This window comes from Brachybacterium sp. AOP43-C2-M15, from assembly GCF_052446295.1.
GTDB lineage: Bacteria > Actinomycetota > Actinomycetes > Actinomycetales > Dermabacteraceae > Brachybacterium.
On the sequence record NZ_JBQSWB010000002.1, the window covers coordinates 282,231 to 338,384 of the forward strand.

The 56,154-nt window shown below is 71.5% G+C and carries 52 protein-coding genes and 1 tRNA gene (1 of these 53 cut by a window edge); 19 read left to right on the top strand and 34 right to left on the bottom strand.

Going from position 1 to position 56,154, the window contains the following annotated elements:
• Positions 1–7 precede the first annotated feature (7 nt).
• A tRNA-Pro gene (locus ACT3SP_RS03300) sits at positions 8–81 on the top strand.
• On the opposite strand, the gene ACT3SP_RS03305 is transcribed toward ACT3SP_RS03300, so the two are convergent.
• Both ACT3SP_RS03305 and ACT3SP_RS03310 read right to left on the bottom strand, forming a co-directional pair.
• Positions 73–1,437, bottom strand: a complete 1,365-nt coding sequence (locus ACT3SP_RS03305) for a tyrosine-type recombinase/integrase (protein ID WP_444585806.1) — start codon at positions 1,435–1,437, stop codon at positions 73–75. The genes ACT3SP_RS03300 and ACT3SP_RS03305 overlap by 9 nt on opposite strands.
• A 3-nt stretch (positions 1,438–1,440) precedes the next feature.
• On the bottom strand, positions 1,441–2,091 hold the full coding sequence (locus ACT3SP_RS03310) for a helix-turn-helix domain-containing protein (protein ID WP_444585807.1): 651 nt from the start codon (positions 2,089–2,091) through the stop codon (positions 1,441–1,443).
• Positions 2,092–2,247: 156 nt separating this feature from the next.
• Here ACT3SP_RS03310 and ACT3SP_RS03315 point away from each other — a divergent pair, with 156 nt between their 5' ends.
• The 8 genes from ACT3SP_RS03315 (at position 2,248) to ACT3SP_RS03350 (ending at position 7,573) form a co-directional block, all read left to right on the top strand.
• Positions 2,248–2,433, top strand: coding sequence for a helix-turn-helix domain-containing protein (locus ACT3SP_RS03315; RefSeq protein ID WP_444585808.1), 186 nt, complete (start codon positions 2,248–2,250; stop codon positions 2,431–2,433).
• Positions 2,434–2,495: 62 nt separating this feature from the next.
• The gene (locus ACT3SP_RS03320) at positions 2,496–2,681 is read left to right on the top strand and encodes a hypothetical protein (protein WP_444585809.1); all 186 of its coding nucleotides are present in this window, start codon (positions 2,496–2,498) and stop codon (positions 2,679–2,681) included.
• A gap of 37 nt (positions 2,682–2,718) precedes the next feature.
• Positions 2,719–3,480, top strand: coding sequence for a hypothetical protein (locus ACT3SP_RS03325; RefSeq protein WP_444585810.1), 762 nt, complete (start codon positions 2,719–2,721; stop codon positions 3,478–3,480).
• A gap of 713 nt (positions 3,481–4,193) precedes the next feature.
• Complete coding sequence (locus ACT3SP_RS03330) at positions 4,194–4,415, top strand: WhiB family transcriptional regulator (RefSeq protein ID WP_444585924.1); 222 nt, start codon at positions 4,194–4,196, stop codon at positions 4,413–4,415.
• Complete coding sequence (locus ACT3SP_RS03335) at positions 4,412–4,696, top strand: hypothetical protein (protein WP_444585811.1); 285 nt, start codon at positions 4,412–4,414, stop codon at positions 4,694–4,696. Before ACT3SP_RS03330 ends, ACT3SP_RS03335 begins: the two co-directional genes overlap by 4 nt.
• A 444-nt stretch (positions 4,697–5,140) precedes the next feature.
• Positions 5,141–6,385, top strand: a complete 1,245-nt coding sequence (locus tag ACT3SP_RS03340) for a phage major capsid protein (protein ID WP_444585812.1) — start codon at positions 5,141–5,143, stop codon at positions 6,383–6,385.
• A gap of 2 nt (positions 6,386–6,387) precedes the next feature.
• Positions 6,388–6,552 carry a hypothetical protein gene (locus ACT3SP_RS03345; protein ID WP_444585813.1) on the top strand — a complete coding sequence of 55 codons (165 nt, stop codon included), beginning with the start codon at positions 6,388–6,390 and terminating at the stop codon, positions 6,550–6,552.
• A gap of 325 nt (positions 6,553–6,877) precedes the next feature.
• Complete coding sequence (locus ACT3SP_RS03350; protein WP_444585814.1) at positions 6,878–7,573, top strand: HIRAN domain-containing protein; 696 nt, start codon at positions 6,878–6,880, stop codon at positions 7,571–7,573.
• A 52-nt stretch (positions 7,574–7,625) separates the two neighbouring features.
• On the opposite strand, the gene ACT3SP_RS03355 is transcribed toward ACT3SP_RS03350, so the two are convergent.
• From ACT3SP_RS03355 to ACT3SP_RS03370, 4 genes are all read right to left on the bottom strand, one after another.
• Positions 7,626–7,880: a hypothetical protein gene (locus ACT3SP_RS03355; RefSeq protein ID WP_444585815.1), complete on the bottom strand. Its 255-nt coding sequence runs from the start codon at positions 7,878–7,880 to the stop codon at positions 7,626–7,628.
• Between the two features lie 287 nt (positions 7,881–8,167).
• Positions 8,168–9,544, bottom strand: coding sequence for an NAD-dependent succinate-semialdehyde dehydrogenase (locus ACT3SP_RS03360; protein ID WP_444585816.1), 1,377 nt, complete (start codon positions 9,542–9,544; stop codon positions 8,168–8,170).
• Positions 9,541–10,737 carry an ectoine hydrolase gene (gene doeA / locus ACT3SP_RS03365; protein WP_444585817.1) on the bottom strand — a complete coding sequence of 399 codons (1,197 nt, stop codon included), beginning with the start codon at positions 10,735–10,737 and terminating at the stop codon, positions 9,541–9,543. The genes ACT3SP_RS03360 and doeA overlap by 4 nt, the downstream gene beginning before the upstream one ends.
• On the bottom strand, positions 10,737–11,996 hold the full coding sequence (locus ACT3SP_RS03370) for an aspartate aminotransferase family protein (protein ID WP_444585818.1): 1,260 nt from the start codon (positions 11,994–11,996) through the stop codon (positions 10,737–10,739). Before ACT3SP_RS03370 ends, doeA begins: the two co-directional genes overlap by 1 nt.
• Before the next feature lie 334 nt (positions 11,997–12,330).
• On the opposite strand from ACT3SP_RS03370, the gene ACT3SP_RS03375 reads away from it, so the two are divergent.
• Together ACT3SP_RS03375 and ACT3SP_RS03380 are read left to right on the top strand one after the other, a co-directional pair.
• Positions 12,331–14,535 carry an MMPL family transporter gene (locus ACT3SP_RS03375; protein WP_444585819.1) on the top strand — a complete coding sequence of 735 codons (2,205 nt, stop codon included), beginning with the start codon at positions 12,331–12,333 and terminating at the stop codon, positions 14,533–14,535.
• A gap of 58 nt (positions 14,536–14,593) precedes the next feature.
• Positions 14,594–15,490, top strand: coding sequence for a formyltetrahydrofolate deformylase (locus tag ACT3SP_RS03380; protein WP_444585820.1), 897 nt, complete (start codon positions 14,594–14,596; stop codon positions 15,488–15,490).
• 34 nt (positions 15,491–15,524) lie between these two features.
• Here ACT3SP_RS03380 and ACT3SP_RS03385 read toward each other — a convergent pair whose 3' ends face one another.
• The 3 genes from ACT3SP_RS03385 to ACT3SP_RS03395 form a co-directional block, all read right to left on the bottom strand.
• Entirely contained in the window at positions 15,525–16,457 is a 933-nt protein-coding gene (locus ACT3SP_RS03385) for an SDR family oxidoreductase (RefSeq protein ID WP_444585821.1), read from the bottom strand.
• A gap of 180 nt (positions 16,458–16,637) precedes the next feature.
• The gene (locus tag ACT3SP_RS03390) at positions 16,638–17,258 is read right to left on the bottom strand and encodes a response regulator (protein ID WP_444585822.1); all 621 of its coding nucleotides are present in this window, start codon (positions 17,256–17,258) and stop codon (positions 16,638–16,640) included.
• Positions 17,255–18,595 (bottom strand): sensor histidine kinase, encoded by a 1,341-nt coding sequence (locus tag ACT3SP_RS03395; protein WP_444585823.1) that lies wholly within the window; start codon positions 18,593–18,595, stop codon positions 17,255–17,257. The genes ACT3SP_RS03390 and ACT3SP_RS03395 overlap by 4 nt, the downstream gene beginning before the upstream one ends.
• Before the next feature lie 121 nt (positions 18,596–18,716).
• Between ACT3SP_RS03395 and ACT3SP_RS03400 the strand changes: the two genes are divergently transcribed.
• Positions 18,717–19,940, top strand: a complete 1,224-nt coding sequence (locus ACT3SP_RS03400) for an acyltransferase family protein (RefSeq protein WP_444585824.1) — start codon at positions 18,717–18,719, stop codon at positions 19,938–19,940.
• Between the two features lie 28 nt (positions 19,941–19,968).
• On the opposite strand, the gene ACT3SP_RS03405 is transcribed toward ACT3SP_RS03400, so the two are convergent.
• The 13 genes from ACT3SP_RS03405 to ACT3SP_RS03465 form a co-directional block, all read right to left on the bottom strand.
• Complete coding sequence (locus ACT3SP_RS03405) at positions 19,969–20,880, bottom strand: carbohydrate ABC transporter permease (protein ID WP_444585825.1); 912 nt, start codon at positions 20,878–20,880, stop codon at positions 19,969–19,971.
• Positions 20,877–21,842: a carbohydrate ABC transporter permease gene (locus ACT3SP_RS03410; protein WP_444585826.1), complete on the bottom strand. Its 966-nt coding sequence runs from the start codon at positions 21,840–21,842 to the stop codon at positions 20,877–20,879. The genes ACT3SP_RS03405 and ACT3SP_RS03410 overlap by 4 nt, the downstream gene beginning before the upstream one ends.
• The gene (locus tag ACT3SP_RS03415; protein ID WP_444585827.1) at positions 21,842–23,230 is read right to left on the bottom strand and encodes an extracellular solute-binding protein; all 1,389 of its coding nucleotides are present in this window, start codon (positions 23,228–23,230) and stop codon (positions 21,842–21,844) included. Before ACT3SP_RS03415 ends, ACT3SP_RS03410 begins: the two co-directional genes overlap by 1 nt.
• Before the next feature lie 158 nt (positions 23,231–23,388).
• Entirely contained in the window at positions 23,389–24,006 is a 618-nt protein-coding gene (locus ACT3SP_RS03420) for a hypothetical protein (RefSeq protein ID WP_444585828.1), read from the bottom strand.
• The gene (locus ACT3SP_RS03425; RefSeq protein WP_444585829.1) at positions 24,003–24,419 is read right to left on the bottom strand and encodes an NUDIX domain-containing protein; all 417 of its coding nucleotides are present in this window, start codon (positions 24,417–24,419) and stop codon (positions 24,003–24,005) included. The genes ACT3SP_RS03420 and ACT3SP_RS03425 overlap by 4 nt, the downstream gene beginning before the upstream one ends.
• Before the next feature lie 94 nt (positions 24,420–24,513).
• Entirely contained in the window at positions 24,514–24,795 is a 282-nt protein-coding gene (locus tag ACT3SP_RS03430) for a hypothetical protein (RefSeq protein WP_444585830.1), read from the bottom strand.
• A gap of 37 nt (positions 24,796–24,832) precedes the next feature.
• Positions 24,833–25,504, bottom strand: coding sequence for an NINE protein (locus tag ACT3SP_RS03435; protein ID WP_444585831.1), 672 nt, complete (start codon positions 25,502–25,504; stop codon positions 24,833–24,835).
• A gap of 79 nt (positions 25,505–25,583) precedes the next feature.
• Positions 25,584–27,869, bottom strand: a complete 2,286-nt coding sequence (gene der, locus ACT3SP_RS03440) for a bifunctional cytidylate kinase/GTPase Der (protein ID WP_444585832.1) — start codon at positions 27,867–27,869, stop codon at positions 25,584–25,586.
• A 20-nt stretch (positions 27,870–27,889) separates the two neighbouring features.
• Complete coding sequence (locus ACT3SP_RS03445) at positions 27,890–28,996, bottom strand: prephenate dehydrogenase (protein WP_444585833.1); 1,107 nt, start codon at positions 28,994–28,996, stop codon at positions 27,890–27,892.
• Positions 28,996–29,898 (bottom strand): pseudouridine synthase, encoded by a 903-nt coding sequence (locus tag ACT3SP_RS03450; RefSeq protein WP_444585834.1) that lies wholly within the window; start codon positions 29,896–29,898, stop codon positions 28,996–28,998. Before ACT3SP_RS03450 ends, ACT3SP_RS03445 begins: the two co-directional genes overlap by 1 nt.
• Positions 29,898–30,770, bottom strand: a complete 873-nt coding sequence (locus ACT3SP_RS03455) for a ParA family protein (protein ID WP_444585835.1) — start codon at positions 30,768–30,770, stop codon at positions 29,898–29,900. Before ACT3SP_RS03455 ends, ACT3SP_RS03450 begins: the two co-directional genes overlap by 1 nt.
• Before the next feature lie 170 nt (positions 30,771–30,940).
• Positions 30,941–31,957, bottom strand: coding sequence for a site-specific tyrosine recombinase XerD (locus ACT3SP_RS03460; protein ID WP_444585836.1), 1,017 nt, complete (start codon positions 31,955–31,957; stop codon positions 30,941–30,943).
• Positions 31,958–31,971: 14 nt separating this feature from the next.
• On the bottom strand, positions 31,972–32,922 hold the full coding sequence (locus ACT3SP_RS03465; protein ID WP_444585837.1) for a heme o synthase: 951 nt from the start codon (positions 32,920–32,922) through the stop codon (positions 31,972–31,974).
• Between the two features lie 326 nt (positions 32,923–33,248).
• On the opposite strand from ACT3SP_RS03465, the gene tkt reads away from it, so the two are divergent.
• The 4 genes from tkt to pgl all read left to right on the top strand — a co-directional run bounded on the left by tkt (position 33,249) and on the right by pgl (position 40,000).
• Complete coding sequence (gene tkt / locus ACT3SP_RS03470; protein WP_444585838.1) at positions 33,249–35,345, top strand: transketolase; 2,097 nt, start codon at positions 33,249–33,251, stop codon at positions 35,343–35,345.
• Positions 35,346–35,528: 183 nt separating this feature from the next.
• A complete protein-coding gene (tal, locus tag ACT3SP_RS03475) occupies positions 35,529–36,641 on the top strand; it encodes a transaldolase (RefSeq protein WP_444585839.1) in 1,113 nt (370 codons plus the stop codon).
• A 72-nt stretch (positions 36,642–36,713) separates the two neighbouring features.
• Positions 36,714–38,267: a glucose-6-phosphate dehydrogenase gene (gene zwf / locus ACT3SP_RS03480; RefSeq protein WP_444585840.1), complete on the top strand. Its 1,554-nt coding sequence runs from the start codon at positions 36,714–36,716 to the stop codon at positions 38,265–38,267.
• Positions 38,264–40,000 carry a 6-phosphogluconolactonase gene (gene pgl / locus ACT3SP_RS03485; RefSeq protein ID WP_444585841.1) on the top strand — a complete coding sequence of 579 codons (1,737 nt, stop codon included), beginning with the start codon at positions 38,264–38,266 and terminating at the stop codon, positions 39,998–40,000. The genes zwf and pgl overlap by 4 nt, the downstream gene beginning before the upstream one ends.
• A 185-nt stretch (positions 40,001–40,185) precedes the next feature.
• Here pgl and secG read toward each other — a convergent pair whose 3' ends face one another.
• From secG to uvrA, 9 genes are all read right to left on the bottom strand, one after another.
• Entirely contained in the window at positions 40,186–40,428 is a 243-nt protein-coding gene (gene secG, locus ACT3SP_RS03490) for a preprotein translocase subunit SecG (protein ID WP_444585925.1), read from the bottom strand.
• Between the two features lie 128 nt (positions 40,429–40,556).
• Positions 40,557–41,330 carry a triose-phosphate isomerase gene (gene tpiA, locus ACT3SP_RS03495; protein ID WP_444585842.1) on the bottom strand — a complete coding sequence of 258 codons (774 nt, stop codon included), beginning with the start codon at positions 41,328–41,330 and terminating at the stop codon, positions 40,557–40,559.
• On the bottom strand, positions 41,327–42,529 hold the full coding sequence (locus ACT3SP_RS03500; protein WP_444585843.1) for a phosphoglycerate kinase: 1,203 nt from the start codon (positions 42,527–42,529) through the stop codon (positions 41,327–41,329). Before ACT3SP_RS03500 ends, tpiA begins: the two co-directional genes overlap by 4 nt.
• 148 nt (positions 42,530–42,677) lie before the next feature.
• Positions 42,678–43,682, bottom strand: a complete 1,005-nt coding sequence (gene gap, locus ACT3SP_RS03505) for a type I glyceraldehyde-3-phosphate dehydrogenase (protein WP_444585844.1) — start codon at positions 43,680–43,682, stop codon at positions 42,678–42,680.
• A 124-nt stretch (positions 43,683–43,806) separates the two neighbouring features.
• Complete coding sequence (whiA, locus tag ACT3SP_RS03510) at positions 43,807–44,805, bottom strand: DNA-binding protein WhiA (RefSeq protein ID WP_444585845.1); 999 nt, start codon at positions 44,803–44,805, stop codon at positions 43,807–43,809.
• Positions 44,789–45,904 carry a gluconeogenesis factor YvcK family protein gene (locus tag ACT3SP_RS03515; protein WP_444585846.1) on the bottom strand — a complete coding sequence of 372 codons (1,116 nt, stop codon included), beginning with the start codon at positions 45,902–45,904 and terminating at the stop codon, positions 44,789–44,791. The genes whiA and ACT3SP_RS03515 overlap by 17 nt, the downstream gene beginning before the upstream one ends.
• Positions 45,901–46,797: an RNase adapter RapZ gene (gene rapZ, locus ACT3SP_RS03520; protein WP_444585847.1), complete on the bottom strand. Its 897-nt coding sequence runs from the start codon at positions 46,795–46,797 to the stop codon at positions 45,901–45,903. The genes ACT3SP_RS03515 and rapZ overlap by 4 nt, the downstream gene beginning before the upstream one ends.
• A gap of 114 nt (positions 46,798–46,911) precedes the next feature.
• A complete protein-coding gene (gene uvrC / locus ACT3SP_RS03525) occupies positions 46,912–48,858 on the bottom strand; it encodes an excinuclease ABC subunit UvrC (protein ID WP_444585848.1) in 1,947 nt (648 codons plus the stop codon).
• Positions 48,858–51,749 (bottom strand): excinuclease ABC subunit UvrA, encoded by a 2,892-nt coding sequence (uvrA, locus tag ACT3SP_RS03530; RefSeq protein ID WP_444585849.1) that lies wholly within the window; start codon positions 51,747–51,749, stop codon positions 48,858–48,860. Before uvrA ends, uvrC begins: the two co-directional genes overlap by 1 nt.
• Before the next feature lie 72 nt (positions 51,750–51,821).
• On the opposite strand from uvrA, the gene ACT3SP_RS03535 reads away from it, so the two are divergent.
• A complete protein-coding gene (locus tag ACT3SP_RS03535; protein WP_444585850.1) occupies positions 51,822–52,499 on the top strand; it encodes an MBL fold metallo-hydrolase in 678 nt (225 codons plus the stop codon).
• On the top strand, positions 52,496–54,250 hold the full coding sequence (locus ACT3SP_RS03540; RefSeq protein ID WP_444585851.1) for a bifunctional 3'-5' exonuclease/DNA polymerase: 1,755 nt from the start codon (positions 52,496–52,498) through the stop codon (positions 54,248–54,250). Before ACT3SP_RS03535 ends, ACT3SP_RS03540 begins: the two co-directional genes overlap by 4 nt.
• Here the strand turns inward: ACT3SP_RS03540 and ACT3SP_RS03545 are convergent.
• Both ACT3SP_RS03545 and ACT3SP_RS03550 read right to left on the bottom strand, forming a co-directional pair.
• Positions 54,225–54,575, bottom strand: coding sequence for a hypothetical protein (locus ACT3SP_RS03545; protein WP_444585852.1), 351 nt, complete (start codon positions 54,573–54,575; stop codon positions 54,225–54,227). The two genes, ACT3SP_RS03540 and ACT3SP_RS03545, sit on opposite strands and share 26 nt — an antisense overlap.
• 104 nt (positions 54,576–54,679) lie before the next feature.
• A complete protein-coding gene (locus tag ACT3SP_RS03550) occupies positions 54,680–55,216 on the bottom strand; it encodes an AAA family ATPase (protein WP_444585853.1) in 537 nt (178 codons plus the stop codon).
• A 98-nt stretch (positions 55,217–55,314) separates the two neighbouring features.
• Between ACT3SP_RS03550 and ACT3SP_RS03555 the strand changes: the two genes are divergently transcribed.
• The gene (locus tag ACT3SP_RS03555) at positions 55,315–55,770 is read left to right on the top strand and encodes a pyrimidine dimer DNA glycosylase/endonuclease V (protein WP_444585854.1); all 456 of its coding nucleotides are present in this window, start codon (positions 55,315–55,317) and stop codon (positions 55,768–55,770) included.
• Positions 55,771–55,809: 39 nt separating this feature from the next.
• Here ACT3SP_RS03555 and ACT3SP_RS03560 read toward each other — a convergent pair whose 3' ends face one another.
• Positions 55,810–56,154, bottom strand: the 3' portion of a protein-coding gene (locus ACT3SP_RS03560) for a DUF418 domain-containing protein (RefSeq protein WP_444585855.1). Its footprint extends 861 nt past the window's final position; 345 of the gene's 1,206 nt are visible here — the last part of the coding sequence; its start codon lies beyond the right edge, outside the window; its stop codon occupies positions 55,810–55,812.

The window sequence follows — 56,154 nt, forward strand, 5'->3', positions numbered from 1 at the left end:
AGGATCACGGGCTGTGGCGCAGTTTGGTAGCGCACTTGACTGGGGGTCAAGGGGTCGCAGGTTCAAATCCTGTCAGCCCGACATTGGAAGGTCGTTGACCAGGGATAACACTGGTCGGCGGCCTTCGTCATGTCGTCCCTCGTTGCTGTTGGTGGTCATTTGGTGGTCATGCGGTTCCTCCTCGGTGTTGGCGGTGGTCTCGGTGGCCGTTCGGGCGAGCTCGCGGTCGCGGGCGGCGTCCATGGCGTCGGCGACCTCGTCGAGGCGGTCGGGCCAGAGGTGCCCGTACACGTCGAGGGTCATCGAAGCGTCGCGGTGGCCGAGCATGGTGCGGACGACCTGGACGTCGGCCCCGGCGGCGATCGCCGATGAGGCCGCGGTGTGGCGGAGCTTGTGCGGGGTGAGGCCGCGCCCGGCGAGGTCGGCGTCGTGGGCGGCGTAGGTGAACACTCGGGTGCGCCAGTTGCCGTCGTTGACCGCTCCCCCGCGCGGCGCGCGGAAGACGAAGGCGTCGGCGGGCTGCCCCGAGAGGAGCGGCTCGAGAGCCTCGGTCACGGCGCGGGTGAGGGGGACGGAGCGGCGTTCGTGGTTCTTCGGGGTGTCCAGCACGCGGTTGCTGTCGGCGTCGATGGTCCATGTCTGGCGGACGTGGGCGCGGCGGGCCCCGAGGTCGACGTCTCCGACGCGGAGTGCGGTCGCTTCGCCGATGCGGACGCCGGCGTAGGCGAGGAACAGGACCAGGGCGCGGTCCATGCTCGAGCCGGTCACGCCCTGGGCGGCGGTGGCGAAGGCGTCGACCTCGCTGTGCGTCAGGAAGACCATGTCCTTCTGTGCCGGGCGGGGGCGCTTGACCTTGTGGGCGACGTTGGTTCCGACGCGGCCGGTCTCGACGGCCCACTCGAGCACGGCGCTTGTGAGGGTGGTCAGGTGCTTGATCGAGTTCGCGGCGAGCGGGCCCCGTTGAGTCTGCCGGATCGTCTCGCCGGTGCCGCGCTTCGTGTACTCAGACGGCGCGCGTCCGGCGGCGAGGTCGGCGACCCATGCGGCGACCTGCTCGCGGGTGATGGTGCCGACGCGGCGGTGTCCCCACTGCGGGAGGACGTAGGTGCGGGCGTCGCGTCGGTATCGGGCGAGGGTTGCGCCCTTGAGGTCGACGCGCCCGGCGAGCCAGGTTTCCCATAGCTCCCCGAAGGTGACCTGTCCGGCGTTGGGGTCACGGTAGGTGCCGTCTCGGGTGGTGGTGCCGACCTGCTCGGCGTAGTTCTGGGCGTCGACCTTGCGTGCGAACGTCTTGGTGCGGCGGCGCTTCGTTAGGGTGCCGCCGGGGCCGGGTTCCTCAGCCCACCAGACCACGAGCCAGCGTGACCCCTGGCCGTGACGGGGCGTCGGCGTGCCGTCCTTGGTCTTCCAGCGGTCATCGATCCACGCGCGGGCCACAGGTCAGCGCTCCGTGTTCACGGGGTCGACGATGGGCCGCATGTTTTCCTCGCTGTGGTCGTCAAGGAATCGCTCAAGGGCCTCGGCCATGGTCTCGAGATGGGCGATGGTGAGCACGTACCCGTTCGCGCGGCGTGCGCGAATCTGCGTCGCCCCGGTGAGGGCGGCAAGGGTGGCCTCTGAGGCCGGGAGCCGGTTGTGGCCGTGCTCGTCTTCGGGGGCAAGGGTCAGCTCGTTCTCGATCGCCCGGTCGATCCATCCGCGGGCTTCTGTTGTGGCGGCCTCGAGGCGTTCCCATGCCTGGTACACGGTGCGAAAGCCGGCGAGGGCGGCCTCACGTGCGCGCTCGGTAGCGATGCCTGCCGGGTCGAGCGCGTCGCCCTCTGCGATGGGTGCGTAGTCGGCCATTTCTGCGAGGTCCGCCCCGAGGATCGACGCGAGCACCAGGGCCTCGTTGAGGGTGACCTGACGGTCCCCCGTCTCGATTCGGCCGATAGCGCTCTGCCAGATGTGCAGTCCCTCGGCCTTCGCTCGGCGGGCTAGTTCGGCCTGGCTGATTCCGGAGAGCTCGCGGCGGCGGTGCAGCTCTCGGGCGAACGTCTCCTCGAATCGGACGGGCGGCGCGACTGTGGTCGCGTCCTGTTCCTTCGGCATGTTTCCGGCTCCTTCGTGATGGGACGCGTCCACTCTAATGCTCACGGTTGGTAAGCGCTAGGGGTTGCGTCGCCGTGTTGCGTGTGCCTATGTTCTTCCTATCGCTCCCGGTTTGCTACTCGCCACGAGTAGCAGGGCGATCGCTAGGAGGATGAAATGAACGTGAAGTGGCTGACTGCGGGAGACCTCTCGGAGCGGTGGGGCATCCCCGCACCGACGCTGGCGGGCTGGCGATACCAGGGCAAGGGCCCTCGCTACATGAAGCTCGGCGGCGCGGTGCGCTACCGACTCGAGGACGTCGAGGCGTTCGAGAACGAGAACCTGATCGGGGCGGACCGGTGAGCCCGGTTCAGGCACCGCACCAGTGCGGTGTCGAGTGCTCGACCGATCCGGTGGACGGCTCCGTGATCCACAGCGACCTGGTCGGTGTGGTGGAGGGCGTCGAGGTTCGGGCGGCGTGCGCCGACAACGAGCCGCGTGTGCTGATTGACACCGGCGGAGTCGTCGACATGGACCGGTGCGCCGCGGTGCGCCTCGCCGTCAGGATCCTCACGGCCGCCGCCCGTTTCGAGGGCCCCGGCGCGCGATGAGCGGCGAGGGGCGCGCCGATGGGGCGCGGTGGTCACGATGAGCGTCGAGTTGCAGCGTGAGGTGCGCGCCTACGTCGAGGCGACGACGCTTGCTGGGGCGGGCTTGTCCCCCGCTGAGGCGCTCGTGCTGTACGAGCTCGCCGACATGGCGCAGGACAAGGATCGCGACGGGTTCCCTGCACGCACGGCGCTCCCCGACCGGGAGGTGTTCGCCGCCCGGTGCGGTCTCTCGGTCGACGGGCTCCGCAAAGCGCTCCAGCGCCTCGCCGTGCGTGGGCTCGAGGTCCGGGTGGCCGTGAGCACTGACCGCAACGGAGAGCCGATCTTCGCCGTGCCGGGGCGGCGCACTCGGTTCCGGCTTCCGCACCTCTCACGGCTGACTCGTGAGGCTGAGGCGAGTAGGTGGGACGAGAGGACTACCAAGGTGGGACGAGAGGACTACCTAGGTGGGACCAGCGTCCCGCCTGACCGGGACGAGGTTCCCGCCTCGGCAGGACGAGAGGACTACCTCAACCCAAAGGAACCCGAAGGAGAACCCGAAGGCGAACCGGAAGGGGAACCTTCCGATCGCTGGCGCGATCGGGGCCGACGCGGGGCGTCGTCCGCGCGTGGACCGGCAGGAGCTCTCGACGTTCCCGAGTGGGTCACAGATGAGGAGACCGCATGGGTGTTCCTCAACGACGTACTGAACGGGCCGCACGAGGCGACGGTCCGAGGCATTCTCGCGAGCCACCCTCGAAGCATTCGAGCAGCGGTGCACATCGCCTTCAACACGATCAAGGACCAGGAGGCGGCGTGACGACACGAGCAGGACGGACCCAGGTGCGGGCGTATACGTGGCGGGAAGGCGAGCTGCGGACCCCCGGCGCGATGGTCAAGGTTCCGGGCACAGGCCGGAGTCTCTGGCTCCGCGGCTCGGACCTCTCTCACGTCGCAGAACAGCTACGTGCGGTCCTCGAGCAGATCGAGGGCGAGGAGCAGCGATGAACAGGCGAGGGCTCCCACAGCGGGATGACGACCGGACCTCGCTGGGGCTTGCGCCGGCTGAGGTCGACGACGCTCACGCCTGCGTGGACGGGTGGCGGCTGCGGGATCAGCCCGGCGGGCCACTCCCCTGCCCGAGGTGCAAGCCGCACCTGGTGCGGCGCTTCGACCCCGTCACGGGTCGGACGCATTGGGTGATCGACCGATCGAAGCTCCCGGCGAAGGGCCGGGGACGGAACAGGAGGACGGGATGACGGTGAAGGTGGACGGGTTCGGGGTCGAGCATCGGGAGCATTGCGAGATGCCGCGGTGGCGGACGGCTGAGGTGATGCGTCGGGGTGTGGGGTCGCTGCGGGTGCAGCAGTGCGTGTCCTGTGGGGTGGTGTGGCGGGCTGGTGACGCTGCGGGGACGGTCCGTCACCGTGCCGGCTATGCGGGGGTGGTGCGGTGACGGGCGGGGTGAGCGTGCTGTCGCACATGGTGCCGGCGGGTGCGGTGGCGGAGTGGGCTCGGCTGACTGCCGCCGTGATGACCGGGTCGGTCGAGGTGCCGTGTGCCGGGTGGCAGCGGGAGCTCTGGCACGGCGAGACGAAGGCAGAGCAGGCCGCCGCGGTGCGGTTGTGTCTCGAGTGCCCGGTGATGGTGGAGTGCGCCGCCTACGCGGACGCCGCCGGTGAGCGGTGGGGCGTGTGGGGCGGGGTCACGGAGAGGGAACGACGACGAGCAGGACGAGCGGAGGCGACGGCATGAACGACGAGGTGCGGGACGAGGGCGCGATGGTGCCGGAGTCGGTGATCGGTGCGATGTTCGATGCGGTGGCGGTGCTGTCCGCGTCATGGGCGGAGGACGACGAGGGGCTCGCGGCCGCACTGTCGGGGATGGACGTCGCGGAGGCGCGGTCGGTGCTCGGCGTCATGCCCTGGCTGGTGAAGTTCGCGCTCATGGCCGACGCCGGCACGGACCCGGGCGCGTTCCTCGCCGGCGTGCACGGAGACCTCGTCCGCCTCGCGGCCGGGGAGGCCGGGCTGTGAGCGGGTGGGCGGAGGTGCGGCCGGAGCCCGGCGACCGTGACCGGCTCGGCCCGGGTGAGGTGCCGGAGGGGACGCCGGGTGCGGTGCCGTGCCGGTACGAGGTCGACCTGTTCGGGCGGCGGGTCCCGGTCGCGTGGACGGTCCCGGTCGAGGGTGCCGCGGATCACTGGCGGTAGTCGCCACGGGTGCCCCGTCGCTCGAACGGTTGTTCGAGTGGCGGGGTATCCTGTTCCTGTCGGTGCACGTAACGGCGAGGCGACCCGGGCTGGGCGTAAGTCGGAGGCGGAGCGCGGGACACGGAACACGAGGACGACCGCCATGGGGGCGGCGTCCCTGAGCGCACGGCAGCACGCCCGTCACGGGGTGGCCGTAGTTCGCGCTCTCTACTCTCTCCGGTCGCGCCCGCGGTGCTGGCGCGGCCCCTCAGCACGAAGGGTGCACACGATGAATCTCAAGGAACAGCGCAAGCAGGCTCTCGACGAGGCGCGGGCGATCGCGGAGCGGGCGAAGTCCGCGGGCCGGGACCTGACCGACGCGGAGGTCACCACGATCGATGCGAAGGTCGCGGAGGTCGCAGAGCTCGACAAGAAGATCACCGCCGCGGCGAAGTCCAAGGACGGGCTCGACCGTCTCGCCGGCATCGGGAAGTACGAGTCCAAGACCGGCGGTCTCGATCCGTTCGACGAGGACGGCAGCGAGTGGCCGGCCGTCGACGCGCCCGTCACGACCCTGTTCTCGTCCAAGCACGCCGGGGAGCTCGTCGCCCGCGGGCTCATGACGGCGAACGGCCCCGGTGGACAGAAGGCCGTGCCGACCTCGGTCGCGCGGACGATCCCCATCTTCGTCGATCCTGAGCCCGTCGGCGAAGGCGGCCGACAGGACTCGATCTTCGACATCATCCCCGCGGTGACCGCGATCACGCCGGCGTGGACGTACCGTCGGGCGACGACCCGGGAGCTGGACGCGCGGATCGTCGGCACCGGCGAGGTGAAGCCCTCGAGCGTGCTCGACTTCGAGGACGTCACGAACAAGCTCGGCGTCATCGCGACGCTGGCCGGCCCCATCAGCGAGCAGACCCTTCAGGACTACCGGGAGCTGGTCCGGTTCATCAACACGGAGCTGCTGCTCGGCATCCGGCTCCGGCTCGAGGACGAGGTGTTCTCCGGCAGCGGCGAGCCGATCAACTCGACCGACGATCCGACCAAGGTCGTGGGCGAGCACTTCCAGGGCATCCTCAACACCACGGGCGTGCTCGAGCAGGCGTTCACCGGTGACGGCCTCGGATCGATCGCGGTCGCCACTACCCGCCTCGAGGCCGACGGGTACACCCTCTCCGGAATCGCGATCCACCCGGACGACTGGGTGACCCTGACCACCGCCCGCAACGCGTCCGGGGCGTACGACCTCGGTGGCCCCGTCGACCCGGCAGCCCGCACCGTATGGGGCCACCCGGTGCGGCTCACCCGCGGCCTGCCGGCCGGCACCGCGCTCGCGGTCACCGCCGGCTCGGCAGCGATCCGCCCGCACCTGAACGGGCTCGAGGCCCGCGCGGTCACCATCAACGACGACGCGGCCCGCAACCAGGTCCGCATCCGCGTCGAGGGACGGTTCGGGTTCGACCTCTACCGTCCCGGCGGGCTCTGCACGATCCAGCTCACCGACGACGAGGGCGACGAGGGCGAGGGCTGATCATGGCCGGCGAGCAGGACGACGAGCGCACGGGCACCACGGACAGCACGCCGCGCGGCGCGCTGGCCGCGGAGACCACCGCGCCGTTCGACCTGCTCGATCCTCCACCGCGGACGCTCGGGAGCCCATCGCGGACCCTCGAGCTCCTGCGGCGACTCGGACTCTGAGCAACGCGAACAGCCTCGGTGGTCTCACGACTGCCGGGGCTGTTCCATGCCCGGAAGCGCTGTGCGGCCCGTAGACGGTGCAGAACGGAGCGCGGGTGTCCCGGCATCATCCGGCGTGCGATCGTCCGTCCTGCATCGCGCGTCGCGCCGGCGGCCGCCCTCTCTCCCCAGGGGGAAGGGGGGTCGCGATCCTGACCAGGCCGGGGCACCCGAGGGGGGTGCGGTTAGCGTTCTCTCTCTCCGACGGGGCCACGGGGGGTCACGCGCGCGCCCGCGCGCATGGACTGACCGCTACTCGGGGTAGACGGTCGGGCATGATGCGGGGATGGAGCTGCCGCTGATCCCGTTGGTCGTCCTCGTCCTCTGTGTCCTCGGCCTGTGGGGGCTGATGCGCTCGACGAAGCGTGGCGACTCGTCGACGGCGGAGCGTCCGGAGGCGGAGGCTGATCGGGTCCCGCTGGTCGTGCGTCGTGAGGAAGCGGCTGCCGCGCGGGCTGACCCCGTCGAGCCTCGGGAAGGTGCGCCGCCGTCGAAGTCGGACACGTACCTGAGCGAGGAGGAGTCGACGTTCTACCTCGTGCGGGACTCGTCGGGTCGGTTGCCGGTGCACGTCGCGGGCGGTTGGTTCCAGCACCCCGAGACCGGCAAGCGGGTGGGGCCGGGGAACCGGGCGCTTCAACGGGCCGGGGTGTGGAGCTACACGGTTCGCGGCACGGCCTACTACCCGGAGGACGGGATCGCGGGTAACACCTCGCCGGGGGCTCGAGTGCGGTTCCGTCGGGAGCCGGAGAACTCGCACGACCCGAACGCGGTCGCGGTCCTGGCGCTCGACGCGGACGGAGAGGCGCGCCGCGTGGGGTACGTGAACAAGGGCTATGCCCGGACACTCTCGAAGCGGCTCGCCGCCGGCGAGACGATCAATGCCCGGTTCATTCGGGGCTCCCTCGCGGGCGTGCAGCACGACGGGATCGCGGTCGTCGAGACGTCGTCCGAGGACATGCGGCGGCTGTTCCGTCGGTAGGCGTGGCGACGCCCCCGGGAACCGTGGTCCTCGGGGGCGTCGTGTTGGTGGGTCAGCGCTTGGTGCTGAGCACGCTGGAGTCGCGGCCGTCGATCTGGTCCGCGGCCTCGAGGAGCGCGGCGGCGGTCTCGCGAGCCTGGCGGGCGGTCATGGGCTCGTCGTCGACCACGAGGATGACGTGGCGCTCGTAGCCGTGGCCGTCATGCATGGTCTGGACGCTGAGTGCGGCGCGCTCTGTGCGGACGTGGTCGGTGTGGGTGACGACGGAGCTGCTGTCGGTGCTGGTGGTGGTGTTCGGGGTAGTCATGGCGCTCTCCTTGGTGGTCATTTGGTGGTCATGAGGTGAGAATCGGGCCAGTTCTGGTCGGTCCCATTGGGTAGCCGGGTCCGGACTGTTCGTGCAGGTCATCGGCACTATCGGGGCGATTCCAGCAATGGCCCGATCGATAGCGATCTGGCTTGATTGGGTCAAGGGGTCGCAGGTTCAAATCCTGTCAGCCCGACCGAATCCCTGAACGGGCGCCCTCCGGAATCCGGAGGGCGCCCGTTCAGCGTTCGGGACCAGGACTCGGCCCCGGCGCTCCGCCCCAGGCCTCAGCCGCGGGCCGGCCCCACCCAGACCTGCTGGGCGTTGACGAACTCGCGGATGCCGTGCGGGCCCAGCTCACGTCCGTAGCCGGAGCGCTTGATCCCGCCCGAGGGCAGGCGCGGGTCGGTCTTGACGATGCCGTTGACCGAGACCTGCCCGGCCTCGATCCGCCTCGCCATCGCCTCACCGCGCTCGGTCGAGGTCCAGATGCTCGCCCCCAGCCCGTACGGGGTGTCGTTGGCGATCGCGAGAGCCTGCTCGGCGTCGTCGGCCGCCATCACCACCGCCACCGGACCGAAGGTCTCCTCGGTGCAGGCGCTCATCCCGGGCTGCACGTCCGTGAGCAGGGTGACGGGATAGAAGTACCCCGGCCCGTCGGGCATCTCGCCGCCGAGCACGCAGGTGGCGCCGGCCTCGACCGAGGAGGTGACCTGACGGTGGAGGTTCTCGCGCAGCTCCCCGCGGGCGATCGGCCCCACCTGGGTGCCGTCCTCCGACGGATCGCCCACCACCAGCGCCGAGAGCCGCTCCGCGAGCAGCTCGACGAAGCGATCGTGCACCGAGCGCTCCACGATCACGCGCTTCGCGGCGATGCAGGACTGCCCGGCGTTGATGATGCGCGAGAGCGCCGAGACCTCGGCGGCCCGCTCGAGGTCCGCGTCGGCGAGCACGATGCAGGGGTCCGAGCCGCCGAGCTCGAGCACCGCGGGCTTGATCTCGCTCGCGGCGATCGAGGCGACGACCGACCCCGCACGATCCGATCCGGTGAAGGAGACGGCCTGGATCCGCGGATCGCGGATCACCTGCTCGACGTCCTCGGTCGCGGCGTGCAGCGCCTGGAACACTCCCTCGGGCGCGCCGGCGGCCCGGAAGGCCTCCTCGATCGCGGTGGCGCAGCCGGGCACGTGGGGGTCGTGCTTCATGACCACGGTGTTGCCGGCCATCAGGGCCGGGGACGCGACCCGGGAGGCGAGCCAGAACGGCGCGTTCCAGGGCAGCACCCCCAGGACCGTGCCGAGCGGCAGGTGCTGGACGTAGGACGAGCTGGCGTCCGAGGCGATGTGCTCCGCGGCCAGGTACTCCTCCGCGTGGTCCGCGTAGTGCTCGGCCGCGCTCGCGGCCTTTCCCACCTCGCCGCGCGCCTCGGTGATGGGCTTGCCCATCTCCTCGGTCATCACCGGTGCGTACCGCTCGACGTTCTCGCGCAGCTCGGCGGCGACGGCGCGCAGCACCTCCGCGCGCTCGGCGAAGCCGGTCTCCTTCCAGCTCAGGTACGCGGTGCGGGCGCGGTCCAGGACCGCCTCGATCTGCTCGCCCGTCGCGGCGGGCACTTCGCGGGCCACCTCACCGGTGGTCGGGTTCACGGCTCTCAGCATGCTCATGTGCGGCTCCTCTCGAGGATCGGTGCGGTGGCGCCCTCGTGGACGGTGAAGTCCTCGGGCAGGGTGAAGAACGAGGCGCAGCCGTCCTCGGTGACGCGCACGGTGTCGGAGATGCCGACGGTCTTGTTCCCGTCCACCCCCCACATCCACGGGATGAGGTGGAAGGTCATCCCCTCCTCCAGCGGACGGGGATCGTCCGCCATGAGGGAGAGGATGTACCCCTCGTCCCAGGACGGCGGGAAGGCGATCCCGATCGAATAGCCCGCGCGGGTCACCAGTCTCGCGCCGACGTCGTTGCTCTCGATGATCGACCGGGTGAGCGCATCGACCTCGCCGACGGTCACCCCCGGCCTGATCAGGGAGCGCAGCTCTGCCAGGGCGTGCTTCATGAGCTCCTGCGCGGAGTGCATCGAGTCGCTCAGCCCGCCGTTGACCACGGTGCGCATCATGGCGGTGTGGTAGCGCCGGAAACAGCCTCCGACCTCGAGGAAGACATGCTCCCCGGGCTGGATCGTGCGCCCTTCCCAGGTGGAGTGGCCGATCATCGTGCGAGGTCCGGAGGCCACATAGGGCATCACCGCCGGGAACTCGCCGCCGACCCGGAACATCGCCGAGGAGATCGCCGCAGCGACGTCGTTCTCGGTCGCCCCGACGACGGCGGCCTGCTGACCCGCGACCATCCCGGCCTCCGCGGCACGGGCGGCGCGCTGCATCACCTCGATCTCCGCAGGGGACTTGCGGACCCTGCCCTCCTCGACGATCCCGAAGCAGTCCACCAGGCCGTCGCCGAAGGCGTCGTGGAAGCGATCCTGCTGATAGGCGGGGAAGTAGTAGCTGTTGCGCTCGTACCCCACCCGGGCGTCGCCGAGCCGCAGGTCCCGCAAGGTGCTGACCAGCTCGAGGATCGCGTCCCCGGTGTCGGGATAGGCACGGGAGTGCGCGAGCCAGGTGCGCTCGGTGACGTTGGACTCCTCGAGGGCACGGGTGATCATCACCGAATCCGACGCCAGCGGCACGATCAGCGCCTGGAAGAAGGAGTACCCCGTGGTCTGATGATCGGTGAGGTACATCAGGTTCTCGGGATCGGTGATGATCACGGCATCCAGCTCGCGCTGCGCCATCCGCTCCCGCAGACCGTTCAGCCGACCCTCGTACTCCTCGGGAGCGAACGTCATGTCGTCCCGGCGGCGCATCAGACGGCCCTCGACGCGGCGTCGATCGCCTCGGCGAGCAGGCCCAGGCCCTCCTCGAGCTCGTCCTCGGGAATGGTCAGCGGTGGGATCAGCTTGATCACCTTCCCTCCGGAGCCGCAGGGGCCGATCAGCAGGCCGCGCTCGAAGCATTCCTGCTGCACCTGCTTGGCGAAGGCGCCGTCCCCGGTGTCCAGCGCCTGCATCATGCCGCGCCCGCGCACCTCCCACTCCTGCTCGGGGTGCGCGGCCGCGATCTCCACGAGCTTCTCGCGCATGACCTCGCCCTTGGCGAGGACGTCGGCGAGGAACGACTCGTCGGTGAAGTAGTCCAGTGCCACCGTGCCCGCGACGAAGGACAGGCCCTGCCCGCGGAAGGTGCCCGTGTGGGCGCCGGGCGACCAGTGGTCGTCGATCTCGGGCTTGTTGAGGTTCATCGCGATCGGGGTGCCGAATCCGCCCAGCCCCTTGGCCAGCGTGATGATGTCAGGGTCCAGATCCATCCCGTCGAAGGAGAAGTAGCTGCCGGTGCGGCCCACTCCCGCCTGGATGTCGTCGATGATGAACAGCGCACCGATCTCCCGGGCCAGGTCCTGGATCTCGTGCAGCCACTCGCGGCTGGCCACGTTCACGCCGCCCTCCGCCTGGATGGACTCGACGAGGAAGGCCGCCGGCGGGGTGAGGCCGCTCGAGGGATCCCGCAGCGCTGCGGCGTACTCGGCCACCCCCGTCGCGCCCCCCGGGGCCGTCTCGAAGGGAAGGCGCACCACATCGGTCAGCGGCACCCCGGCCCACTGCCGGAAGGCATGGTTGGCGGTCGCGGCCAGAGAGCCCAGGGTCATCCCGTGGAAGCCGTGGCTGAAGGCGACGATCTCCCGGCGACCGGTCGCGCGGCGTGCCAGCTTGAGTGCCGCCTCGACCGCGTTGGATCCCGTCGGCCCCATGAACTGCATCCGATGGTCCATGCCGCGCGGCGCGAGGACCACCTCGTGGAAGCGGGCGACGAAGTCCCGCTTCGTGGTGGTGTAGGTGTCGAGGCTGTGGGCGACGCCGTCCGCCTGCAGGAAGGCGATCAGCGCCTCCTTCATCCGCGGATTGTTGTGCCCGAAGTTGAGCACCCCGGCGCCGGCGAAGAAGTCGAGATAGGACCGACCGTCCTCGTCGACCTGCCGAGCGTTCGACGCCGAGGCGAACACGGTGGGGTAGTTGCGGCAGTAGCCGCGGATGGTGGACTCGTGCTCTTCGAAAACTGTGGTGTCCATCGGAGACCTCTCATCACGGGAGGAGGCGACCTCGATCTCCATGCCCGGCCCTCATAGCGAAGATCGCCCCTACTGGCAAGCATGAACCGGTGTGCTGACCATCACCCACCGTGTCCTGCCCCGTCAAGTCCGCATCCGGGCGAGTCTGATCCGTGATCTTCCGTCCCAGCTCAGCGCAGTGAAGACCGCTCGGTATTCCGAGCGCTCCCGCCCGCGATCGACCCGTCCGGGAAGCCGCTCCACCCTCCGGCGCACGGACCGCCGGGACGCGCGGCAGCGGCCCCTGAGCCGTGGAAGACTGGCACCGGCTCATCACGACCTCCGAAGGAGCACCATGGGCGCGTCGGCCGACTCCCCCGCCTCCCGCTCGCGAACGCACCGTCGCGACGTTCCCACCGCGCCGCGGTTCCTGCGCGTGCTCCTTCCCGCGCTGCTCATCGTGGCCTGGCTGGTCGCGGCCGGGGTCGGCGGGCCCTACTTCGGGCGGGTGGACGAGGTCTCCTCGAACGACCGCACCGCCTATCTCCCGGACTCCGCCGATGCCACGCAGGTTGAACAGCTCGCCGAGCAGTTCACGGAGTCCGACGCGATCCCCGCGATCGTGGTGATCACCGCGGAGCAGCAGATCGACGAGCAGACCGGGACGAGGCTCGACGAGGTCACGCAGGCGCTGAGTGCTCTCGACGCGGTCGAGGGCGAGGTCTCCCCCGCCCTGCCCTCCGAGGACGGCCTCGCGGTGCAGGTGTTCCTGCCCCTGGACCCCGAGTCCGATCTCGCCGCGGCGGTCGGTGAGATCCAGGCCGAGCTGGCGGCGGATCTGCCGCCGGGCCTGACCGGGCACGTCACCGGGCCGGCGGGGTTCTCCGCCGATCTCGCCGAGGCCTTCGCCGGCATCGACGGGCTCCTGCTGGGGGTCGCGCTCGCCGCGGTGCTGGTGATCCTGGTGATCGTCTACCGCTCCTTCGTGCTGCCCCTGCTGGTGCTGTCCACCAGCATGTTCGCGCTGTGCGCGGCGCTGCTGACGATCTGGCACCTGGCGGCCGCCGGCGTTCTGCTGCTGTCGGGCCAGACCCAGGGCATCCTGTTCATCCTCGTGATCGGCGCGGCGACCGACTACTCCCTGCTGTACGTGGCCCGCTACCGCGACGAGCTGCGGCGCACGAAGGAGCGATGGCCTGCGACGCTCGCCGCCCTGCGCGGAACCCTCGAGCCGGTGCTGGCCTCGGGCGGCACCGTCATCGCGGGACTGCTGTGCCTGCTGCTGTCCGACCTGAAGTCCAACAGCGCCCTGGGACCTGTCGCGGCGATCGGCATCCTCTTCGCGATGGCCGCGGCGCTGACCTTCCTGCCCTCGCTGCTGCTGCTCACGGGGCGGGCGGCGTTCTGGCCGCGCCGGCCCCGGTTCGAGCCCGAGTCCGCCGACGTCGGCGCCGACCCCGCCGCCCACGGGCTGTGGGGACGCATCGCGCTCGCCGTGCGCCGCCGGCCCCGCCCGCTGTGGGTGCTCACCGCGGTGGTCCTCGCGCTCGGGTGCCTCGGCGTGACCCAGCTGCAGGCCGACGGGGTGGCGCAGTCGGAGCTGGTGCTCACCGAGTCCACCGCGCGGGAGGGCCAGGAGGCGCTCGGCGAGCACTTCGCCGACGGCGACGGATCGCCCGTGCAGGTGGTCCTCGAGCAGTCGAGGCTGCAGGACGGGGCCGACCTTCTGCTCGCCCAGGACGGGATCGAGGCCGTCAGCGTGGCCTCCGAGGACGCACCGGGCGGGTCCGCGCCGGTCACCGAGGACGGCGTCACCGCCCCGGGCCCGCCCGGCTCCCCCGCGCCCGATCCCACCGTGGTCTCCGGGGACGTGCTGGTCCAGGCGACGCTCGCGGACGCCCCGGACTCGGCCGCGGCGGAGGCGACCGTCCGCTCCGTGCGGGCGGAGCTCGACGCCGAGGGGATCGACGCTCTCGTGGGCGGGGTGACCGCGACCTCGGTCGACACCAACGACGCCTCCGCCCATGACCGCGCGCTGATCATCCCGGTGGTGCTCGTCGTGATCGCGCTGATCCTCATGCTCCTGCTGCGCTCCGTCCTGGCGCCGCTGCTGCTGATCGCGACGACCGTGCTGTCCTTCGGCACCGCGATGGGAGTCTCCGCCCTGCTGTTCGACCACGTGTTCGCCTTCCCCGGCGCGGACCCGGCCGTGCCGCTGTTCGGCTTCGTGTTCCTGGTGGCGCTCGGGATCGACTACAACATCTTCCTCATGACCAGGGTGCGGGAGGAGTCGCTGAGGCACGGCACCCGGGAGGGCGTCGTGCGCGGCCTCGCGGTGACCGGCGGGGTGATCACCTCGGCCGGGCTGGTGCTCGCGGCGACCTTCGCGGCGCTCGGCGTCATCCCGATCCTCTTCCTCGCGCAGCTCGCGGTCATCGTCGCCTTCGGAGTGCTGCTGGACACCTTCGTGGTGCGCACGCTGCTGGTGCCGGCCCTCGCCCTCGACCTCGGCAGGGTGCTGTGGTGGCCCTCGGCGCTGTGGCGTCGCGGGGCGCCGTGACGCACATCGCCCCGCCCGCACCGCCCGCCGTCGACGGCGCGGTTCCTACACTGGCGGGATGACCAGCGCGCTCCCCCTCCCCCAGAACCCGCCCGAGCCGTCCTCGGCCCAGCACGAGTACGTGCTCACCGTGGTGTGCGCGGACGCCCCCGGGATCGTCCACGCGGTGACCGGTGCGATCGTGGAGGTCGGCGGGAACATCACCGAGAGCCGACAGTTCGAGAGCGGCACCACCCATCGCTTCTACCTGCGCCTGCAGGTGAGCACCTCGGCGAGCGTCGAGGAGCTCGAGTCGGCGCTCGCACCCGCGGTGGCGCGCTTCGCTCTCGAGCACCGCATCGACGTGGTCGGACGCCCCCTGCGCACGCTGATCCTGGGCTCGACCGCGAAGCACTGCGTCAACGATCTGCTGTTCCAGGTCGAGGCGGGGCACCTGCCGATCGAGGTGCCGCTGATCCTCGCCAACCATCCCACCCTCGAGCGCCTGGCGGGCTTCCACTCGGTGCCGTTCGAGCATCTGCCCACCAAGGGCGAGGGCGCCAAGGCGGCCTTCGAGGACCGTGTGCGCGCGGCGATCGCCGAGCACGACATCGAGCTGGTGGTGCTCGCGCGCTACATGCAGATCCTCTCCCCCGAGCTGTGCGCCGAGCTGGCGGGCCGCTGCATCAACATCCACCATTCCTTCCTGCCGGGCTTCAAGGGCGCGAACCCGTACCGGCAGGCCCATGCGCGCGGCGTGAAGCAGATCGGGGCGACCGCCCACTTCGTCACCAGCGATCTCGACGAGGGACCGATCATCGAGCAGGAGGTGCTGCGGGTGGACCACACCCGCTCCCCGCAGGAGCTGATGGCGATCGGTCAGGACGCCGAGGTGCGGACCTTGCGCCAGGCGGTCTCCTGGTTCGCGCAGTCGCGGGTGCTGCTGGACGGCTCGCGCACGGTCGTCTTCCGCTGAGCCGACGGGCCGCGCCGGTTCCGGGAGGGGCTGGTCAGAAGACCGGCCGTCCGCCCGTCACGCCCAGCACCGTGCCCGAGACATAGCTCGCCTCCACGGGGCTGGCCAGGAACACGAAGGCGCCGGCGCACTCGGCCGGCTGGCCCGCCCGGCCCAGCGGGGTGTTGCCGCCGAACTCGACGTAGTCGTCGGCGACGCGGGTGGCGACGTTGAGCGGGGTCCAGATCGGGCCGGGCGCCACGGCGTTGACCCGGATGCCCCGCGGCCCCAGGTCCGAGGCCAGGTTCACGGTGACGTTGTTGATCGCCGCCTTGGTCGCCGCGTAGTCCATCAGCGGGACCGAGGGGTCGTAGCTCTGGATCGAGGAGCAGTTGATGATGCTCGCGCCCTCCCCCAGGTGCTCCGCCGCCTCCTGGGTGATCCAGAACAGCGCCTCGAGGTTCGTGGTCAGCGTGCGGTGCAGCCGCTCGGAGGAGATCCCGGCCAGTCCCTTCGGCTCGCCGCGCCCCCACTGGAAGGCGGCGTTGTTGACCAGCACGTCCAGTCGCCCGAACTCCTCGACGGTGCGGCGGACCAGGGAGCGCGCCACCTCCTCCTCGCGGATGTCGCCGGGCAGCAGGAGCGCGCGACGTCCGGCGTCCTCGATCCAGCTCCTCGTCTGCTCGGCGTCCTCCTGCTCCTCGGGCAGGTAGGAGAGCGCGACGTCCGCGCCCTCCCGGGCGAAGGCGATCGCGACCGCGCGCCCGATCCCCGAGTCCCCTCCCGTGATCAGCGTGCCGAGTCCCTGGAGCCGTCCATGGCCCACGTAGCTGCTCTCCCCGTGATCGGGGACGGGCTGCATCGGAGCCGTGAGACCGGGCGGCTGCTGGTCCTGTTCCGGGAAGGAGGGCTCGCCGTCGCGGGTGGCGAGGTCGCGGGCGCGCTCGGCGATCTCCGACGGCAGGGGCTGCGTGGTGTCCTCGGTCATGGTCTCTCCCGGTGATCCTCAGGTGGGGCGGTCCTGAACGGTGTCGGTCCTCAGCGGGGCGGCCACTCACAGGGCGGCCACCGCCGGGACGGCCATCAGCCGGCGGACCGCCTCGATGATGGGGCCACCGTAGCCGCCCACCCGCACGAGGTCACGAGCGCGGGCGACCGAGCGGAAGGCTCACACCAGGCCCAGCTCCCAGGCGGTGCGCACCGCGGAGGCGCGGTCGCCCACGCCGAGCTTGTCGTAGACGTGCATCAGATGCGTCTTCACGGTCGCCTCCCCGATGCCCAGGCGGGTGCCGACGGCGCGGTTCGTGCAGCCGTCGGCCACCAGGCGCAGCACCTCGATCTCACGGGCGGTCAGCGCCTCGCGCGGAGCACCCCCGGCGGCCAGCGCCGCCAGCGCGGCCGGCGCGAGCACCGCCCGGCCCGCCGCGAGGTCGTGGACGGCGCGGATCACGTCGTCCCGACGAGTGTCCTTGAGCAGGAAGCCGTCCGCCCCCGCCTCGAGCGCTCCCCGGATGTCGCGGTCGGTGTCGTACGTGGTCAGCACGAGGATCCGCGGGGACCGTGGGGAGCGGGCCCGCAGCGCGCGGATCGCCTCGATCCCACTGGTGCCCGGCATCCGCAGGTCCATCAGCACGACGTCCGGCCCGACGCGTTCGATGACCTCGAGGGCACGGGCGCCGTCCTCCGCGGTGCCGGCGACCTCGATCCCTTCGGCGCTGCCGAGCATCGCGACCAGTCCGTCGCGCACCACCGGATGGTCGTCCACGACGACCGTGCGCACCGCGTTCATCGGGGGATCCACGCGCTGATCGCGCATCCCCGACCCGCTGCGGAGTCGACGCCCAGCCGGCCCCCTGCGCGCCGCGCGCGCTCGGCCATGTTGCCCAGGCCGTGACCACGCACGACCGTGGCGGGATCGAAGCCCGTGCCGTCATCGCGGATCTGCAGCAGCCACTCGTCCCCGACGCCCGCCACGCTCACCTCGACGGTCCGGGCGAGGGCATGGCGGGCGATGTTCGACAGCGCCTCCTGGAGGATCCGGACCAGCACGTCGCCGTTGCGGCCCTGCCGCGGGGCATCGTCCGCGTCGAAGGTCGCGACGACACGGTGGCTGTGGGCCCAGCGCGCCACCAGGTCCGCCAGCGCGTCGACCACATCGGCGTCGTGCAGCTGGTGCGGACCCAACGCCTCCACCGCCCGACGTGCCTCGAGAAGGCTGTCGCGGGCGGCCTCCTCCGCCCTCGCGACGCGTTCGCGGGAGGAGGGGTCGATGTCCTCCCGCACCGCCTCGAGCTGTCGGATCACCCCGACCAGTCCCTGCGCGACCGTGTCATGGATCTCGCGCGAGAGCCGCGCCCTCTCCTCCGCCACCCCGGAACGACGGGCACCATCCATCAGCTGCGCCTGGAGGCGGGCATTCTCCCGATTGACCCTGTCCAGCTCGCGGGCCGCCTTCTCCCTCTGCTCCAGCACCCGCTCCCTCTCCCCGGTCAGCAGGGTCATCGCCCCGGCGATCATCAGGTTGATCACGGCCAGGCTCGCATAGAACTGCGGCACCGCCAGGGCCACGACGAGGCCTCCGACCTGCCCCAGGGCGCACAGCAGCGCGGTGAGCACCACCACGGCCGCGGGTCCGAGGCGGCCCCGCAGGTACCGATCCGCGTCGAGATAGCCGACGAAGGCGTAGATGCAGGTCAAAGGGTTGAGGGTGGTCGCCCACAGAACCAGCACCAGGTGCAGGGCGTACAGGAGGCTCATCAGCGAGCCGCCCCTGCCGCGCCTGCGCACCAGCACTTCGAGCGCTCCGCGCAGCATCAGCAGCGCGAACGTCGGAACGAGCGCCCACAGCACCGCGTCCTGCTCCAGCCATCCCGTGCCGGCGGCCCATGCGACGCCCCAGGACACCACCAGCAGCAGCAGCGGGATGACCACGATCATGCGCCGACCGAGCGGACCGAGGTCCCCGTCGATCGGCACGACGTCCTGCTGCGCAGGTGGACCCGTGCGCCGCTCCGTCTCCCGCGGCACCGGCCGTGCCGGGCCGGGGTCGGCACCGGGAGCGGACTCGTGCGGCGCGCGGGCCGTCCGCACACCGGCGTGCGAGGAGCGCAGGGACACGGGGACCATGGCTCTCAGTGTTCCGTGCGCTGAGGCGACGCGCCAGGGGCAGGGCATCCGCCGATCGGTGGACGGCCGCGGCCCCGATCGGACGAGGTGCGCGATGCCGTCCGTCCCTAGTGTTCCTCTCATGACGTCGCATCCCGCTCTCACCAGCTCTCCTCCAGGCCCCGCCGGGACGGCGAGCCGCGCCGCTCCGCGGTCACACCATCTCGATGCCCTGCGAGGAGGTGCGCTGCTGCTGGGTGTGCTGCTGCACGCCCTGATGCCGTTCTTCCCCGGCGGCCTCTGGCTCGTGGATGATCAGGCAGACTCCTGGGGCGCAGTCGGCACGGTGGCCGTGATCCATCTGTTCCGGATGGTCCTGTTCATGATGCTGGCCGGGTACTTCGGCCGGATGGTGCTGCAGCGGCGGGGAGCCGGTCGCTACCTGCGGGACCGGACGCTGCGCATCGGCCTGCCGCTGATCGTGTTCTGGCCCGTGCTGTTCGCCCTGGTCGTCCTGGCGATGGTGCTGAACGAGGTCCACGGCATGGGCACGCCCACCGCCCCGGCGGGCTCCTCCGAGCCGTCCGGCCTGCTCTCCCTGCCCACGTTGCACCTGTGGTTCCTGCTGCTGCTGTTCGAGATCGTGGTGGTGGTCGTGGTGCTGCGGGCGCCGCTGGTCCGGATGCTGGGCGCCCGCCGGTCGGAGCGGATCGCCCGTCGGATCGGCGCGATGCTGTCGACGCCGTGGGGCCTGCTGCTGCTGGCGATCCCCTACGCCGGCGGGCTGCTGCTCCAGGACGACACCTCGACCAGCCTCACCGAGCCGTACACGCTGATCCCGGTGGCAGGCGCGAGCGTCGGCTACGCCGGGGCCTTCCTGGCCGGGTGGTTCCTGCGCGCCGATCCCGAAGCCCTCCCCCGGATCGAGCGCCGCTGGGTCGTGCACCTGGTGCTCGCGATCGTGCTCAGCCCTGCTGCCCTGGCGTCGGAGGGCGCGGTTCCGGCGCTCGTGAGCGCCGGACTCACGGCGCTCGCCGGCTGGGCCTGGGTGCTGGCGCTGCTGGGCCTCAGCGCCCGGCTGGTGCGGCGCGAGATCGGCTGGGTCCGCTACCTCGCCGACGCCTCCTACTGGGTGTACCTGATGCACTTCCCGCTGCTGCTGCTGATCGCGGTGCCGCTGTCCGGGCTCGCGCTGCCGATCCTGGTCAAGCTGGTCATCTCCCTGGCCGTGGTGATGGTGGTCCTGCTGCTCAGCTACGACCTGCTCGTGCGCTCGACCTGGCTCGGGAAATGGCTGAACGGGCACCGACGGCCTCGGGCGCTGGGGCCGGAGCGGCGCATCGCCCCCGCCGAGACGACCTCCTGAGAGCATTCGCCGCCGGGCGCGGGTGCAGTCAGCCCTTCACGCCGCCCGCGGCGGCGAAGCCCTGGCCCAGGGTCCGGCCCAGGAACAGGTAGAGCACCACCACCGGCAGCGAGTAGAAGATCGAGAAGGCGGCGAGCTGACCGTAGGCGACCTGCCCGTACTGGGAGGAGAAGGTGTACAGGGTGACCGCCGCGGGCAGGTTCTCGGGGCTCAGCAGCAGCATGAAGGGCACGAAGAAGTTCCCCCACATGCCCACGAAGGTGAAGATCGTCGCGACCGCCAGGCCGGAGTTCATCAGCGGCAGCACCACCGACCACAGCGTGCGGTACACGCCCGCCCCCTCGGTCCAGGCCGATTCCTCGATCTCGATGGGCACCGAGTCCATGAACCCCTTGGTCAGGAAGATGGCGTACGGCAGACCGCTCGCACCGAGGAACAGGATCGCACCGAACATCGAGTCGATCAGGTTCACCTGCACGAACAGTGCGTACACGGGGATCATGATCGCTGTGATCGGCAGGCCCGTGGAGAAGATGATCGTCATCAGCAGCGGGCGCTTGCCCGCGAAGCGGTAGCGGGAGAGGGGATAGGCGCACAGCACCGCGGCGGTCATCGTCAGCAGGGTCGCCCCGCCGCACAGGATCAAGGAGTTCGCGAGCGGTCGGAACGTCGTCTCCGCGTTCCAGATCGCCTGGTAGTTGCCCAGGCTCCAGGACTCCGGCCAGGCGATCGCGAGCGACGCCTCGGTGTCGAAGGACGCCAGCACCACCCACAGCAGCGGGATCAGGAAGGCGATCCCGATCACGACCATCGCCACCGCGCTCGCGGTGGAGACCATCCGCTCGCGCGGGCCCTTGCCGCCGCGGTTCGTGGTGGGCGCGCCGCGCTGCGCGGCGGGCGCACCCTCGGCGGCCGTCGTCGTGTTCTCGGTCGCGGTCATCGCTTGTCCTCCTCGGGGAGCAGCCGCAGGTACATCAGCGAGGCGACGGCGCCGATCATCAGCAGCAGGAGCGCCACCGCCGTGCCGTAGCCGAGTTGTCCGTAGGAGAACGCCTGCTCGTACATGTACAGCGGGAGCGTCTGGCTGCGCTGGGCGGGCCCACCGCCGGTCATGATGAAGATCAGGCCGAACACCGACAGGGTCTGCAGCGTGATCAGCATGAGGTTGGTGGCGATGGCGGGCCGCAGCATCGGGATCGTCACCGACCAGAACCGGCGGAGAGGGCCGGCCCCGTCCAGGGAGGCGGACTCGTAGATGTCGCCGGGGACGCTGGACAGCGCGGCCGAGTACACGAGCATCGAGAAGGCCGTGCCGCGCCAGATGTTCGCGAAGGCCACCGCGATGATGGGAGCGCTGAACAGGAGGTCCTGCGGCGGGAGGCCGATCGCGGTGATGATGCCGTTGAGGCTGCCCTCCTCGGCGAAGAAGGTGTACAGCAGGTACCCGGCCACCACCTCCGGGAGGATCCACGCCGCGATCACGATGGAGGTGACCACGAAGGTGATCACCCGGTTCGCACGCTCCATCAGGAGGGCGAGCACCATTCCCATCACGTTCTGCCCGATCACGGCGGAGACGACCGTGAAGATCAGGGTCAGCGCCACCGAGTTCCAGAACCCGGCATCGGTGAACGCGTCCACGAAGTTCCCCAGCCCCACGAAGCTGGTCTCCTCGGCGCCGGCGCCGCGGATCGCGTTGTCGGTGAACGCGAGGTACACCGAGTACAGGATCGGCCCCAGCAGGAAGCCGATGAGGAGCAGGAACGCGGGCCACATCGGCACCGAGCGGGACAGCGACATCCTGTTCCCGAGCTTGCCGGGCCTGCTGCCGCCCCGGTCACCTCCGGCGCCCGAGGAGGGGGTGGCCGGCTGCTCGTCGGCCGTGGTCACGGCTGTGCTCATCACGATGCCTCCTCGACGTCGTCCTCGTCCACGATGTTCCTGACCGCCGCGTCGTAGTCGGCGGCCGCCGCCTCCGGGGACTTGTCCATCGTCATCACCGACTCCATCGCCTGCTGGATGGCGGAGGACACCTCGGGGTACTCGGCGTAGGCGGGGCGGTAGTACGCCTCCTCGAGAAGTCCCGTGAAGAACTCCGCGGTCGGCGAATAGGTCCTGTACTCCTCCACCGCGGCGACGTCCCGGCGAATGGTGATGTGGTTGTCCGCGATGGCGCGCTGCACCGAGTTCTCGGTGGTCAGCAGGTATTCGATGAAGCTCGTGCTGATCTCGGGATCGGTGGCGTGCTTCGGCACCGCCCAGCTCCAGCCGCCGGCGAGGGTCACCCAGCCGCTGCCGCCGCCGTCCTGTGTGGGCATGCGCACCACGTTCATGGTCTCGGTCCACTCCGGCCAGGGACTGGGGGCGTCCTCGGTCCAGTTCTGCGAGATCCAGGAGCCGTCGATCAGGATGCCCAGCTTCCCCTCGGGCAGGATGCTGCTGTAGATGCTCTCGCCGATGTTCGGATCCAGCGACTGGCTGATCGAGAGGGTGAGTTCCTCCTCGAACACGGTGCGCAGGAAGGTCAGGGAGTCGACGAAGCCCTGGGTTCCGACGATCCACTTCGCGGACTCCTCGTCGTAGAGGCGGTCCTCCGTCCCGTACAGCAGCATCTCGAAACCCTGCATGGAGGCCTTCTCCCCCTGCGGCATGCCGGAGAAGAGGAACATCGGCGCGACGTCCGGGACCTGCTCCTTGATCGTGCGCGCCGCCTCGAGGATGTCCTCCCAGCTCGTGGGCTCCCACTCCTCGGGAAGGCCGGCCTCGGCGAAGACTCCCCTGTGGTACCAGATGCCGCGGGTGTCGGTGTGGGTGGGGACGGCGTAGACGTGGCCGTCCTGGGCCGTGACGGCCTCCTGGGAGGCCTCCACGACGTCGTCCCAGTGCTCCCAGCTCTCGACGAACTCGTCGACGTTCTGGAGATATCCCGCCGCGACGTCCGCCAGGAGGATGAAGGTGTCCTCGTAGACCAGGTCGGGGCTGGTGCGGGGCGAGCTCATGAGCAGCTCGTTCTTGGTGAAGTAGTCGTTCTCGGAGGCGACGATCGGCACCAGCTCGATGCTGCGCTCGGGGAAGTCCGCGGTGTAGGCCTCTGCGGTGCGCTGGATCCACTGCTCCATCAGCGTCCCGGAGCCGAACTGCTGGAATGCGATGCGGAGGGTGTCGGGGTCGCGGCCGCCGCCGGAGCATCCGGCGAGGGCCGCCAGCGGCAGCACGGCGGCGGTGCCCGCGGTGTACCGCAGCATGGTGCGCCGGTCGGGGCGGGGCCGGGGAAGCGATCGTGGGGGCACGGATCCTCCTCGTCGAGAAACACAGGGGCTCGACCATAGCCTCTGGTGAGGCGGATCACGCAACCGGGCACGCCGAGCGGCACGGGAACCGGGCGGGCGGGGCCGTGTGGACGGGCGCGGTCGGGCCCGGGTCCACCGGGCCGGTCGAGCCGCAGGGATCAGGGACGGGAGCGGGCCCGGCCGACGCCCTGGGCGCGCTCGGCATCGGCATAGCGCAGCCCGGCGGGCACCTGCGCGAGCTCGAACCAGGCGGCGGCGCGCGGGAGGAGGCGAACGTCCTGCCAGGGGATCTCGAAGCCGGGATCGCGCCACAGCGTCAGCGCGATCTCCTCGCGCCTCCCGGCGGCGACCAGCAGCAGCCGGCGCAGGCGCGAGAGCGGATGCGGATCGGCGCGGCCGGAGTCCGGGATCGCGACCGCGCCGCCCAGGTCGAGCGGCCAGACGGTCTCTCCCCAGCACAGCGCCGCCTGCTCGGAGTCCCCGGCGATCACCGCGGGCGGGCGCAGGTCGGCGGCGCTCACGGGCGTCGGGGCGACCGGCTCGCCGCGCTGCAGCACCTCGGGCTGGACCCAGGCGCCGGGCAGCAGGATCCTCTCCCCGATGCTCACGTCGACCAGCAGCGCGTCGGCGAAGGGCTGCAGCGGGGCGCTGAGCAGACCGTCGCGGACCATGTCACGTCGAGGGGACGCGATCACGCGCACCGTGGCGTGGTCGCCGGGACGGTCCGTCAGGGCGATCCGGACCCGGGTCCCGGGGAGGGGGTCCTGGGGGCTCATCTGGCCAGCCGCGTCTCGGGCCGGTCCGTGATCGCGAGCTCGAGCTGCTCGACGAAGCGAGCGTTCATCGGCGGCGGTGCCCCGAGCGGGAACCAGCGCGCCTCGGTGTTCTCGCCATCGGCCGGGAAGGGTGCCGCGTCGTCCTCCGCCTCGCACAGGACGCAGAGATCGAGGAACTGCGCATGGTCCCCGTTGGGGTAGGTGGTCGGGGGCAGGGCCCGCACGTCGAGCAGACGCAGGGCCGTGCAGGCGATGCCGGCCTCCTCCGCGACCTCGCGCACGGCCGCGCGCGCCGGCTCCTCCCCCGGGTCGATGATCCCCGTGACCGGGGTCCAGGCGCCCGTGTCCGTGCGGCGCACCGCCAGCAGGCGCGTGCGGGAGCGGTCCAGGACGAGCGCCGTCACACCGGGCATCCACAGCAGGTCGTGGCCGATGCGCTCGCGCAGGGTCAGGACGAAGTCGGGGGTGGCGATCGCTGCTCCTTCGGAGGTTCCGGACGTCTCGGCGTCAGACGCCGACCAGGAACGGCACGGCGAACACGCCGACCATCAGCAGGATGTACAGGAGGGCGCCGACGATGATCAGCGCGAGCAGGACCCAGAAGAGGATCCATCCGACCTTGTTCATCTTCTTGGCGGAGTACGGGTCCGAGTCGAGCTGCACGATCGAGATGATGCCGAAGATCGCCGGGAGCGTGCCCCCGCACAGGAAGCCGAGGACGATCAGCACGATCGAGCTGTTCTGGAGCGAGCCCCGATCCGGGAGCGGGCCCTGGGGGTGAGAGGTCATGAGTCGTCCGTCCTGGTCGCGGAGCCGCGAGGGCTCGTCAGTCCTTCAGGGGGCGGCCGTGGGCGTCGTACTCGAAGGCCTGTGCCCTGGCGAGCACCATGATGCCCTCGATGATTCCCCACCACGCACCGATGCCGCAGGTGACGAAGGTGACCACGATCTGGATGATGCCGATCGTGGTGTAGCCGAGCAGGAAGCGGTGCACGCCGACGCCGCCGAGGAAGATCCCGAGCAGTCCCACCACGAGGCGGCTCTGCGGCTCACCCGGAGGAACGGGGCCCTGGCCGCCGCCGGCGGGGGGCTGGCCGGCGCTCGACCGTCCATGGGCGGCGCCGCCCTGGGCATAGGGGTCCGAGGCCGACGCGCCGGAGCTCGGCGCCGGGGACCAGTGCTGTCCCTGGCCGTAGGGATCCTGCTGCCCGAACTGCTCCTGCCCCGCACCGGGCTGCTGTCCGTAGGGGTCCTGCTGCCCGTACTGCCCGGCATCGGCCGACTGCTGGCCGTACGGATCCTGCTGCCCGTACTGGCCGGCATCGGCCGACTGCTGGCCGTACGGATCCTGGTGGCCGTACTGTCCGGCCTCGGCCGGCGGCTGGCCGTACGGATCCTGCGGGGCCGGGGGCTGGGCCCAGGGGTCCTGCGGCGGCTGCTGTGCGTCGTCCTGATTCCCCTGGGGGTCCCAGGATGCGTTGTCACCGGGGTTGCTCATGGCGACCACGATACGTGGTCGCACCGGCGCGTCGCACCTCGGGCACAGCCCGGGAGGCGCGTTGCGACGCCGACGGGGTTCAGCGCCGGCGCTTCTCGCGGATGCGCACGCCGATGACGATCGGCGAACCGGGGAAGTCGAAGTCCTCGCGCAGGCGGCGCTCGATGAAGCGGCGGTATCCGTGCTCGAGGAAGCCGCTGGCGAAGATGACGAAGCGCGGCGGACGGGTCCGGGCCTGCGTCGCGAACAGGATGCGGGACTGCTTGCCGCCGCGCAGCGGGTGCGGATGGGCGGCGACCAGCTGGCCCAGGAAGGCGTTCAGGCGCCCGGTGGGGATGCGCCGGTCCCAGGAGTCCAGAGCCGTCTCGAGCGCCGGGACCAGCTTCTCGGCATGTCGCCCGGTCTGGGCGGAGATGTTCACCCGCGGGGCCCAGGCGACGTGGGCGAGATCACGTTCGATCTCGCGTTCGAGCGCCTTGTGGCGCTCCTCGTCCAGCAGGTCCCACTTGTTGAAGGCGAGCACGAGGGCGCGTCCCGACTCCAGGACCATGTCGATGATCTTGAGATCCTGCGTGGAGATCGGCTCGGAGGCCTCCAGCAGCACCACCGCGACCTCTGCGCGGTCCAGGGCCGCGCGCGTGCGCAGGGAGGCGTAGTAGTCCGCGCCCTGGGACTGCAGGACCCGGCGCCGGATGCCGGCGGTGTCCACGAAGGTCCACTCCCGGCCGCCCAGGGTGATCTTCTCGTCGACCGGATCGCGGGTGGTGCCGGCGACCTCGTCGACCACCACGCGCTGCTCGCGCGCCAGGCGGTTCAGCAGCGAGGACTTGCCCACGTTCGGACGGCCCACCAGCGCGACCCGGCGGGGCCCGTGATCGGCCGGTGCGCCGCGTCCTTCCTCGGGCATGGCGGCCAGGGCGGCGTCCAGCAGGTCGCCGGAGCCGCGGCCGTGCAGGGCGGAGACGGCGTGCGGCTCCCCCAGCCCGAGATTCCACAGCGCAGCGGCCTCGAGCTCGCCGCGCTGGTCGTCGACCTTGTTGGCGACCAGCACGATCGGGACGTCCGCCTTGCGGAGCACCTTGAGCAGCTGCTCGTCGGTCGTGGTGATCCCCACGTTGGCATCGACGATGAACATCACCACGTCCGCGAGCGAGACCGCGACCTCCGCCTGCTCCGCGACCCGGTAGGCGATGCCCTGGACCCGGTCCTCCCAGCCGCCGGTGTCGACCAGCCAGAAGTCCTTGCCCGCCCATTCGGCCTCGTAGAAGACGCGATCGCGGGTCACGCCGGGGCGGTCCTCGACAACGGCCTCGCGACGCCCCAGGATGCGGTTGACCAGGGTGGACTTGCCGACGTTGGGTCGACCGACCACGGCCACCACGGGCAGGTTGCGCTGGACGTCCGGACGGACGCGCTCGTCCTCCTCACCGGCGAGCAGGGCGAGGTCCTCGTCGTCGAGCTCGTAGTCGGTGAGCCCTGCGCGCAGGGCCGCCTCGATCTCCGTGTCCGACGGCGCGTCGGAGGAGGCGTCCGCGGAGCCGGCGGCGTGCTCGCCGCTGCGGCCGACGGGCGACGGCGACGTCCCTGCGGCGGGCGCCGCCTCGGCACGGCCGTGCAGCTCCTCCTCCTGCGCGGTCTCGGCCGCGGCGACCAGCATCAGCACCCGTTCGGCGACGTCGGCGATCCCCAGCCCGGTGGTGTCCACGGTGGAGACGCCCTCCGCCGCGGTGAGGAACTCCGAGACGGCCGAGTCGTCCCGGTCGCGGCGCAGCACCTGATCGGCCATCCGTGCGCGGCCGTCCTCGTCGTCGGCGATCCCGAGCTCGGCCGCACGACGACGCATCCGCTCCTCGTCGGAGGCGGTCAGCAGAACTCGCACGTGGGCGTCCGGGGCGACGACGGTGGTGATGTCGCGGCCCTCGGCGACGCAGAAGCCGCGTTCGGCGGCGCCGGCGAAGAGCAGATCGCGCTGGCGCTGCTGCAGGATCGGACGAACCAGAGTGTTCGTGGCGACCGCGGAGACCTGCTGGGAGATCCGCTCGGTGCGGATCTCGGCCGTGATGTCCGTGCCGCCGACGGCCACCACGGCGCCTGCGGGATCGGTGCCGAGCTCGAGGTCGAGCTCCTCGGCGGCCCGGGCGACGGCCTCACGGTCGGCGAGGTCGATGCCCCGGTCCAGGCAGGACCAGGTGAGAGCCCGGTACATGGCCCCGGTGTCGAGGATCCCGCCGTCGAGCGCCTCGGCGACGAGGCGGGAGACCGTGGACTTGCCGGAGCCGGCCGGTCCGTCGATCGCGATGACGATGCCCTGTGCGGGGACGGGGACCGCGGGATCGGAGGGGTCGTGCGGCGCGCTGGTGTGCATCCGGCAAGGATACGGGGCGCTCAGGCGTCGGCGACCTTCCAACCGCGTTCGGTCAGCTCCCGCGTGAGCAGGTCCTCACGGGAGGCGTCGATCGAGATGTGGGCGAGGCCCACCGCGCGGCCCAGCTCGTGCTCGAGCCGGAGGTCCTCGAGGTTGACGCCGATCTGCCCCACCTCGGTGAGCAGCCGGGCCAGCTCGCCCGGGCGGTCCGGGACCAGCACCACGAGGGTCGCGAAGGCGTCCGTGGCGCCGCCGTGCTTGCCCGGGATCCGCCGCACGCCGCGGTTGCCGGCGGCGACGAGGTCGGCCAGCGCCCGGCGGGAGCCGGTGCCCGGATCGGGATCTCCCTGCAGCGTCTCGAGGGCGTCCAGCACTCCGTCGAGCCGCTCGCGCACCGCGTCGAGCACCTCGGCGACCGCCTCCGCGTTCGCCCCGAGGATCTCGACCCAGAGCCGCGGGTCCGAGTCGGCGATGCGGGTGGTGTCGCGCAGCCCCTGTCCCGCCAGGCCCAACGCCGTCTCGCTGGGCGCGAGCAGCGTCGCACCGAGCAGGCTCGACATCACCTGCGGCACGTGGGAGACCTGGGCGACCGCGGTGTCGTGGTCGGCGGCGTCCATCGCCACGGGCACCGCCCCGATCTCGGCGGCGAGCCCCTTGAGGGCGGTGACGGCCCGTGGGAGCGTGCCCTCGTGCGGGACCACCACGAAGGGACGGCCCTGGAAGAGGTCGGCCCGGGCGGCGATGACGCCGGAGACCTCGCGGCCCGCCATCGGGTGGGCGCCGATGTACCGCGGCAGGTCCTGGGGGCGGGCGCGGGTCCGCAGTCCGTCGAGCACGGTGCGCTTGACGCTCGCGACGTCCGCGACCAGCGCCTCGGGCCAGGCGCGCAGAGCCCGGTCCACGAGCGCCGCGGAGACATCGGGCGGGGCGGCGACCAGGACCAGGGCCGGATCCGGGGAGTCTTCGTCGGGCAGGAACCCCACCCCCAGCTCGACCGCCAGGGCGGCGGTGCCCGGGGAGACGTCCTCGACCTGCACCTCCACCCCGGAGCGGCCGAGGGCCATGCCGAGCGACCCGCCGATCAGGCCGGTGCCGATGATCCGGACCGGCGAGGGGACCAGGGCCATCACAGACCGACCTCCGCCATCAGGGTGCCGAGCTCGCGACCGGTCAGCTCCCGGGTGGCGCCCGGGGCGAGATCGCCGAGCAGCACCGGCCCGATGCGGGTGCGCACCAGTGCGGTCAGCTCGAAGCCCTGGGAGGCGAACATGCGCCGCACGATGCGGTTGCGCCCCTCGTGGAGAGTCACCTCCACCACCGCCTCGCGGCCGTCCTGGGCGAGCACCCGTGCACGGTCGGCGCGCGCGGGCCCGTCCTCGAGCTCGACGCCCTCCCGCAGCGCCTTGACCAGTCCGCGGGGCGGCCCTCCGGGAGCGTCGAAGCGGCACACGTAGGTCTTGTCCACCTCGAAGCTGGGATGGGTGAGCCGATGGGCCAGCTCGCCGTCGTTGGTCAGCAGCAGCAGACCCTCGGTCTCGAAGTCCAGGCGCCCCACGTGGTAGAGGCGCTGGGGGAAGGGCTCGGTGAACTCGGTGAGGTCGCGCCGCCCCTCCGGATCGCTCATCGCCGAGACCACGTGGCGGGGCTTGTTCAGCACCACCGTCACCTTGGTGTCGTCCAGCTGGAGACGGCGGCCGTCGACATGGATCACCTGCACGGCGGGATCGATCCGCAGTCCCTGCTCCTGCACCACCGCGCCGTCGATGCGCACGCGGCCGGTGGAGATCAGCGCCTCGCAGGCACGGCGTGAGCCGAAGCCGGCGCGGGCGAGCACCTTCTGCAGGCGCTCACCCTCCGCACGGTGGACCTCGGCCTCGTGGTCCTGACCGGAGGAGGCCTCGCCTCCCGGGGCGAGCGGCGTCCCCTCCCCGTCGCGCAGACGGACCTGCTTCGGCGGGGTGAAGGCGCTGCGCCGGCGCGGGGCGCGCGTGCCGCGCCGACCGCCGCGACCGGATCCGTCCTGGGCCATCAGGCGGCGGCGCCGCGGGAGATCAGCTCCCGGGCCAGCTGGCGGTAGGCCGCAGCACCCTTGTTCGACGAGGCGAAGGAGATGATCGGCTCCGCGGCGACGGAGGCGTCGGGGAACTTCACGGTGCGGTTGATCGTGGTGTGCAGGACCTTGTCCGGGAACGCCTCGACCACGCGCTGGCACACCTCGCGGGCGTGGAGCGTGCGCGGGTCGAACATGGTGATCAGGATGCCGTCCAGCTCGAGGCGGGGATTGATGCGGTCCTGGACCTTCTCGATGGTCTCCACCAGCAGCGCCACGCCGCGCAGCGCGAAGTACTCGGCCTCGAGCGGGATGATCACGCCATGGCTCGCGGCCAGCGCGTTGACCGTCAGCAGCCCCAGCGAGGGCTGGCAGTCGATGATGATGACGTCGTACTCGTCGGCCACCGGGCGCAGCACTCGCGCCAGCGCCATCTCGCGGGCGACCTCGTTGACCAGCGTGACCTCGGCGGCGGAGAGGTCGATGTTGGCCGGGAGCACGTCGAGGTTCTCGGTCTCCGTCTCCTGGATCACGGAGTGCACGTCGTGCCCGCGCTCCATGAGCAGGTTGTAGACGGTCACGTCGAGCTCGTAGGGGTTCACCCCGGTGCCGGCGCTGAGAGCGCCCTGCGGGTCGAGATCCACCAGCAGCACGCGCCGGCCGAGCTCCGCCATGGCCGCACCGAGGTTGATGACGCTGGTGGTCTTCCCGACCCCGCCCTTCTGATTGACCATCGAGATGATCCGCGCCGGGCCGTGGCCGTCGAGCGGGGCCGGCTCCGGGAGCTCCGGCATCGGTCGGCCGGTGGGACCGAGGTCGATGTCCAGCTGCTGGGAGGAGGTCGGGCTCACGTCGGTGTCCTGTCGTCGGCGTCGTGGTCGGGTGGCGGGACGGGGCGTTCCCCGACAGGGGCGGCGCAGGTCCGGCCCCAGTCCGGGGAGCGTCGGCTGTGCCGCGCTCGCGTCGTCCGCAGCACGTCCCCGGCAGGCGGGGCCGTGCGGGGACGTCGTGCCGGACAAGTCTAAGCCCCCCGCCGTGCGCGGGGGTGGGCACCGGCATGGATCTCGCGCAGGGAGTCGACGGTGACCTGCGTGTAGAGCTGGGTGGTGGTGACCGAGGCATGGCCCAGCAGCTCCTGCACGCTGCGCACGTCCGCGCCGCCGTGCAGGAGATGGGTCGCGTAGGAGTGGCGCAGCGTGTGGGGGCTGATCGGCTCGGGCAGGTCCGACAGCTCCGCGTCGGCCGCGGCGCGCTGGACCACCTGCCAGGCGCCCTGGCGGCTGAGACGGGTGCCGCGGGAGCCGAGGAAGATCGCCGCGGTGCCCCTCCCCCGAGCGGCGAGCCCCGGTCGGGCGCGCGTGAGATAGGCCTCGAGCGCGTCGAGCGCGAAGCGGCCCACCGGCACCACGCGGTGCTTGTCTCCCTTGCCCCGCAGCACCGCGGCCCGCTCCTGCACGTCGACGTCGTCGATGTCCAGTCCGGTCGCCTCCGAGATGCGGGCGCCGAGCCCGTAGAGGATCTCGAGCAGGGCGCGGTCCCGCAGCGCCCGCTCGGTGGCGTCGCGCCCCGTGCCCGGTCGCCCTGCTGCCTCGATCAGCGCCTCGACCTGCTCGACGGTCAGCGGATGGGGCAGCCGACGGGGCATTGCCGGGGCCGGGACCAGACGCGAGGGGTCCCCGGTGGTCGAGACCCGCTCGGCGTCGAGGAAGGCGTGGAGCCCGCGCACGGCGGCCAGGGCGCGGGCCGCGGAGCCGGGTGAGAGGACGCTGCCCCCGTCGGCGCCGGTGCGCAGGTCCTGCAGCCACGCCCCGAGCTGCTGCGGGCCGACGGCCACCGGATCGATGTCGCGCCGGGCGAGGTCCGCGAGGTAGCGGCTGATGTCGCGGCGATAGGCGGCCAGCGTGTTGGCGGCCAGGCCGCGCTCGATGCGCAGATGGCTGAGGTACTGCTCGAGGATCCTCCGGTCACCGGGGCGCAGCCGGGTCCCGTCGGTGCCTGGCCCGGCCGCCCCCGGGCTCGCCGCGCTGTCGGGGGTCACCGCGCCGCCCGGGGTCACAGGGTGACGAAGGGATCGATCGCGAGAGCGACGAACAGGACCGTGAGGTAGGTGATCGAGCCGTGGAAGACGGTCATCGGTCCGAGGGCCTTGCCCGTCAGGCCGCGCTGCACGCGGATCGCGTAGCGCACCACCAGGACGCCGAACCACAGGCCCGCGCCGACGGCGCCGACCCCGTAGACCCAGCCCGTCGCTCCCAGCGGGATGATCGCGAGGCTGGCGCCGATCATCAGCGCGGTGTGCATGATCATCTGGCGTGCGACGTTCGTGCGGGAGGCGACCACGGGGAGCATGGGGACGCCGGCGTCGGCGTAGTCCGCGGAGAACTTCTCCGCGAGCGGCCAGTAGTGCGGCGGGGTCCAGAAGAAGATCACCAGGAACAGCAGCACCGCCGTCCAGGAGACCGTGCCGGTCACGGCGGACCAGCCGATCAGCACCGGCATGCAGCCGGCGACCCCGCCCCAGACGATGTTCTGGCTGGTGCGGCGCTTGAGGAGCATCGTGTAGAAGACGACGTACAGCAGGATCGCGCCCACGGCGAGGGCCGCGGACATCCAGTTGACCAGCAGGCCCAGCCAGAGCGCGGAGACGATCGAGAGCACGATGCCGAAGACCAGACCGGCGCGGGGCGAGATCTCCCCGGTCACCAGCGGGCGGTTCTTGGTCCGCTTCATCTTCGCGTCGATGTCGCGGTCCAGGTACATGTTCAGGGTGTTCGCGCCGCCCGCGGCGAGATAGCCGCCGATCATGGTCGCGAGGATCAGCCACGGCGAGGGGAACCCGCCCGCGGCGAGGAACATCGTGGGGATCGTGGTGATGAGCAGCAGCTCGATGATGCGCGGCTTGGTGAGCGCGACGTAGGCGCGGAGGACCGAGCGCACCGACTGCGGGGACCGACCACCGTCCCGGCGTGCCCTGCGAACCGACTCTCCCTGGGTGGCGGTCACCGCCCACCGTCCTTCCTCCTGAGCGCGCACCGGAGCAGACCGGGGCCGCGTGAACCACGCCAGTCTAGGCCGAAGGCCCCCTCCGATGCACCAGGAAACGGGGGTGAGAACCCGCACCGTCCGCCGGTGGCGCACCGTGCTCACGGCAACCGGCTGGACGCTCGAGCCGATCGGCCCCGCACGGGACTAAGGTGGGTCCCGTCGCCTCGCGCACGGTCCCCGCACGACGCCGCGTCAGCGCCGCCTGTGCGCCGGGACCCGCACCCCGAGGCCTGTGGAATCGAGCGGTCGCAGCGGCCGCACATCGGCGAAAGGAAGCACCACACATGACGGAGAACTTCAGGGCCCCCGAGGGCTGGACCGAGCTCGACAAGCGTGCGGTGGACACCGTGCGCGTCCTCGCCGCCGACGCGGTGGAGAAGGTCGGCAACGGTCACCCCGGCACCGCCGTCAGCCTCGCCCCGGCCGCGTACCTCCTCTACCAGGACGTGATGCGCCACGACCCGACCGATCACGACTGGCTGGGCCGCGACCGCTTCGTCCTCTCGGCGGGCCACTCGAGCCTGACCCAGTACATCCAGCTCTTCCTCGGCGGCTTCGGCCTCGAGAAGAAGGACATCGAGGAGCTGCGCACCTGGGGCTCGAAGACTCCCGGCCACCCCGAGAACTTCCACACCGCAGGCGTGGAGATCACCACCGGCCCGCTGGGTCAGGGCATCTCCTCGGCGGTCGGCTTCGCGATGGCGCAGCGCCGCGAGCGCGGGCTGCTGGACGCCGAGGCGGCACCCGGCACCAGCCCCTTCGATCACTTCACCTACGTGATCGCCTCCGACGGCGACCTCCAGGAGGGCGTCTCGAGCGAGGCCAGCTCCCTCGCGGGCACCCAGCAGCTGGGCAACCTCATCGTGCTGTGGGACGACAACGAGATCTCCATCGAGGGCGACACCTCGATCGCCTTCACCGAGGACACCGCCGCGCGCTACGAGGCCTACGGCTGGGACGTGCGCACGGTCGACTGGACCAACGGGGGCACCGAGTACGTCGAGGACGTCGCGGCCCTGAAGGACGCGATCCTCGAGGGCCAGAAGGTCACCGACAAGCCGACCTTCATCCGCCTGCGCACCGTCATCGGCTGGCCGATCCCCGAGCTGGCCGGCAGCCACGCCGTGCACGGCGCCAAGCTCGGCGCCGAGGGCGTCGCGGGCCTGAAGGAGGCCATCGGCTTCGACCCGGAGCAGCAGTTCCAGGTCGACGACGACGTGCTCGCCCACACCCGCTCGCTCGCCGAGCGCGCCGCGGCCGCGAAGGCCGAGTGGGACGAGGGCTACCAGGCCTGGCGCTCCGCGAACTCCGAGAAGGCCGCCCTGCTGGACAGGCTGCTCGCCCGCGAGCTCCCGGAGGGCTTCGCCGAGGCGTTCCCGAGCTTCGAGGCCGACGAGAAGGGCATCGCCACTCGCGCCGCCTCCGGCAAGGTCCTCGAGGCCCTGGCCGACGTCATGCCCGAGCTGTGGGGCGGCTCCGCCGTTCTCGCGGGTTCGAACAACACCACCATGAAGGGCCAGCCCTCCTTCCTGCCCGAGGAGATCGGCTCGGCCGAGTTCTCGGGCGACCAGTACGGCCGCACCCTCCACTTCGGGATCCGCGAGCACGGCATGGGCGCGATCCTCTCCGGGATCTCCCTGCACGGTCTGACCCGTCCGTACGGCGGCACCTTCTTCCAGTTCGCGGACTACATGCGCGGTGCCGTCCGTCTGGCCTCGCTGATGAAGACCCCGACCACCTACGTGTGGACGCACGACTCCATCGGTCTGGGCGAGGACGGCCCCACCCACCAGCCCGTCGAGCACCTCGCGGCCTACCGCGCCATCCCGAACCTCTCGATCGTGCGTCCGGCGGACGCGAACGAGACCGCGCAGGCCTGGAAGGCCGTGCTCGAGCGCGACAGCGGCCCCGTCGGCCTGATCCTGTCCCGCCAGGCGATGCCGACGTTCGACCGCAGCGAGTACGCGGGCGCGGAGAACCTCGTCAAGGGCGGTTACATCATGAAGGAGGCCTCGGCCGAGCCGAAGGTCGTCCTCATCGCCACCGGCTCCGAGGTGCAGTACGCCGCCGAGGCGCAGAAGCAGCTCGAGGCCGAGGGCACCCCGACCCGTCTGGTGTCGATGCCGTCCGTCGAGTGGTTCGACGAGCAGGACGAGGACTACCGCGAGTCGGTCCTCCCCTCCTCGGTCTCCGCCCGTGTCACGGTCGAGGCCGGCATCGCCCAGCCCTGGCATCGGTTCCTCGGCACCCACGGCCGCGCCGTCTCGCTCGAGCACTACGGCGCCTCGGCCGACGCGAAGACGCTGTTCCGCGAGTACGGCTTCACGGCCGAGGCCGTGGTCGACGCGGCGAAGGAGTCCCTCGCCGCCGCCGGCGCCTGAGCCTCTGCGGGGCGGGACCTCCGGGTCCGGCCCCGCAGCGCGCCCCTCCCTCCCACCGCCGAGAGAGGGTCGACGGGTTCCCTCCGCCACAGACCGGCCGCAGACCGGAAGGGACCCGGTCGTCTCCCCGTTGACAGCGGTGACAGCAGTTCGACCCAGGGCGCTGAGCCCGGAAGGAACGACATGACCCAGAACGCCACCACCCAGGCCCTCTCCGACGCCGGAGTCTCGATCTGGCTCGACGACCTCTCGCGCCAGCGGATGTCCTCCGGCAACCTGCAGGAGCTCATCGACACCCGCAACGTCGTGGGCGTGACCACGAACCCCTCGATCTTCCAGGCCGCGATCTCCGGCCGCTCCGAGTACGACGCGGACATCGCCCGCCTGGCCGGCGAGGGCAAGGACGTCGACGCGATCGTCGAGGTCCTCACCACCGACGACGTGCGCAGCGCCGCGGACCTCTTCGCGGGCGTGCACGCCTCCACCCAGGGGGTCGACGGCCGTGTCAGCATCGAGGTCGACCCGCGCCTGGCCCATGAGACCGAGCGGACCATCGAGCAGGCCGAGCACCTGTTCGAGGTGGTCGGCCGGGAGAACGTGATGATCAAGATCCCCGCGACCGAGGCCGGTCTGCCGGCGATCACCGCGGTCATCGCGGCGGGGATCAGCGTCAACGTCACCCTGATCTTCTCCGTCGAGCGCTACCAGGCCGTCATCGAGGCCTACCTCGAGGGGCTCGAGAAGGCCGCGGAGGCCGGGAAGGACCTCGCCAGCATCCACTCGGTCGCCTCGTTCTTCGTCTCCCGCGTGGACACCGAGATCGACGCCCGTCTCGACGCCCTCGGCGGGGACGCGCTCGCGCTCAAGGGCCTCGCCGGCATCGCCAATGCGCAGGCCGCCTTCGGTGAGTACCTGCAGGCCTTCGGCTCCGAGCGCTTCGCGGCGCTCGCGGCGCAGGGCGCGAACGGGCAGCGCGCGCTGTGGGCCTCCACCGGGGTGAAGAACCCCGACTACGCCGACACCATGTACGTGGACGGACTGGTCGCGAACCCGACCGTCAACACCATGCCGGAGAAGACCCTCGAGGCCGCGGCCGACCACGCCCGGCTCGGGGCGCCGCTGGACGCCGAGTCCGCGGCCTCCGGCGAGGCGGCTCTCGCCCGCATCGCCGAGGCGGGCGTCGATCTGGCCGACGTCTTCGCGCTGCTCGAGCGCGAGGGCGTGGAGAAGTTCGAGAAGGCCTGGAACGAGCTCCTCGACACGGTCTCCGCCTCCGTCGAGGCCGCCCGCGCCTGATCCCGCCCGGAGCACGGCGCCGTCCCCGGGACGGGCCGTGCTCCTGTGCTCCCTGTCCGAGAAAGGACGATCGTGACCGACTCCCCCACTCCCTCCTCCGGGGCCGATGCGCACAATCCGCTGCGCGATCCACGGGACCGGCGGCTCCCGCTGATCGCGGGACCGGGCTCCATGGTGATGTTCGGCGTCACCGGGGATCTCGCGCGCAAGAAGCTCCTGCCCGCGATCTACGACCTCACCCATCGCGGCCTGCTCCCGCCCAGCTTCGGCCTGGTCGGCTTCGGCCGCCGCGAATGGTCCGACGACGACTTCGCCGAGTACGTGCGCAAGAGCGTCTCCGAGCACTCCCGCACCGGCTTCGACGAGAGCGTCTTCGAGCAGCTGCGGGGCGGCCTGCGCTTCGTCACCGGCACCTTCGACGACACCGCCGCCTTCGAGCGGCTCACCGAGGTGGTCGGCGAGCTGGACCGCACTCGCGGCACGGGCGGCAACCACGCCTTCTACCTGTCGATCCCGCCGGACGCCTTCCCCCAGGTCTGCGGTCAGCTGGCGGGCTCCGGGCTGAACACCGCCCGGGACGGCTCCTGGCGCCGTGTGGTCATCGAGAAGCCCTTCGGCCACGATCTCGCCTCCGCGCGGGAGCTCAACGACGTGGTGGAGCAAGCCTTCCGCCCCGAGGACGTCTTCCGCATCGACCACTACCTCGGCAAGGAGACGGTGCAGAACATCATGGCGCTGCGCTTCTCCAACCAGCTGTACGAGCCGCTGTGGAACGCGAACTACGTCGACCACGTGCAGATCACGATGGCCGAGGACATCGGCATCGGATCCCGCGCCGGCTACTACGACGGCATCGGCACCGCCCGGGACGTGATCCAGAACCACCTGCTGCAGCTGCTCGCGCTGACGGCGATGGAGGAGCCGGTGACCTTCCGCGCCTCGGACCTGCGGGCCGAGAAGGAGAAGGTGCTCGCCGCGGTCGAGCTGCCCGAGGACCTCGCCGCGCACACCGCTCGCGGCCAGTACGTGGGCGGCTGGCAGGGCGGTGAGGAGGTGCGTCCCTACATCGAGGAGGACGGCATCCCCGCCGACTCGACCACCGAGACCTTCGCCGCCATGCGGCTGGACATCGCCACCCGTCGCTGGGCGGGCGTGCCCTTCTACCTGCGCGCCGGCAAGCGGCTGGGGCGACGGGTCACCGAGATCGCGCTCGTCTTCAAGCGCGCGCCGTTCCTGCCCTTCCGCTCCACCGACACCGCGGACCTGGGTCAGAACGCGATCGTCATCCGCGTCCAGCCGGACGAGGGCGTGACCATCCGCTTCGGCTCCAAGGTGCCCGGCACCCAGATGGAGGTGAGGGACGTGACCATGGACTTCGCCTACGGCATGAACTTCACCGAGGAGTCGCCCGAGGCCTACGAGCGCCTGATCCTCGACATGCTGCTCGGGGATCCGCCGCTGTTCCCGCGCCAGAAGGAGGTCGAGCTCTCCTGGAAGATCCTCGACCCCATCACCGAGTTCTGGGCCCGGAACCTGGACCCGGCCCCGTACCGCCCCGGCACCTGGGGCCCCGAGACCGCGCACGAGATGCTCGCCCGTGACGGGCGTACCTGGAGGCGACCGTGATCACCACCCTGACCGACACCACCGCGTCGGCGATCGACAAGCAGATGATCACGATGCGGGAGACCTTCGGCGAGAACACCATCGGCCGAGTCCTCACGCTGATCATCATCGCCACCGGTGACATCGAGGAGCCGCTCGAGGCGGCGGTGGCCGCGAGCCATGAGCACCCTGCCCGGGTGATCGTGGTCGATGCGGATCCGGAGGCGGAGAGCTCGGGCCTCGACGCGGAGATCCGCGTGGGCCGCGATGCGGGCGCCGGCGAGATCGTCATCCTGCACGCCCGCGGGGACGTCCTGTGGTCCCTGGACACCCTGGTGATGGCGCTGCTGCTGCCGGATGCGCCGATCGTGACCTGGTGGCCGGAGAACGCCCCGTCCTCTCCCGTGCACGACGTGCTGGGCTCCATGTCCCAGCGCCGCATCACGGATTCAGCGGCCTGCGGCGACCCGCTGGGGACGCTCAAGCGGCTGCGGCGCGGCTACTCCAGCGGCGACTCCGATTTCGCCTGGACGCGACTGACCCGCTGGCGCGGGCTGGTCGCGAGCGCCTACGAGGTCCCGCCCATCTCCGTCCCGCGGAAGGTGGAGGTCGGCGGCACCGTCGACAACCCCTCGGTGGCGCTGATGGCGGCGTGGCTCGAGCACGCGCTCGGGGTCGAGGCCGAGGTGCTGCCTCCGCCCGAGGTCGATTCCGACTTCGCCGGGGTGCACAGCGTGCGTCTGATCCGCGAGGACGGCACCATCGAGCTCACCCGCGTCAGCGATGACTCGATCGTCATGAAGCTCCCGGGCGACGACACCGGTCAGCACGTGACGATGCCCCGGCGCACCCTGCCCGAGCTGATCACCGAGGAGCTGCGCCGCCTGGACCCCGACGTGGTCTACGGCGATGTCCTCGCCAGCAGCTACAGCAGCATCGAGGACGCCGCGACCTTCGCCGGCGGCAAGCCGGAGGCCGTCGACGTGATCGAGGAGGATGCCGACGCAGTCGCGACCGCGGCCGCCGAGCGCACGGCACGGCAGCTCGCCGCCGCTCTCGAGGAGCGTCCGCTCGCCCACCTCGTGCTCACCGGAGGCACCGTCGGCACGGCGACGGCGGCCGCGCTGCCCGCGGCGCTCGACGCCGCAGGCGTCGACGTCTCCCGGCTGCACCTGTGGTGGGGGGACGAGCGCTTCGTCGAGCCCGACTCCGAGCAGCGCAACGAGGTCGCCGTCCGCGCCTCGCTGCTGACTCCTCTCCAGGAGACGGCCGGCCTGCCCGCCCGGAACATCCACGTGATGCCCTCCCCCGCCGACGGCATGTCGCTGGACGAGGCCGCGGCCTGGTACGGCCAGCAGCTTGATCAGATGGGCGGCGACGAGCCGTTCCGGACCCGCGGCCGCGCGTTCTTCGATGTGCTGCTGCTCGGTGTGGGACCCGACGGGCACATCGCCTCGCTGTTCCCGGAGCACCAGGGGCAGCGGCGCGTCAGCGCGAGCGCGACCGGGATCACCGGCTCGCCGAAGCCTCCCGCGGAGCGGATCTCGCTGAGCTGGCCGGTGCTGAACTCCTCCCGCCACGTGGCCCTGCTCGTGGCCGGGTCGGAGAAGGCCGCGGCGGTGCGTAGCGCCCACGGGGAGATCAACCCCTGGGCCGTGCCCGCCTCCGCCGTGCGCGGCCTCGAGTCGACCACCTGGTTCCTGGACCGGGCCGCGGCCGCGGACCTGGACCAGGACCAGGACACCGCGGGCTGACTCCCGCCCCCTGCACGCGGAATCGCCCCGGTCCCTGAGGGATCGGGGCGATTCCGCGTGAGCGCCGAGGCGCAGGCACGGCGACGAAGGACGACGAAGGACGAAGAAGGACGATAACGACGAGCGCGAGGGTCGGCGCCGGTCCTCTCGGCCTCAGAACGCTCGCAGGAGCCGGGCTCGCGAGCTCAGAGTGCCTTCTCGATGATGGCCAGGCCCACCGCGCACGCTCCCCAGCCGACGGCGACCGTGACCGTGAGACGGTTCAGGTTGCGCTCGGCCACGCCGGAGGCGCTCGCGGAGGAGGAGACGCCGCCGCCGAACATGTCGGACAGACCGCCGCCGCGCCCCTTGTGCAGCAGGACGAGCATGATCGTCAGCAGGCCGAGCACGGCCAGCAGGACCTGAAGGACGAGCTTCAGCAGAGCCAGATCCACGAGGAGCGACACCTTCCACGGAGTACGGAGGACCGATCCAGCATACGCCACGGGCCGGGCCCTTCAGGGACCCGGCCCGCGTGCGATGCGTCGCGCGTCGCGCCGCCGTACGGCTCAGCGCATCAGCCCTGGTAGCCCGCGATCTTGGCGAACTCCTCGGCCTTGAGCGAGGCGCCGCCGACGAGTGCGCCGTCGACGTCGGCCTTGTCCATCAGCTCGACCACGTTCGCGGACTTCACGCTGCCGCCGTAGAGGACGCGGACGGCGTCGGCGACCTCGTCGCCGTGCAGGGAGCGCAGCGCCTCACGGATCGCCGCGCACACCTCCTGGGCGTCGTCCGGCGTGGCGACCTCGCCGGTGCCGATGGCCCAGACGGGCTCGTAGGCGATGACGATCTGCTTCGCCTGCGCGGCGTCGAGACCCTCGATGCCGCCCTCCAGCTGGGCCAGGGTGTACTCCACGTGCTTGCCGGCCTGACGCTCCTCCAGCGGCTCGCCGACGCACAGGATCGGGGTGAGCCCCGCGGCGAACGCGGCACGCACCTTCGCGTTGGTGACCTCCTCCGTCTCCCCGTGGTGCTCACGACGCTCCGAGTGCCCGACCGCGACGTAGGTCGCGCCGAGGGCGGTGAGCATCTGCCCGGAGATCTCGCCGGTGTAGGCGCCGGACTCGTGCGCCGAGATGTCCTGCGCGCCGTAGGCGATCGGCAGCTTGCCGGCGTCGACCGCGACCTGCACGGTGCGGAGATCGACGAACGGCGGCAGCACGACGGTCTCCACCCTCGAGGTGTCGACCTCCTTCAGGTGCTCCCCCAGCTCCTCGACCAGGGCCAGGCCCTGCTTCCAGTCCAGGTTCATCTTCCAGTTGCCCGCCATCAGCGGGGTACGGGTGGTCATGAGGCGTCCTCCTCGAGGATCGAGATGCCCGGCAGGTCCTTGCCCTCGATGAGCTCGAGGCTCGCGCCGCCGCCGGTGGAGATGTGCGAGAAGAGTGATTCGTCGAATCCGAGATTGCGGACCGCGGCGGCGGAGTCGCCACCGCCGACCACGGTGTAGCCGGGAGCCTTCGAGAGGTCCTCGGCGACGGAGATGGTGCCCTGGGCGAAGGACTCGAACTCGAACACGCCCATCGGGCCGTTCCAGAACACGGTCGCGGCATCGGCGATCTTCTCGCCGAACAGCGTCGCCGTCTCCGGACCGATGTCCATGCCCTCCTGGTCGGCGGGCATCTGATCCACCGGGACCACGGTCGCCGGGGCGTCCGCGGAGAACTCGGGCGCCACGGCGGTGTCGACCGGCAGCACCAGTTCCACGCCGTCGCGCTCGGCCCGCTCGAGGTACTCACGGACCACGTCGACCTTGCTCTCGTCGAGCAGGGACTGCCCGACCTCGAGGCCCTTGGCCTTCTGGAAGGTGTAGGCCATGCCGCCGCCGATGAGGATGCGGTCCGCCTTGCCCAGCAGGGCATCGATCACCCCGAGCTTGTCGGCGATCTTCGCCCCGCCGAGCACGACCACGAAGGGTCGCTCCGGGGAGTCGGTGACCTTGCGCAGGGACTCGACCTCGCCGAGCACCAGCTCGCCGGCGGCCGCCGGGAGCAGCGTCGCGAGCTCGTAGACGGAGGCCTGCTTGCGGTGGACCACGCCGAAGCCGTCGGAGACGAAGGCATCGCCGAGGGCCGCGAGCTCGGTGGCGAAGGCGAGGCGCTCGGCCTCGTCCTTCGCGGTCTCGCCCGGGTGGAAGCGCAGGTTCTCGAGCACGGCCACCTGACCGTCCTCGAGCCCGGAGACGACGTCCTGGGCGGAGGCGCCGACGGTGTCGGTCGCGAAGGCGACCTCCTGGCCGAGGAGCTCGCCGAGCCGGCCGACGACCGGTCGCAGGGAGTACTTCTCCTCCGGGGCGCCCTTCGGGCGTCCGAGGTGGGAGATCACGGCGACCCGGGCGCCGGCCTCCACCAGCCGGGTGAGGGTGGGCAGCGCGGCGCGGATCCGACCGTCGTCGGTGATGGTGGTCCCGTCCAGCGGGACGTTCAGATCGGCCCGGACGAGGACGCGCCTGCCGCGCAGCTCGCCGAGCGAATCGATGGTCTTCAGCACTGTGGTGCTCCTTCGAGGTCTGGCCCGTGCGGCGGTGAGCGACGCACGGGCTCGTGGGACGAGCGGAGCCCGCCGGAGGCCGACCCCTCGGGGTGGCGACCGGCGGGCTCCGGGATGATCCTTGCCGTCAGAGCGACGACGCGGGGGATCAGAGGGACTTGCCCACGAGCTGCGAGAGCTCGACGAGGCGGTTCGAGAAGCCCCACTCGTTGTCGTACCAGGAGAAGATCTTCACCTGGTTGCCGATGACCTTGGTCAGCTGCGCGTCGAAGATCGAGGAGTGCGGGTCGCCCTCGATGTCCTTGGAGACGATCGGGTCCTCGGTGTAGCGCAGGATGCCCTTGAGCGGGCCCTCTGCGGCCTTCTTCACTGCGGCGTTGACCTCTTCGGCGGTGACCTCGCGGCTCGCCTCGAAGGTCAGGTCGGTGATCGAGCCGGTGGGGACCGGCACGCGCAGCGAGTAGCCGTCGAGCTTGCCCTTGAGCTCCGGGAGCACCAGCGCCACGGCCTTGGCCGCACCGGTCGTGGTGGGGATGATGTTCAGCGCGGCGGCGCGGGCACGGCGCGGGTCCTTGTGCGGGCCGTCCTGCAGCACCTGGTCCGAGGTGTAGGCGTGGATCGTGGTCATCAGACCCTTGACGATGCCGAACTCGTCGTTGAGCACCTTGGCCACCGGCGCGAGGCTGTTGGTGGTGCAGGAGGCGTTGGAGACGATGTGGTGCGAGGCGGGGTCGTAGTCGCCCTCGTTCACGCCGATGACGAAGGTCGCGTCCTCGTTCGATGCGGGAGCGGAGATGATGACCTTCTTGGCGCCGGCCTCGATGTGGGCCTTGGCCTTCTCGGCGTCGGTGAAGATGCCGGTGGACTCGATGACGACGTCCGCACCGATCTCGCCCCACGGGATGTTCTTCGGGTCGCGCTCGGCGAACGCCTTGATGGTGGTCCCGCCGACGGTGATCGAGTCCTCGTCGTGGGTGACCTCGACCGGCAGCACGCCGCCGATGGAGTCGTACTTGATGAGGTTCGCGAGCGCGGCGTTGTCGGTGAGGTCGTTCACACCGACGATCTGGATGTCAGCCTTCTGCTCGAGAGCGGCGCGCAGGAAGTTGCGGCCGATGCGGCCGAATCCGTTGATTCCAACCTTGATGGTCAAGGGTTCCTCCTAGATTCACAGGGAACTGCGAAATATGGACTGGCGCGCACGCCGTCGTACGCTCGGACGGCACCGGATGTGACCGACGCCCTGACGATCCTACCAACGACCGGGATCCGGGCACTCACTGTCCGGGATCCGGTGACGGGGGAAGCTCGTCCTCGTCCACGCCGTGCTCGGTGCCGGGGACTCCGAGGTCCTCGGCGCGCTTGTCCGCGGTGGCGAGCAGACGCCGGATCCGGCCCGCGACGGCGTCCTTCGTGAGCGGCGGATCGGCGAGCCGTCCGAGCTCCTCGAGGCTCGCCTGGCGGTGCTCGAGACGGAGCCTCCCGGCGGCCTGCAGGTGCTCGGGGACCTCGTCGCCGAGGATCTCGAGCGCGCGCTGGACCCGCTGTCCCGCGGCCACCGCCGCCCGCGCGGAGCGCCGCAGGTTCGCGTCGTCGAAGTTCGCCAGGCGGTGCGCGGTGGCCTTCACCTCGCGCTTGGTGCGCCGCTCCTCCCAGCTCGTGACGGTCTCGTGGGCACCCATGCGGGTCAGCAGCATCGAGATCGCGTCGCCGTCGCGCAGGACCACGCGGTCGGTGCCCCGGGCCTCACGGGCCTTCGAGGCCACGCCGAGGCGCCGGGCCGCACCGACCATCGCCAGCGCCACCTCCGGCCCCGGACAGGACAGCTCGAGGGCGGAGGAGCGTCCCGGCTCGGTGAGGGTGCCGCGCGCGAGGAAGGCGCCGCGCCATGCGGCCTCCGCATCGACCGCCGCACCGCCCACGACGAACGGCGGCATGCCCCGCACCGGGCGCCCGCGCGCGTCGAGCAGGCCCGTCTGCCGGGCGAGCATGCCGCCCTCCCGCTCCACGCGGACGATGTAGCGCGTGGTGCGACGGATCCCGGACGGAGCGAGGACGGCGAGGTCCGCGCGATGGCCGTACATGTCGGCGATGATGCCGTGGAGCCGGCGGGCCACGGCCGCGGAGTCCAGCTCCGCCTCGACCACCACGCGCCCGGCCACCAGATGCAGTCCGCCGGCGAAGCGGAGCATCGCCGCGGCCTCGGCCTTGCGCGCCGAGGGGCGCGTCACCTCGAGATGGCTCAGCTCCTCCTTGGCCTCACCCGTCAGAGCCATGCGTGTCCTCCTCGATGGTGGGGGCGTGCGCCCCCGTCGTGCGCTGTGCGGTGCCCTCGTGCTCGGGCTCGACGTCGCCGTAGGCGTCGTCGAAGAGATCACGGTACGCGGCCGCGAGGCGCACCGGGTCGTGATGCGGGAGTCCGTCACCCACGCTCACCTGCCGCAGCAGGGGTCGGATGCCCCGCGACTGCGCCGCCTCCGCCAGCTCGAGCGCGTCCTCGAGGGTGGTCGGATCGGCGAGCAGCGCATCGAAGCGGCAGCCGTGCGCGTGCTCGAGCAGCACCTCGAGCATGTCCAGGCTCGTCATGCCCTCCGCCTCCTGTGCGCCCACCGAGAGGTTCGTGGTGATGCAGCGTCGGGCGGGGCTGGTGCGGATCGCCTCGGCGATCTCCGGGATCATCAGGTGCGGCAGCACCGAGGTGTACCAGGAGCCCGGTCCCACCACGATCCAGTCCGCGCGGCCCAGTGCCTCGAGCACCGCGTCGGGCACGCGCGGCCGCTCCGGGATCAGGCGGACGTCCTCGACGCGACCGTCGGCGGTCGCGACCTGCCACTGCCCGGAGACCGTCCGCAGCGTGCCGTCGGTCCCGCGCACCCGGGCCTCGATGTCGAGGGGGTCCAGCGCCATCGGCAGCACGCGTCCTCGCGCTCCGAGCAGCTCGGCCATCTGGTCGAGCCCTTCGACGGGATCGTCGAGGATCTGCCACAGGGCGACGATCAGGAGGTTCCCGAGCGCGTGGCCGTCGAGCTCTCCGCGGGTCGAGAAGCGGTGCTGGATGACGTCGCCCCAGATCGATCCCCAGTCGGAGTCCTCGCACAGAGCGGCGAGCGCCATCCGCAGGTCACCCGGTGGCAGCACCGGCATCTCCGTGCGGATCCGCCCCGAGGAGCCGCCGTTGTCCGCGACGGTCACCACGGCGGTGATGTCGTCGGCCAGCAGACGCAGGGCGCGCAGGTTCGCCGCCAGCCCGTGCCCGCCGCCGAGGGCGACCACGCGCAGGGGTCGCTGGGGGTCGCCCCGGCGTCCGCGGCGGGCGCTCGCGGAGCGGTCCGCGCCGCGCAGCCGATGTCCTCCGGAGCGGGGGGCGATGCTCATTCGCGCCCCAGGTCGCGGTGGCGGATGCGCACGGCGTGACCGGCGCGGCGCAGCTCCTCGCCGATCTTCTCGGCCACCGCGACGCTGCGGTGCTTGCCGCCGGTGCATCCGATCGCGAGGGTCGTGAAGTGCTTGTTCTCCGCGCTGTAGCCGCGCAGCACGGGCGTGATCATCTCGAGGTAGCGGTCCACGAACTCCCCCGCATTGGAGTCCCCCAGCACGAAGTCCGCGACCTCCGGGTCGGTGCCCCGCTTCGGCCTCAGCTCCGGCACCCAGTACGGATTGGGGATGAAGCGCACGTCGCTGACGTGGTCCGCCTCGAGCGGGATGCCGTACTTGAAGCCGAAGGACAGCATCGTGACGGTGAGGCGCTGCTCCTCGCTGGTGCCGAAGACGGTGCGCATCTTCATCGTGAGCTGGTGCACGTTCAGCGGCGAGGTGTCGATGACCAGATCGGCCATGCGACGGTACGGGGCGAGCATCTCGCGTTCGCGACGGATCCCCTCGAGCACGCCCTCCTCGCCCTGCAGCGGATGAGGGCGGCGCACCGAGTCGAAGCGCCGCACCAGGGTCGACTCGTCGGCGGTGAGGAAGAGCAGGCGCAGTCGCAGATCCGCGCGCCGCAGGTCCGCGACCACGTCGGAGAGCTCGCCGAAGAAGGGCCCCGAGCGCGGGTCGACCACGACCGCGAAGCGGTTCTCGCGGCCCACCGCGGAGGCGCGCAGCTCGTAGAGCGTGCCGATCAGCTGCGGGGCGATGTTGTAGACGACGTACCAGCCCAGGTCCTCCAGGGCATGGGCCGCGGTCTCCCTCCCGGCGCCGGCGAGGCCGGTGATGATCACCACGTCACCCCGGGTGTCGGCGGTGGGAGGCGGTGCGGTCTCGTCGGTCACGGGCGCTCCTTGCGGGTCGAGGGGCGGATGGGTCTCGGTCAGCGGCCGGTGCCGCGGCGGCCAGGGTCTCAGCGGCCAGGGTCTCAGGCACCGGGAGCTGCTGCGTCCGGTGTCTCAGCCGTCGAGGATCTCGCCGGTCTCCGTGTCCACGGCGACCCCGAGCTCCTCGTCGTGGACGACGGCGTCCGCGTCGGCGGTCGGGTCCGGCTCGCTCCCCTGCTCGGATCGTAGCGCGGTCGCGATCTGCGCCGCCAATGCGGGCCCGATCCCGTCGACGGCGACCAGCTCCTCCTCGTCCGCCTCCCGGATCGCGGAGACGGTCACGAAGCGGTCCAGCAGGGCCCGACGCCGGGCCGGGCCCAGCCCCGGGATGCCGTCGAGCGCGCTGGCCTGCATGGCACGACCGCGCTTGGAGCGGTGGTAGGTGATCGCGAAGCGGTGGGCCTCGTCGCGCAGGCGCTGGACGAGGAACAGCGCCTCGCTGGTGCGGGGCAGGATGACGGGGTACTCGTCGCCGGGCAGCCAGATCTCCTCGAGCCGCTTGGCGATGCCGGCGAGGGCGATGTCGGTGATGCCGAGATCGTCGAAGGCCTGCTGGGCGGCGGCGACCTGCGGCGGTCCGCCGTCGACGAGGATCAGCGAGGGCGGATAGGCGAAGCGGCGGCGGTCCTCCTCGTTCGGCTCGGGCGGGTCGAGGTGGTGCTTCAGCCGGCGGGAGATGACGTCGTACATCGAGGCGGTGTCGTCCCGGGCGGCGGCGCCGCTGACCGCGTAGCGCCGGTACTCGCTCTTGCGAGGCAGACCGTCCTCGAACACCACCTGGGAGCCGACGACGTTGGTGCCCTGGGAGTGGGAGATGTCGAAGCACTCGATCCGCAGGGGCGGCTCGGAGAGCTCGAGCGCCTCGCCGAGGTCCTCGAGGGCCTTGGTGCGGGCGGTGATGTCCCCGGTGCGCTTGAGCCGGTGCAGGCGCAGCGCCTCGGTCGCGTTCTCCCCGACGGTGCGCAGCAGGTCCTTCTTCTCGCCGCGCTGCGGGACGCGCAGGTCGACGGAGCGGCCCATCAGCGCGAGGACCTGCTCGCGGTTGGTGGGCATCAGCGGGACCAGCACCTCCTTCGGGGCCGGACCCTCGGAGTACAGGGTGGTCAGCGCCCGCTCGATGAGATCGGGGCCGGTGGAGTCGTCGAGGATCTCGGCGGTCCAGCCGCGCTGTCCGCGGATCCGACCGCCGCGCACGTGGAAGACCTGCACGGACGCCTCGAGCTGGTCCTGGGCCAGAGCGATGAGATCGGCATCGGTGGCGTCGGAGAGCACCACGGAGTTCTTCTCCATCACCTTCTCGAGCGCGCGCAGGTCGTCGCGCAGGCCGGCGGCGGTCTCGTAGTCCATGGCCGCGGCCGCCTCCCGCATGCGCTTCTCGATGCGGCGGGTGTACTTCGAGGTGTTGCCGGCCATGAAGTCGGCGAACTGCTCGGCGAGCACGCGATGGTCGTCCTCGGAGATGTCCCCCACGCAGGGGGCGGAGCACTTGCCGATGAAGCCCAGCAGGCAGGGCCTCCCCGAGCGTTCGGCGCGGCGGTAGACCCCGGCGGTGCAGGAGCGGACGGGGAACACCCGCAGCATCAGGTCGAGGGTCTCGCGGATCGCGCCCACCTGCGGATAGGGCCCGAAGGTGCGGTCGCCCTTCGCCCGCGGCCGACGGGTGATGTGCACCCGTGGCACCTTCTCCCCCATGGTGAGCACCAGGTAGGGATAGGACTTGTCGTCGCGGAACTTGACGTTGAACCGCGGGTCGAACTCCTTGATCCAGGTGTACTCGAGGGTGAGCGCCTCCACCTCGGTGCCCACCACCGTCCACTCGACGCTCGCGGCGGTGGTGACCATGCGCCGGGTGCGCTCGTGCAGCGCCGAGAGGTCCTGGAAGTAGTTGACCAGGCGCTGGCGCAGGTTCTTGGCCTTGCCCACGTAGACGACACGGCCGTGCTCGTCGCGGAACCGGTACACCCCCGGGCGGGTGGGGATGGTCCCGGTGGCGGGACGGTAGGTCGCGGGATCTGCCATCAGATGGCCTTCGCGCTCCGCTTCGTCGCCGAGCACGCGCGGCCCGCTCGTCCGGTGGCGAGCATCGGAGCCAGGAAGTGCCCGGTGTGGGAGCCCGGGGTCTCGGCGACCTGCTCGGGCGTGCCGGTGGCGACCACCCGGCCGCCGCCCGCGCCGCCCTCGGGGCCGAGGTCGATCACGTGGTCGGCGGTCTTGATGACGTCGAGGTTGTGCTCGATGACGATCACGGTGTTGCCCTTGTCCACCAGTCCGTTCAGCACCTCCAGCAGCTTGCGGACGTCCTCGAAGTGCAGTCCCGTGGTGGGCTCGTCGAGCACGTAGACGGTACGGCCGTTGGACCGCTTGTGCAGCTCGGAGGAGAGCTTCACCCGCTGCGCCTCGCCGCCGGAGAGGGTGGTCGCGGACTGGCCGAGCTTCACGTAGCCGAGCCCCACGTCGACCAGGGTCTGCATCTGGCGGCGGATCGCGGGGACGGCGTCGAAGAACTCGAGCGCCTCGGCGATGGACATGCCCAGCACCTCGGCGACGTTCTTGTCCTTGAACGTCACCTCGAGGGTCTCGCGGTTGTAGCGCTGGCCCTTGCAGACCTCGCACTGGACGTAGACGTCGGGCAGGAAGTTCATCTCGATCTTCAGCGTGCCGTCGCCGGAGCAGGCCTCGCAGCGCCCGCCCTTGACGTTGAAGGAGAAGCGTCCGGCGGTGTAGCCGCGGATCTTCGCCTCGTTGGTCTGGGCGAACAGGGTGCGCACCCGGTCCCACACCCCGGTGTAGGTGGCGGGGTTGGAACGCGGGGTGCGGCCGATGGGCGACTGGTCCACGTGCACCACCTTGTCGAGGTGCTCGAGGCCGGTGACCCGCTTGTGGCGGCCGGGCACGATCCGGGCGCGGTTCAGCTCCTTCGCGAGAACGGCGTAGAGCACGTCGTTGACCAGGGAGGACTTCCCCGAACCGGAGACCCCGGTGACCGCGGTGAGCACGCCGAGCGGGACGGTGACGTCCTGCCCCGTGAGGTTGTTGGCGCGCGGGGCGACGACCTTCAGCACCCGGTCACGGTCCACCGCCCGGCGCTGCGGCGGCAGCGGGATCTCCAGCTCCCCGGACAGGTACCGGCCGGTGAGGCTCTCGGGGTTGCGCTTGAGCTCCTCGACGCCGCCGGAGTGCACGACCTGCCCGCCGTGCTCCCCGGCCAGGGGGCCGATGTCCACCACCCAGTCGGCGGAGTTGAGGGTGTCCTCGTCGTGCTCGACCACGATGAGGGTGTTGCCGAGGTCGCGCAGGCGCTCCAGGGTGCCGATGAGGCGCGCGTTGTCGCGCTGGTGCAGGCCGATCGACGGCTCGTCCAGCACGTAGAGCACACCCACCAGGCCCGAGCCGATCTGGGTGGCCAGGCGGATGCGCTGGGCCTCTCCGCCGGAGAGGGTGCCGGCGGCGCGAGCGAGGTTGAGGTAGTCCAGCCCCACGTCGAGCAGGAACCCGAGTCGGGAGCGGATCTCACGCAGCACCTCGTCGGCGATCTTCGCCTCCCGGGTGCCGAGCTGGAGCGAGTCGTGGAAGGCATGGGCCTCGCGGATCGACATCTCGCAGACCTCGGCGATCGAACGGCCGCCGACGGTCACGGCCAGCACCTCGGGACGCAGGCGGGCGCCCTTGCAGGCGGGGCAGGGGACCTCGCGCATGAACTGCTCGTAGCGCTCCTTGGCCCAGTCCGACTCGGTGTCGCCGTGCCGGCGCTCGAGGAAGTGCATCACGCCCTCGAAGCCGGTGGAGTAGGTGCGCTCGCGGCCGAAGCGGTTGCGGTACTTGACGTGGACCTGGAAGTCCTTGCCGTGCAGCAGCGCCTCCCGGGCGCGCTCGGGCAGGGCCCGCCACGGGGTGTCCATCGAGAAGCTCAGCTCCTCGGCGAGTCCGGCCATCACCTCGAGGTGACGATCCGAGTGCCCCATCGCCCAGGGCGCGATCGCGCCGTCGGCGAGCGAGAGGTCCTCGTCGGGGATCACCAGCTCGGGGTCCACCTCGAGCCGCTGGCCCAGTCCCGTGCACTCGGGGCAGGCGCCGTAGGGGGCGTTGAAGGAGAAGGTGCGCGGCTCGATGTCGTCGATCGCGAGCGGGTGGTCGTTGGGGCAGGCGCGCTTCTCCGAGAAGCGGCGCAGGCGCACGGGATCGTCCTCGGGCAGGTCCACGAAGTCGACCACGACGATGCCCTCCGCGAGGCGCAGCGCGGTCTCGACGGAGTCGGTGAGGCGGCGGCGGGAGTCGGGCTTGACCGCCAGGCGGTCCACGACCACCTCGATGGTGTGCTTGAACTTCTTGTCGAGGGTGATCTCCTCGTCGAGCCGCCGGTTCTCCCCGTCGACCCGGGCGCGGGCGTAGCCCTGGGAGCGCAGGGCGCTGAGCAGGTCCGCGTGCTCGCCCTTGCGGCCCTGCACCACCGGTGCCAGCAGCTGGAACCGGGTGCCGGCCTCGAGGTCCAGGAGCGTGTCCACGATCTGCTCGGCGGAGGAGGAGCTGACCTTCTCCCCGCACACGGGACAGTGCTGCTCACCGGTGCGTGAGAACAGCAGGCGCAGGTAGTCGTAGATCTCGGTGATGGTGCCGACGGTGGAGCGCGGGTTGCGGTTGGTCGACTTCTGGTCGATGGAGACCGCCGGGGAGAGCCCCTCGATGAGGTCCACGGAGGGCTTGTCCATCTGCCCCAGGAACTGCCGGGCATAGCTCGACAGCGACTCCACGTAGCGCCGCTGTCCCTCGGCGAAGATGGTGTCGAAGGCCAGGGAGCTCTTCCCCGAGCCGGACAGGCCGGAGAACACCACCAGCCTGTTGCGGGGGATGTCGATGTCGATGTTCTTGAGGTTGTGCTCGCGCGCACCACGGACGACCAGCGATTCAGTCACCGGGCCATCTTAGGGGCGAACCCCGACCTTCGAACAGTTGTTCGGGAGAGAGGTGCGCGACATACTGACCCCATGGCTGATCACGAGTACACAGGACACGTCGAGCCCGGAGGCGAGCCGGTGGCGCGGGACCTCCGCGATCTGGAGATCCGCAAGCTGTCCGTGGGGTCCATGGACAACAACGCCTATCTGCTGACCTGTCGGTCGACGGGGGCGCAGCTGCTGATCGACGCCGCCGCGGAACCGGACGCGCTGCGGCGCATGGTCGCCGCCGGGACCGGGCACGACCGGCTCGACCTGATCGTCACCACCCACGCCCACCATGACCACGTGGGCGCGCTCGAGGAGATGGTGGCGGCCACCGGTGCCCGCACCGCGGCAGGTGCGGCGGACGCGGAGGAGATCCCCGCCCGCACCGATCTCCCCCTCGCCCACGGCGACGTGCTCCAGTTCGGGGAGCAGAGCGTGGAGATCCTCCACCTGCGCGGCCACACCCCGGGCTCCGTCGCGGTGCTCTGGCGCGGCGGCGACGAGGGCGACCACCTCTTCACCGGCGACTCCCTCTTCCCCGGCGGGGTGGGCAACACGGACCGGGACCCGCAGCGCTTCGCGCAGCTGCTCGACGACGTCGAACAGCGGATCTTCGACCGGCTCGGCGACGACACCTGGGTCTACCCCGGCCACGGCGACGACACCACGCTCGGCGCGGAGCGTCCGTCGCTGCCCGCCTGGCGCGAGCGGGGCTGGTGACCCCTCCCCCGTCCCCGGCCTCGTCGTCCCCGGCGTGGTGCGTCCTCGGCCGGCGCGGCGACGGAACGGTCCTGCTCGCCCTCGACGCGCGGGGCGAGGAGCTCTTCCGCCGGGAGATCACGGCCGAGGACGTGCCGTCCGCGGTCGCCCGTCTCGAGGCGGAGCACGCGCCGCGCTGGGTGTGGAGCGACGCCGCCGCCTGGTACCCGCGTCTGGTCGGGGCCGGGGTGACGCTCGAGCGCTGCCATGACCTCCGCCTCGTGCACAGGATCCTGCGGCACTCCGAACTGGTGCAGGACCCGGGCCCACTGCGGAGCGCCCAGGAGTGGGACACCCCGCTCGACCCGTACGAGCCGGTGCGGGACACCGGAGCGACGCTGTTCGAGATCGACGCCGGGACCTCCCGCTCGGGGGCGGTGCCCTCCGACGCGGAGGAGACCCGGGCCGAGTTCGCACGCCAGCGCGCCGCGATCGACGGCGCCCGCGATCCCTCCCGTCTGCGCCTGCTGGTGGCCGCCGAGTCCGCCGGCGCGCTGATCGCCGCCGAGCTGCAGGCGGCGGGGATCCCCTGGGACGTGGCCGAGCACGGTCGGATCCTCGAGAGCGCGCTGGGGCCGCGACCCTCCCCCGGAACCCCTCCGGCGCGCATGGTGGAGGCCGCGGCCGAGGTCCGCACCGCCCTCGGCGATCCCCTGGTGCCCCTGGACTCCCCGCCGAAGCTGCTGCGCGCCCTGCACCGAGCAGGGATCGACGTCTCCTCCACCTCGCAGTGGGAGCTCATGGAGCACGAGCACCCGGCGATCGAACCGCTGCTGCGGTACAAGAAGATGTCCCGGCTGCTCACGGCGAACGGATGGGCCTGGCTGGACGACTGGGTCCGCGACGGTCGCTACCGGCCCGTCTACGTGCCCGGCGGGGTGGTGACCGGGCGCTGGGCCTCCAGCGGCGGCGGCGCCCTGCAGATCCCGCGCCGGCTGCGGCCCGCGCTGCGCGCCGATCCGGGCTGGCGCCTGGTCAGCGCCGACGTCTCCCAGCTGGAGCCACGGGTGCTGGCGGCGATGTCCGGGGACGGCGAGATGATCGCGGCCGGGGCCGGGAAGGACCTCTACTCGGGGATCGTGCAGGCCGGCATCGTCGCCACCCGCCAGGAGGCGAAGGTGGGCGTGCTCGGCGCGCTGTACGGCGGGACCACCGGGGACAGCGGCCGCGTGGTGCCGAGGCTGCGACAGACCTTCCCGGACGCTATGGCACTGGTGGACGGAGCGGCCGCGACCGGGGAGCGGGGCGGGACGGTGACCACCTGGCTGGGCCGCTCCTCCCCCGCCCCGGAGGAGGAGTGGTCGCAGGCGCAGCGCAGCGCGAACCAGGTCGACGCCCCGCCCGGCGCGCAGGAGCGGGCGCGGCGCTCGGCCCGCGACCGGGGCCGGTTCACCCGGAACTTCGTGGTGCAGGGCACCGCGGCGGAGTGGGCGCTCTCCTGGATGGCGGCGCTGCGGCTGCGGCTGGCGGGCTTCGCGGACGTGACGCCCGGCGCGGCGGCCGCGCCGTCGGGCCCGGTGTTCTCGCAGCGCGCGCACCTGGCCTTCTTCCTGCACGACGAGGTGATCGTGCACGCGCCGGCGGAGCAGGCCGAGGCGGCGGCCGCCGCCGTCCAGGAGTCCGCGGACGCCGCGGGCCGGCTCCTGTTCCCGGGCAGCCCGATCGACTTCCCGCTGGACCTGACGATCAGCGAGCGCTCTGCGGAGAAGTGAGCGCGCTCAGCGCTGCGGCCGGCGCGGCGATGCGCTCCTCGCCGAGCAGCGGGGTCAGCGACCGGTCGGACCGCTGATCCCACACCCCGTCGAGCCGTGCGGGGGTGATCGCACCGTCGGCGCGAAGGATCTCCGCGATGGACCGGGCGCCCGGCCGGTACTCGTCGGCGGGCGTTCCCTCCCGGCGACCGGGAGCGAGCATCATCGGGTCGACGTCGCTCGGCAGCTCCAGCACGCCGTCCTCGAGCGCCTCGGACTCGAGCGCCGCGGGAAGCAGGACGTCGCCGGTCCGCACCGCACGCGGCAGTCGATGGAGCGGGATCATCCCGAGGCCGGTCGCCGCGGCGGTCCCGAGGAGAGGGGGTAGGAGAGCGGCCGGTGCACGGCGGGCAGAGCCGTCAGGTGCGGGATGTTCGTCAGGAGCGGGGATCAGGGTGCCTCCGTCGTCGCATCGGAGAGGTCGTCGAGGAGCCGTGCGACCATCCGCTCCTCGCTGACCCGCTCCCCCAGCACGACCTCGCCGGGGACACCCAGGAGGTCGTGCTCGCGGTACCAGGAGCTGACCTCGTCCTCGGACACATGGGCGGCGATCGGCTTTCCCGCATGTCGGCGGAGGGTCTCCGGCAGGCTCACGTCGAGGTAGTAGACGAGCGAGGGCCCTGCATGGTCGCGCAGGAGCTCAGCGAACATCGTCCTGTACCTCTCGGCGCCGAAGATCCCCTCGACGACGGTGGTCCGACCGACCGCGAGGCAGTGACGGGTCATCACCGCGAGGAGTCCGATGGTGTCCCCCTGCCCGGTGTCGTGCTCCCACAGCATCTCCCGCCGGACATGGTCCTGACCGATCACGGCGACGCGGCCTCGCGGCAGGGCGCGCTGGACGCGACGCGCCACCGTGGACTTCCCGGAGGCCGAGTTCCCCCGCAGGATCACGAGCGGGGGTGCCGGGTCAGGATGAGCGTGCATGGCTCTCAGTGTCCCAGCGGCGAGGAGCGGGGTGCGGGATCCCGGGGCGGTCCGCGTGGTCGCCCAGGCACTCGGTCTCCATGAGGGAGGATGGCTCCATGCGTCTGTGGTCCCTGCATCCCCGTCACCTCGATCGGCAGGGCCTCACGGGCTGCTGGCGGGAGGCCCTGCTGGCGCAGGCGGTGCTCGCGGGCCGCACCCAGGGATATCGCAACCACCCGCAGCTGGAGAGGTTCCGGGCGCAGCCCGAGCCGCTCACGGCCGTCGGCGTATATCTCGAGGTGCTCGCGCACGAGGCCGCCGGGCGGGGCTACAGCTTCGACCTCTCCCGCATCGACTCTCGTCCCGGCAGCTCGCCGGACATCGCCCCGATCCCCGTCACCGACGGGCAGCTCGACCTGGAGTGGCAGCATCTGCTGGCCAAACTCGCTCAGCGCAGCCCCGCGGATTGGCAGCGTGCCACGGCCCTGCACCGCCCGGAGGTCCATCCCCTGTTCGAGGCGGTCCCCGGTCCCGTCGAGAGCTGGGAGCGCGCGGCGGCGCCTCCGCGCTGAGAGGCCGTCCCGATGGTCACCGCGTCCGCGGCCGCCCCATCACGTGCTCGTCCCCCGCGCGCGCCCGTCGACCAGTCGCCGCATGAGAGCGTCGAGCGGACCGGGCAGCCCCTTCCTCTCCAGCAGCGAGGCGACGAACAGACCGACGACCCACACGCCGAGGGCGACCATGACGGCGCCGAACGGTCCCACGTGCGTCCCGACGCCGATCAGCTGCGGATGCAGGATCACGGCGACCAGCACGGAGTGGAGGATGTAGAAGGTCAGCGAGCGCGACCCCATCGCGGCCAGCGCCGTCGAGATCGGTCCCGGATGCTCCTCCAGACGGGCCCCCGCCAGAGTGAAGAGTGAGGCGTAGCCCAGGCCGCCGGCCACTCCCGTGAG

What these genes read in the sequence shown, in the direction of transcription:
- ACT3SP_RS03310 (WP_444585807.1), bottom strand. Translation starts at nt 2,091, where the DNA reads ATGCCGAAGGAACAGGACGCGACCACAGTCGCGCCGCCCGTCCGATTC.
- ACT3SP_RS03315 (WP_444585808.1), top strand. Translation starts at nt 2,248, where the DNA reads ATGAACGTGAAGTGGCTGACTGCGGGAGACCTCTCGGAGCGGTGGGGC.
- ACT3SP_RS03325 (WP_444585810.1), top strand. Translation starts at nt 2,719, where the DNA reads ATGAGCGTCGAGTTGCAGCGTGAGGTGCGCGCCTACGTCGAGGCGACG.
- ACT3SP_RS03330 (WP_444585924.1), top strand. Translation starts at nt 4,194, where the DNA reads ATGACCGGGTCGGTCGAGGTGCCGTGTGCCGGGTGGCAGCGGGAGCTC.
- ACT3SP_RS03335 (WP_444585811.1), top strand. Translation starts at nt 4,412, where the DNA reads ATGAACGACGAGGTGCGGGACGAGGGCGCGATGGTGCCGGAGTCGGTG.
- ACT3SP_RS03340 (WP_444585812.1), top strand. Translation starts at nt 5,141, where the DNA reads ATGAATCTCAAGGAACAGCGCAAGCAGGCTCTCGACGAGGCGCGGGCG.
- ACT3SP_RS03345 (WP_444585813.1), top strand. Translation starts at nt 6,388, where the DNA reads ATGGCCGGCGAGCAGGACGACGAGCGCACGGGCACCACGGACAGCACG.
- ACT3SP_RS03350 (WP_444585814.1), top strand. Translation starts at nt 6,878, where the DNA reads ATGGAGCTGCCGCTGATCCCGTTGGTCGTCCTCGTCCTCTGTGTCCTC.
- ACT3SP_RS03355 (WP_444585815.1), bottom strand. Translation starts at nt 7,880, where the DNA reads ATGACTACCCCGAACACCACCACCAGCACCGACAGCAGCTCCGTCGTC.
- ACT3SP_RS03360 (WP_444585816.1), bottom strand. Translation starts at nt 9,544, where the DNA reads ATGAGCATGCTGAGAGCCGTGAACCCGACCACCGGTGAGGTGGCCCGC.
- doeA (WP_444585817.1), bottom strand. Translation starts at nt 10,737, where the DNA reads ATGCGCCGCCGGGACGACATGACGTTCGCTCCCGAGGAGTACGAGGGT.
- ACT3SP_RS03370 (WP_444585818.1), bottom strand. Translation starts at nt 11,996, where the DNA reads ATGGACACCACAGTTTTCGAAGAGCACGAGTCCACCATCCGCGGCTAC.
- ACT3SP_RS03375 (WP_444585819.1), top strand. Translation starts at nt 12,331, where the DNA reads ATGGGCGCGTCGGCCGACTCCCCCGCCTCCCGCTCGCGAACGCACCGT.
- ACT3SP_RS03380 (WP_444585820.1), top strand. Translation starts at nt 14,594, where the DNA reads ATGACCAGCGCGCTCCCCCTCCCCCAGAACCCGCCCGAGCCGTCCTCG.
- ACT3SP_RS03385 (WP_444585821.1), bottom strand. Translation starts at nt 16,457, where the DNA reads ATGACCGAGGACACCACGCAGCCCCTGCCGTCGGAGATCGCCGAGCGC.
- ACT3SP_RS03390 (WP_444585822.1), bottom strand. Translation starts at nt 17,258, where the DNA reads ATGAACGCGGTGCGCACGGTCGTCGTGGACGACCATCCGGTGGTGCGC.
- ACT3SP_RS03395 (WP_444585823.1), bottom strand. Translation starts at nt 18,595, where the DNA reads ATGGTCCCCGTGTCCCTGCGCTCCTCGCACGCCGGTGTGCGGACGGCC.
- ACT3SP_RS03400 (WP_444585824.1), top strand. Translation starts at nt 18,717, where the DNA reads ATGACGTCGCATCCCGCTCTCACCAGCTCTCCTCCAGGCCCCGCCGGG.
- ACT3SP_RS03405 (WP_444585825.1), bottom strand. Translation starts at nt 20,880, where the DNA reads ATGACCGCGACCGAGAACACGACGACGGCCGCCGAGGGTGCGCCCGCC.
- ACT3SP_RS03410 (WP_444585826.1), bottom strand. Translation starts at nt 21,842, where the DNA reads ATGAGCACAGCCGTGACCACGGCCGACGAGCAGCCGGCCACCCCCTCC.
- ACT3SP_RS03420 (WP_444585828.1), bottom strand. Translation starts at nt 24,006, where the DNA reads ATGAGCCCCCAGGACCCCCTCCCCGGGACCCGGGTCCGGATCGCCCTG.
- ACT3SP_RS03425 (WP_444585829.1), bottom strand. Translation starts at nt 24,419, where the DNA reads ATGCCCGGTGTGACGGCGCTCGTCCTGGACCGCTCCCGCACGCGCCTG.
- ACT3SP_RS03430 (WP_444585830.1), bottom strand. Translation starts at nt 24,795, where the DNA reads ATGACCTCTCACCCCCAGGGCCCGCTCCCGGATCGGGGCTCGCTCCAG.
- ACT3SP_RS03435 (WP_444585831.1), bottom strand. Translation starts at nt 25,504, where the DNA reads ATGAGCAACCCCGGTGACAACGCATCCTGGGACCCCCAGGGGAATCAG.
- der (WP_444585832.1), bottom strand. Translation starts at nt 27,869, where the DNA reads ATGCACACCAGCGCGCCGCACGACCCCTCCGATCCCGCGGTCCCCGTC.
- ACT3SP_RS03445 (WP_444585833.1), bottom strand. Translation starts at nt 28,996, where the DNA reads ATGGCCCTGGTCCCCTCGCCGGTCCGGATCATCGGCACCGGCCTGATC.
- ACT3SP_RS03450 (WP_444585834.1), bottom strand. Translation starts at nt 29,898, where the DNA reads ATGGCCCAGGACGGATCCGGTCGCGGCGGTCGGCGCGGCACGCGCGCC.
- tkt (WP_444585838.1), top strand. Translation starts at nt 33,249, where the DNA reads ATGACGGAGAACTTCAGGGCCCCCGAGGGCTGGACCGAGCTCGACAAG.
- tal (WP_444585839.1), top strand. Translation starts at nt 35,529, where the DNA reads ATGACCCAGAACGCCACCACCCAGGCCCTCTCCGACGCCGGAGTCTCG.
- tpiA (WP_444585842.1), bottom strand. Translation starts at nt 41,330, where the DNA reads ATGACCACCCGTACCCCGCTGATGGCGGGCAACTGGAAGATGAACCTG.
- whiA (WP_444585845.1), bottom strand. Translation starts at nt 44,805, where the DNA reads ATGGCTCTGACGGGTGAGGCCAAGGAGGAGCTGAGCCATCTCGAGGTG.
- ACT3SP_RS03515 (WP_444585846.1), bottom strand. Translation starts at nt 45,904, where the DNA reads ATGAGCATCGCCCCCCGCTCCGGAGGACATCGGCTGCGCGGCGCGGAC.
- uvrC (WP_444585848.1), bottom strand. Translation starts at nt 48,858, where the DNA reads ATGGCAGATCCCGCGACCTACCGTCCCGCCACCGGGACCATCCCCACC.
- ACT3SP_RS03535 (WP_444585850.1), top strand. Translation starts at nt 51,822, where the DNA reads ATGGCTGATCACGAGTACACAGGACACGTCGAGCCCGGAGGCGAGCCG.
- ACT3SP_RS03545 (WP_444585852.1), bottom strand. Translation starts at nt 54,575, where the DNA reads ATGATCCCGCTCCATCGACTGCCGCGTGCGGTGCGGACCGGCGACGTC.
- ACT3SP_RS03550 (WP_444585853.1), bottom strand. Translation starts at nt 55,216, where the DNA reads ATGCACGCTCATCCTGACCCGGCACCCCCGCTCGTGATCCTGCGGGGG.
- ACT3SP_RS03555 (WP_444585854.1), top strand. Translation starts at nt 55,315, where the DNA reads ATGCGTCTGTGGTCCCTGCATCCCCGTCACCTCGATCGGCAGGGCCTC.